Origin of the sequence: Ruminococcus flavefaciens, from assembly GCF_900116855.1 — a bacterium.
Lineage (GTDB): Bacteria > Bacillota > Clostridia > Oscillospirales > Ruminococcaceae > Ruminococcus > Ruminococcus flavefaciens_R.
The window spans coordinates 1-57,671 of the sequence record NZ_UETD01000010.1 but is presented as its reverse complement, the minus strand read 5'-3'; the positions used below and the strand labels follow the sequence as shown (position 1 = coordinate 57,671).

At 49.7% G+C, this 57,671-nt stretch carries 49 protein-coding genes, 2 rRNA genes and 1 pseudogene; 15 read left to right on the top strand and 37 right to left on the bottom strand.

Going from position 1 to position 57,671, the window contains the following annotated elements:
- Positions 1-262: 262 nt before the first annotated feature.
- The 19 genes and pseudogenes from DSZ37_RS11455 to mtaB all read right to left on the bottom strand — a co-directional run bounded on the left by DSZ37_RS11455 (position 263) and on the right by mtaB (position 28,144).
- The gene (locus DSZ37_RS11455; protein ID WP_109727036.1) at positions 263-2,779 is read right to left on the bottom strand and encodes a carbohydrate-binding protein; all 2,517 of its coding nucleotides are present in this window, start codon (positions 2,777-2,779) and stop codon (positions 263-265) included.
- Between the two features lie 234 nt (positions 2,780-3,013).
- Positions 3,014-3,802: an ABC transporter permease gene (locus DSZ37_RS11450; protein ID WP_109727035.1), complete on the bottom strand. Its 789-nt coding sequence runs from the start codon at positions 3,800-3,802 to the stop codon at positions 3,014-3,016.
- On the bottom strand, positions 3,795-4,706 hold the full coding sequence (locus tag DSZ37_RS11445; protein WP_109727034.1) for an ATP-binding cassette domain-containing protein: 912 nt from the start codon (positions 4,704-4,706) through the stop codon (positions 3,795-3,797). Before DSZ37_RS11445 ends, DSZ37_RS11450 begins: the two co-directional genes overlap by 8 nt.
- A 108-nt stretch (positions 4,707-4,814) precedes the next feature.
- Positions 4,815-6,014: an elongation factor Tu gene (gene tuf / locus DSZ37_RS11440; RefSeq protein WP_028519684.1), complete on the bottom strand. Its 1,200-nt coding sequence runs from the start codon at positions 6,012-6,014 to the stop codon at positions 4,815-4,817.
- A gap of 168 nt (positions 6,015-6,182) precedes the next feature.
- Positions 6,183-8,261, bottom strand: a complete 2,079-nt coding sequence (gene fusA / locus DSZ37_RS11435; protein ID WP_109727033.1) for an elongation factor G — start codon at positions 8,259-8,261, stop codon at positions 6,183-6,185.
- 24 nt (positions 8,262-8,285) lie between these two features.
- Complete coding sequence (gene rpsG / locus DSZ37_RS11430; protein WP_009983569.1) at positions 8,286-8,756, bottom strand: 30S ribosomal protein S7; 471 nt, start codon at positions 8,754-8,756, stop codon at positions 8,286-8,288.
- 232 nt (positions 8,757-8,988) lie between these two features.
- Complete coding sequence (gene rpsL, locus DSZ37_RS11425; protein WP_028519682.1) at positions 8,989-9,405, bottom strand: 30S ribosomal protein S12; 417 nt, start codon at positions 9,403-9,405, stop codon at positions 8,989-8,991.
- A 187-nt stretch (positions 9,406-9,592) separates the two neighbouring features.
- On the bottom strand, positions 9,593-13,201 hold the full coding sequence (locus DSZ37_RS17740; protein ID WP_181380306.1) for a leucine-rich repeat protein: 3,609 nt from the start codon (positions 13,199-13,201) through the stop codon (positions 9,593-9,595).
- An 83-nt stretch (positions 13,202-13,284) separates the two neighbouring features.
- The gene (locus DSZ37_RS11395; RefSeq protein ID WP_109727032.1) at positions 13,285-14,397 is read right to left on the bottom strand and encodes a leucine-rich repeat protein; all 1,113 of its coding nucleotides are present in this window, start codon (positions 14,395-14,397) and stop codon (positions 13,285-13,287) included.
- A gap of 76 nt (positions 14,398-14,473) precedes the next feature.
- Entirely contained in the window at positions 14,474-15,910 is a 1,437-nt protein-coding gene (locus tag DSZ37_RS11390) for a TrkH family potassium uptake protein (protein ID WP_109727031.1), read from the bottom strand.
- A gap of 19 nt (positions 15,911-15,929) precedes the next feature.
- Positions 15,930-17,288, bottom strand: coding sequence for a Trk system potassium transporter TrkA (trkA, locus tag DSZ37_RS11385; protein WP_109727030.1), 1,359 nt, complete (start codon positions 17,286-17,288; stop codon positions 15,930-15,932).
- Between the two features lie 334 nt (positions 17,289-17,622).
- A complete protein-coding gene (locus tag DSZ37_RS11380; protein WP_109727029.1) occupies positions 17,623-17,865 on the bottom strand; it encodes a hypothetical protein in 243 nt (80 codons plus the stop codon).
- On the bottom strand, positions 17,862-18,527 hold the full coding sequence (locus DSZ37_RS11375; protein ID WP_109727028.1) for an HAD family hydrolase: 666 nt from the start codon (positions 18,525-18,527) through the stop codon (positions 17,862-17,864). The genes DSZ37_RS11380 and DSZ37_RS11375 overlap by 4 nt, the downstream gene beginning before the upstream one ends.
- Positions 18,528-18,631: 104 nt before the next feature.
- Positions 18,632-19,249, bottom strand: coding sequence for a flavodoxin family protein (locus DSZ37_RS11370; RefSeq protein WP_109727027.1), 618 nt, complete (start codon positions 19,247-19,249; stop codon positions 18,632-18,634).
- Between the two features lie 108 nt (positions 19,250-19,357).
- Positions 19,358-20,812, bottom strand: coding sequence for a glycogen synthase GlgA (gene glgA / locus DSZ37_RS11365; protein WP_109727026.1), 1,455 nt, complete (start codon positions 20,810-20,812; stop codon positions 19,358-19,360).
- A 313-nt stretch (positions 20,813-21,125) separates the two neighbouring features.
- A complete protein-coding gene (locus tag DSZ37_RS18005) occupies positions 21,126-21,767 on the bottom strand; it encodes a dockerin type I domain-containing protein (protein WP_242978621.1) in 642 nt (213 codons plus the stop codon).
- 9 nt (positions 21,768-21,776) lie between these two features.
- Positions 21,777-22,814, bottom strand: a pseudogene (locus DSZ37_RS18240) (leucine-rich repeat domain-containing protein); the annotation flags it as partial.
- 155 nt (positions 22,815-22,969) lie between these two features.
- The gene (locus tag DSZ37_RS11355; protein ID WP_109727024.1) at positions 22,970-26,674 is read right to left on the bottom strand and encodes a phosphoribosylformylglycinamidine synthase; all 3,705 of its coding nucleotides are present in this window, start codon (positions 26,672-26,674) and stop codon (positions 22,970-22,972) included.
- Between the two features lie 156 nt (positions 26,675-26,830).
- Complete coding sequence (gene mtaB, locus DSZ37_RS11350; RefSeq protein WP_109727023.1) at positions 26,831-28,144, bottom strand: tRNA (N(6)-L-threonylcarbamoyladenosine(37)-C(2))-methylthiotransferase MtaB; 1,314 nt, start codon at positions 28,142-28,144, stop codon at positions 26,831-26,833.
- 295 nt (positions 28,145-28,439) lie between these two features.
- Between mtaB and DSZ37_RS11345 the strand changes: the two genes are divergently transcribed.
- Positions 28,440-28,670 (top strand): HPr family phosphocarrier protein, encoded by a 231-nt coding sequence (locus tag DSZ37_RS11345; RefSeq protein ID WP_109727022.1) that lies wholly within the window; start codon positions 28,440-28,442, stop codon positions 28,668-28,670.
- 64 nt (positions 28,671-28,734) lie between these two features.
- Here the strand turns inward: DSZ37_RS11345 and DSZ37_RS11340 are convergent, their stop codons facing one another.
- Both DSZ37_RS11340 and DSZ37_RS11335 read right to left on the bottom strand, forming a co-directional pair.
- Complete coding sequence (locus tag DSZ37_RS11340; RefSeq protein WP_109727021.1) at positions 28,735-29,424, bottom strand: PepSY domain-containing protein; 690 nt, start codon at positions 29,422-29,424, stop codon at positions 28,735-28,737.
- Positions 29,425-29,442: 18 nt separating this feature from the next.
- Positions 29,443-30,051 (bottom strand): hypothetical protein, encoded by a 609-nt coding sequence (locus tag DSZ37_RS11335; protein WP_109727020.1) that lies wholly within the window; start codon positions 30,049-30,051, stop codon positions 29,443-29,445.
- Between the two features lie 220 nt (positions 30,052-30,271).
- On the opposite strand from DSZ37_RS11335, the gene DSZ37_RS11330 reads away from it, so the two are divergent.
- Positions 30,272-31,036: a hypothetical protein gene (locus tag DSZ37_RS11330; RefSeq protein ID WP_109727019.1), complete on the top strand. Its 765-nt coding sequence runs from the start codon at positions 30,272-30,274 to the stop codon at positions 31,034-31,036.
- A 140-nt stretch (positions 31,037-31,176) separates the two neighbouring features.
- Here DSZ37_RS11330 and asnB read toward each other — a convergent pair whose 3' ends face one another.
- The 5 genes from asnB to DSZ37_RS11305 all read right to left on the bottom strand — a co-directional run bounded on the left by asnB (position 31,177) and on the right by DSZ37_RS11305 (position 37,491).
- Positions 31,177-32,991, bottom strand: coding sequence for an asparagine synthase (glutamine-hydrolyzing) (asnB, locus tag DSZ37_RS11325; RefSeq protein ID WP_109727018.1), 1,815 nt, complete (start codon positions 32,989-32,991; stop codon positions 31,177-31,179).
- A gap of 98 nt (positions 32,992-33,089) precedes the next feature.
- Positions 33,090-33,833 (bottom strand): pyruvate formate-lyase-activating protein, encoded by a 744-nt coding sequence (gene pflA, locus DSZ37_RS11320; RefSeq protein ID WP_109727017.1) that lies wholly within the window; start codon positions 33,831-33,833, stop codon positions 33,090-33,092.
- Positions 33,830-35,155, bottom strand: a complete 1,326-nt coding sequence (locus DSZ37_RS11315) for a CCA tRNA nucleotidyltransferase (RefSeq protein ID WP_109727016.1) — start codon at positions 35,153-35,155, stop codon at positions 33,830-33,832. The genes pflA and DSZ37_RS11315 overlap by 4 nt, the downstream gene beginning before the upstream one ends.
- A gap of 33 nt (positions 35,156-35,188) precedes the next feature.
- Positions 35,189-35,899, bottom strand: coding sequence for a zinc ribbon domain-containing protein (locus DSZ37_RS11310; protein ID WP_109727015.1), 711 nt, complete (start codon positions 35,897-35,899; stop codon positions 35,189-35,191).
- Entirely contained in the window at positions 35,896-37,491 is a 1,596-nt protein-coding gene (locus DSZ37_RS11305; protein WP_109727014.1) for an MBL fold metallo-hydrolase RNA specificity domain-containing protein, read from the bottom strand. Before DSZ37_RS11305 ends, DSZ37_RS11310 begins: the two co-directional genes overlap by 4 nt.
- Before the next feature lie 459 nt (positions 37,492-37,950).
- On the opposite strand from DSZ37_RS11305, the gene DSZ37_RS11300 reads away from it, so the two are divergent.
- The 5 genes from DSZ37_RS11300 to DSZ37_RS11280 are packed head-to-tail and all read left to right on the top strand — an operon-like array spanning position 37,951 to position 40,308.
- Positions 37,951-38,442 (top strand): DUF2975 domain-containing protein, encoded by a 492-nt coding sequence (locus tag DSZ37_RS11300; RefSeq protein ID WP_109727013.1) that lies wholly within the window; start codon positions 37,951-37,953, stop codon positions 38,440-38,442.
- A gap of 12 nt (positions 38,443-38,454) precedes the next feature.
- Positions 38,455-38,916 carry a hypothetical protein gene (locus DSZ37_RS11295; RefSeq protein WP_109727012.1) on the top strand — a complete coding sequence of 154 codons (462 nt, stop codon included), beginning with the start codon at positions 38,455-38,457 and terminating at the stop codon, positions 38,914-38,916.
- A 10-nt stretch (positions 38,917-38,926) separates the two neighbouring features.
- Positions 38,927-39,394 (top strand): AbgT family transporter, encoded by a 468-nt coding sequence (locus DSZ37_RS11290; protein WP_109727011.1) that lies wholly within the window; start codon positions 38,927-38,929, stop codon positions 39,392-39,394.
- A gap of 17 nt (positions 39,395-39,411) precedes the next feature.
- The gene (locus DSZ37_RS11285; protein ID WP_109727010.1) at positions 39,412-40,083 is read left to right on the top strand and encodes a hypothetical protein; all 672 of its coding nucleotides are present in this window, start codon (positions 39,412-39,414) and stop codon (positions 40,081-40,083) included.
- 9 nt (positions 40,084-40,092) lie between these two features.
- Positions 40,093-40,308, top strand: coding sequence for a helix-turn-helix domain-containing protein (locus tag DSZ37_RS11280; RefSeq protein WP_109727009.1), 216 nt, complete (start codon positions 40,093-40,095; stop codon positions 40,306-40,308).
- Positions 40,309-40,497: 189 nt separating this feature from the next.
- On the opposite strand, the gene DSZ37_RS11275 is transcribed toward DSZ37_RS11280, so the two are convergent.
- From DSZ37_RS11275 to DSZ37_RS11245, 7 genes are all read right to left on the bottom strand, one after another.
- A complete protein-coding gene (locus DSZ37_RS11275; RefSeq protein WP_109727008.1) occupies positions 40,498-41,658 on the bottom strand; it encodes a 3-phosphoglycerate dehydrogenase family protein in 1,161 nt (386 codons plus the stop codon).
- Between the two features lie 133 nt (positions 41,659-41,791).
- Positions 41,792-42,877, bottom strand: coding sequence for a 3-phosphoserine/phosphohydroxythreonine transaminase (gene serC, locus DSZ37_RS11270; RefSeq protein WP_109727007.1), 1,086 nt, complete (start codon positions 42,875-42,877; stop codon positions 41,792-41,794).
- Positions 42,878-43,163: 286 nt separating this feature from the next.
- On the bottom strand, positions 43,164-44,102 hold the full coding sequence (locus tag DSZ37_RS11265) for a GNAT family N-acetyltransferase (protein WP_109727006.1): 939 nt from the start codon (positions 44,100-44,102) through the stop codon (positions 43,164-43,166).
- 78 nt (positions 44,103-44,180) lie between these two features.
- Positions 44,181-44,930: a PP2C family protein-serine/threonine phosphatase gene (locus tag DSZ37_RS11260; protein WP_109727005.1), complete on the bottom strand. Its 750-nt coding sequence runs from the start codon at positions 44,928-44,930 to the stop codon at positions 44,181-44,183.
- Between the two features lie 22 nt (positions 44,931-44,952).
- Positions 44,953-45,720 (bottom strand): TatD family hydrolase, encoded by a 768-nt coding sequence (locus DSZ37_RS11255; protein WP_109727004.1) that lies wholly within the window; start codon positions 45,718-45,720, stop codon positions 44,953-44,955.
- Complete coding sequence (locus DSZ37_RS11250; protein WP_109727003.1) at positions 45,720-46,589, bottom strand: LCP family protein; 870 nt, start codon at positions 46,587-46,589, stop codon at positions 45,720-45,722. Before DSZ37_RS11250 ends, DSZ37_RS11255 begins: the two co-directional genes overlap by 1 nt.
- Before the next feature lie 542 nt (positions 46,590-47,131).
- On the bottom strand, positions 47,132-47,833 hold the full coding sequence (locus tag DSZ37_RS11245; RefSeq protein ID WP_181380305.1) for an SLOG family protein: 702 nt from the start codon (positions 47,831-47,833) through the stop codon (positions 47,132-47,134).
- 172 nt (positions 47,834-48,005) lie between these two features.
- Between DSZ37_RS11245 and alr the strand changes: the two genes are divergently transcribed.
- The 8 genes from alr to DSZ37_RS11210 all read left to right on the top strand — a co-directional run bounded on the left by alr (position 48,006) and on the right by DSZ37_RS11210 (position 54,022).
- Complete coding sequence (gene alr, locus DSZ37_RS11240) at positions 48,006-49,142, top strand: alanine racemase (RefSeq protein WP_109727001.1); 1,137 nt, start codon at positions 48,006-48,008, stop codon at positions 49,140-49,142.
- Positions 49,143-49,157: 15 nt separating this feature from the next.
- Positions 49,158-49,877, top strand: a complete 720-nt coding sequence (locus tag DSZ37_RS11235; RefSeq protein WP_109727000.1) for a SecDF P1 head subdomain-containing protein — start codon at positions 49,158-49,160, stop codon at positions 49,875-49,877.
- Positions 49,878-49,908: 31 nt separating this feature from the next.
- The gene (locus DSZ37_RS11230) at positions 49,909-50,448 is read left to right on the top strand and encodes a SecDF P1 head subdomain-containing protein (protein ID WP_109726999.1); all 540 of its coding nucleotides are present in this window, start codon (positions 49,909-49,911) and stop codon (positions 50,446-50,448) included.
- On the top strand, positions 50,441-51,055 hold the full coding sequence (locus tag DSZ37_RS11225; RefSeq protein WP_109726998.1) for a TIGR04100 family radical SAM protein: 615 nt from the start codon (positions 50,441-50,443) through the stop codon (positions 51,053-51,055). The genes DSZ37_RS11230 and DSZ37_RS11225 overlap by 8 nt, the downstream gene beginning before the upstream one ends.
- Positions 51,056-51,185: 130 nt before the next feature.
- Positions 51,186-51,317, top strand: coding sequence for a hypothetical protein (locus tag DSZ37_RS18125; RefSeq protein WP_278245059.1), 132 nt, complete (start codon positions 51,186-51,188; stop codon positions 51,315-51,317).
- Positions 51,318-51,350: 33 nt separating this feature from the next.
- Positions 51,351-52,418: a branched-chain amino acid aminotransferase gene (locus DSZ37_RS11220; RefSeq protein WP_028519649.1), complete on the top strand. Its 1,068-nt coding sequence runs from the start codon at positions 51,351-51,353 to the stop codon at positions 52,416-52,418.
- A gap of 148 nt (positions 52,419-52,566) precedes the next feature.
- Complete coding sequence (locus DSZ37_RS11215) at positions 52,567-53,430, top strand: dipicolinate synthase subunit DpsA (RefSeq protein ID WP_109726997.1); 864 nt, start codon at positions 52,567-52,569, stop codon at positions 53,428-53,430.
- Complete coding sequence (locus tag DSZ37_RS11210) at positions 53,423-54,022, top strand: dipicolinate synthase subunit B (protein ID WP_109726996.1); 600 nt, start codon at positions 53,423-53,425, stop codon at positions 54,020-54,022. The genes DSZ37_RS11215 and DSZ37_RS11210 overlap by 8 nt, the downstream gene beginning before the upstream one ends.
- Positions 54,023-54,103: 81 nt before the next feature.
- On the opposite strand, the gene DSZ37_RS11205 is transcribed toward DSZ37_RS11210, so the two are convergent.
- From DSZ37_RS11205 to DSZ37_RS11190, 4 genes are all read right to left on the bottom strand, one after another.
- On the bottom strand, positions 54,104-55,651 hold the full coding sequence (locus DSZ37_RS11205) for a DUF6056 family protein (RefSeq protein WP_109726995.1): 1,548 nt from the start codon (positions 55,649-55,651) through the stop codon (positions 54,104-54,106).
- 12 nt (positions 55,652-55,663) lie between these two features.
- Entirely contained in the window at positions 55,664-57,226 is a 1,563-nt protein-coding gene (locus DSZ37_RS11200; protein WP_109726994.1) for a DUF6056 family protein, read from the bottom strand.
- Positions 57,227-57,326: 100 nt separating this feature from the next.
- A 5S ribosomal RNA gene (rrf, locus tag DSZ37_RS11195) occupies positions 57,327-57,443 on the bottom strand.
- A gap of 67 nt (positions 57,444-57,510) precedes the next feature.
- Positions 57,511-57,671, bottom strand: a 23S ribosomal RNA gene (locus DSZ37_RS11190); the annotation flags it as partial.

The following is a 57,671-nucleotide window of genomic DNA, read 5'->3' as shown; positions in this document are numbered from 1 at the left end:
ATTATCGGGGAAAAACCTTTCTGAGGAAAGGTTCTTTCCCCGAACCCCTTTTCCAAAGACTTTATAACTGAATTTAGCCCAGACAGGGCGCTGCACACAAAATGTGAAAACCAGTATAATAGGGAGCGCCCTGTCTGGGCTAAATTAAATGCTGAAAGTTTTAGGGGAGGAGTTTGAGGAGAGACCCTTTTTCAAAAGGGTCCTCCTCAATAATAAACTGTAAATCTTCTATATTAGTACCGCCCTTACGCTTCGGGGCATTTTATTGATTACAAAGCTGCTTTCTCAGCCTTATCATATCGAACACATCAACAGTAAGATCGGCATTCATATCCGCTGCATTGAACTGCTCCTCGCTGAGAGTCTCCTTTTTCAGCAGGTGATTCTGGAGCGTTATCAGATCAGCCACATTAACGGAACCGTCCAGATTGATGTCGCCCTCCAATGGCTCGGGCTCCATGGTGGGAATGCCCATGACGATGTAGTTCACGCACTTGTAGGTCTGTCCGTTGCTGCCGAGAGACACCTTCTCCCCTGCTTTGACATCCTTTCTGTACATCATAAAGCTCAGGTCGTCCACGGTGCAGAGAGTCCTCATGAGCACATAGTCATCAAGCCACTGTGGAGGAGTCTCCACGCGGCTGTCAAGTCCCACATAGAGAGACATATCCGCTGCCGCCGTAAAGGAAGCCGCCTCGCCTGTGGTGCCCTTTGCGTCGCAGGCAGTCATGAGCACCTCGGCACCGTCAAGCCCTGACTGGAGCTGAGTTATGCGTAAGTCCCTGTCTCCGAATACGGGAGCGCCCACATAAGCCGAACCTATCGCCCATTTATCGGGGAAAGCCTGTTCTGTGACCTGAACGTCCTTAAAGAGCTTTCCGCTGAGTGGGAGCTTGTCCTTCCCGAACACAAAGCTGTCCAGATTAACGAGATAGCCCTCACCGCCCGTAAATTTTATATATAGGTCGTGAGTTCCCGATATCTTGGGAATATTCACTTCGATTTCCTTATAGTCCGTGAAGCCGCTGCTGCCGCCGAAGCTGACACTCGCCGCAGGCTCGCCGCTGAGACCGTCAAGGTAAAGCTCCATAGCCGACGCATTTCCTGCCACCTTGGCGCGGAAGCACTGAGCACCGCTGCCAAAGTCCACTCTGCGGTACATGGTCCAGTCGCCGTTTTCGATATAGGCGATATTGCTGTATCCCTCGTTGTCCTCGGTGCGAATGCCCTCCTGAGCGTCAAAGCTCTCGGCTTCGATAGTCTCAAAGGCAGACACCGTTGGAAGGGGCGTTCCGCTTTCGGGAGAGAGCTCCACAACGCCCTCGGGGAATGAATTAACCGTCAGGTCGTTGATGTAGTACTCTATGTTCATATAGCCCTTGCCGCAGTAGTCCCCTGCGTAGTCGGAGGGGTCTGAGGGGTCGAGACCTCTCAGCAGCTCCCAGTTATCGTCCATACCGTCGTTATCGTTGTCGGTTATTTCCTTTTTGGTTACGGGAGCGGGATAGCTATATGAAACTCCGCACTTTATATTGTACTTGTTGAGGTTTGTCTCTGAGGAGTCATACTCCGCAGTACCGCTGCACTGACCCGTACCGTTACGGGTCTCCTCGGCGCACTGTCTGTCGATGGCGGTACGCTTATCGGGAGCGATACCGTTTCCTGCGAAGCTGATAACATGGTCATAGGAAGCCGCAGCGCTCTCGGCTGTACCTGCTGTGGAGACATTCTCCCCGTTGATATTTATGGGGAAGGATGTACCGCTGTAAAGGTCGTTCTTGGTGATGCCGATGCCGTCCTTGACAGTGACGCCCGACCAGTTGTCCCCTGTTATGCTGTGGAATGAGCCGTCCTTATTGATAAGGCGGTTTCCCTGACAGTACACCTTGAAGTTCTCGGGCTTGGTGGTGCTGTCCACATACATCCAGTGGTAGCCGCCCGTGGTGGAGCTGCCTGCCTTGAGGGTATTGTTCACATAGTTCAGATGACCTATGGTGCCATAGGCGGTCTGATAGCCCCAGTCATAGATGATGTTGTTGGTGAAGTCCGCGGTGTACTTGTCAGGCACCTTTCCGCGGAAGTTACGGGAGACATTGTGTATTATCAGGTTATGGTCAAAGGTAAGGTCGCCCTTGCCCAGCATTATCCCAAAGCCGTGCAGACCCTTCTTGTGACCTCCCCATGAATCCGCAGGACCAAGCACAGAGTACTGCACGGTATAATTGGTGTTATTGGAGTAGAGTCCCCACTGTTCATCGGTAGTCCAGCCCATTGAGCAGTGGTCTATTATGGAATTGGAGCCCTTTGCGCCGCCCCATGCATCATTTCCCGAGGAAGTAGCCGCATAGGGACCGGGACGTGAGCTGATATAACGGCAGATGATATTGTCCCCCGACATACCCATTTTGTAGTTTTTGAGGGTTATTCCCGAACCTCCGGGAGCAGTCTGACCAGCGATTGTGATATTGCTCTGGCAGAGAATGTTGCCCTTCAGCTCGATGGTACCGCTGACATCGAATACAACTATTCTCCCCGACTTGCTTACAGCATCACGGAATGAGCCCTCACCGCTGTCGTTGAGGTTTGTAACGTGGTATACCTCCCCGCCGCGTCCACCTGTAGCGTACTTGCCGCCGCCCACAGCTCCGGGAAAGGCAGGTATTGCCGCGGCTGCATGAGCCTTCATGGCATTTCTCCGCGGAGCTCCTGCATATGCCGACGTACAGGCAACTGTCACCGCCGCCGCAAGAGCTGCCGCTCTTTTAATATTCACATACATATCAATATCCTCCTGAAAAACAGCCGATTTAATCTATATTAACATTATACATGATATTTCAAGATTTTGCAATGAAAAATAGTACTTTTCTACTGCATTTATTTACTTTTCAGGTGAAAGGGTGGACATTTCCCCGTGGAGGATAGTCTCACGGTACATGATAGTGCATAAAGCAAAAGCCCCCGAGTGCTTTGTGAACACTCAGGGGCATTACAGTTTATCAATAAATTCCCATTATTTAAGGTCTGACTTATTAAATAGCAGTATACCGCCGACAGTGGATATAATGGTGATAGCGACCATCATGATGACCATTCTTACAGCGTGCTCGGGAACACCGTCTGAACCTATGATAATGTTCATCTGCAATGTCGGGATAGCCTCACGAACCAGCTCCTGAGCCTTTTCATGCTTGTTAAGGAATGCAAGAGCAAAGGAGAAGATGTTAACGATATAAGGCATAGTGATGGCAAGCACGAAGCCGCCAACGTTCTTCAGAGTATTGCAGAGGAATACTATGAGAGCTGTCATTGCCATCTGAACAGGCAGAGTCAGCAGAAGATTTATGCAGATATCCTCTGAGGGGAACTCATTGAAGCCCAGTATGATTCCGCCGAAAACAAGAACAGCTACAAAGTAAGCCAGCTCATAGATAAGCATAACTGTCTCGGAAACGATAAGATTTGAGAGATAGATATTCGTTCTCGAATGACCGATGATTATCTTGTTTCTGACAGTGTTGTTGCGGAAGTCCTGAACGATGAGCATACCTGCGGTGATGCCGATGAGCAGGGGCATATCGGTCTTCATACTAAAGAGCAGACTGTCCGCATACATCTTCATCTGTGACATATCCATCTCAACACCCTCAAGGTCTCCTGAATTTACCCTTGATGCCAGCTTATTAAGGAAATAGAACAGCAAAGCATAAAGGAAAGCAACGCCGACGATGACCGCCAGTACGATATAAAATCTCTTTCCCTTGAAAAGTCGTCTGTAATTCTCAGCAAGAAGCTTACCCATTATGAACACCTCCTACAAGTCCCATGAAGTAGCTTTCGAGGCTCTCGTGGCGCTCGCTCATGGTATTTACAAAGCAGTTCTTCTCGTTGAGTGCAAGCACCAGCGGAGTTACCTGCATAGGGGTGAAGATATCGGCTTCGTTGGGCGAATAGAGTCTGTACTCGGCGCCCATGCCGTTGAGAACCTCAGCGAGTATATTAGTATCGTTGACATTGACATGGAGAGATGTGCGGCAAGCCTTGTCAAGCTCTTCCGCACTCATTTCCTTGATGACGTGACCATGTTCGATGAAGCCGTAGTGGGTAGCCAGACGAGACAGCTCGTCAAGGATATGGCTGGAGATAAGAATAGTGATGCCTTTCTCCTGATTGAGACGCATGATCATCTCACGGACCTCGATGATACCCTGAGGGTCGAGACCGTTGATGGGCTCGTCAAGAACGAGGAACTCGGGATCGCCCACGAGAGAGAACGCTATACCCAGTCTCTGACGCATACCGAGCGAGAAGTTCTTGGCTTTCTTTTTACCCGTATTTGCAAGACCGACCAGCTTGAGGATGTCGTCAAGCTTCTCATCCGAGATACCGAGAGCCTTTGTCTGCTGGATGAGGTTATCCTTAGCGGACATTTCGGGGTGGAGCGAGGGAGTTTCAACTACCGCGCCCATTTTCCTGCGTGTCTCAAGTAGCTTGCCGTCATTGTTCTTGACACCGAAAAGTGAAAATTCGCCTGATGTAGGATTGTTAAGACCCGTAATTACACGGATGAGGGTGGTTTTACCCGCACCGTTTCTTCCGACCATACCGTAGATAGAGCCCTTTGGCACATTTATAGTCAGGTCATTGAGAGCTTTAAATTTACCGTATTTCTTGCAAAGCTTCTGGGTCTGGAGAATGTATTCCATAATGTTACCCTGCCTTTTGTTTATATTATAACAATGATTATTATGTAAAAAGGCGGTCATGCTGAAAGCACGACCGCCTGAAGTCGTTATTATTTAACGGATCACGAATTATTCGTTGATCTTTGTAACAACGCCTGAACCAACTGTTCTACCACCCTCACGGATAGCGAAACGGAGTCCTTCTTCGATAGCGATAGGAGTGATAAGCTCAACATCCATAGCAACGTTATCGCCGGGCATGCACATTTCCTTGTCTGCGGGAAGTGTAACAACGCCTGTAACGTCAGTTGTTCTGAAGTAGAACTGAGGTCTGTAGTTGTTGAAGAAAGGAGTATGACGTCCGCCCTCTTCCTTCTTCAGTACGTAAACCTGACCGCTGAACTTTGTATGGGGGTGAATTGAGCCGGGCTTACAGAGAACCTGTCCACGCTCAACCTGATCTCTTGTGATACCACGGAGAAGAGCACCAACGTTATCACCAGCCTCACAGAAGTCAAGAGTCTTTCTGAACATTTCAAGACCTGTAACAACTGTGTTGAGCTTCTCGTCAGAAAGACCAACGATCTCAACAGGCTCGTTAACGTTGAGCTTTCCACGCTCTACTCTACCTGTAACAACAGTACCACGACCGGAAATTGTCATAGTGTCCTCGATAGGCATAAGGAAAGGCTTAGCATCGTCTCTCTCAGGGCTGGGGATGTACTCATCAACAGCATCCATGAGGTCGAGGATGGGCTTGTAAGCGGGATCGCTGAGATCATCAGGAGCGTTAAGAGCTGCAAGAGCAGAACCCTTGATGATAGGTGTATCGTCGCCGGGGAAATCGTAGCTTGTGAGAAGGTCACGGATGTCCATCTCAACGAGCTCGAGGAGCTCCTCATCGTCAACCTGATCAGCCTTGTTCATGAATACAACGATTGCAGGAACGCCAACCTGACGAGCGAGAAGGATGTGCTCTCTTGTCTGAGCCATAGGACCATCAGAAGCAGCAACAACGAGGATAGCACCATCCATCTGAGCAGCACCTGTGATCATGTTCTTAACGTAGTCAGCGTGACCGGGGCAGTCAACGTGAGCGTAGTGACGCTTGTCTGTCTCGTACTCAACGTGAGCTGTATTGATTGTGATACCACGCTCTCTCTCCTCGGGAGCCTTATCGATCATATCGTAAGCCTCGTACTGAGCCTGACCCTTCAGAGCGAGAGTCTTTGTGATAGCAGCAGTAAGAGTTGTCTTACCGTGGTCAACGTGTCCGATTGTACCAATGTTTACATGGGGTTTGGTTCTTTCAAATTTAGCCTTAGCCATTGGGAAATTCCTCCTTAGAATAGATTTCAGAAATCTGTATATATTATTATACCAGATTATTTTGGTAAATTCAAGTGTTTCAGTAAAAAAATTATAGCTGAATCACATGATTTTGTAAATTATGCCCGTTTTACACAGTTTTCCGCATAAAACGGGCGGAAATTGCAATTAGTTCTTAGCTCTGTTAGCCATGATCTTCTCAGCGATGCTCTTAGGAACTTCCTCATAGCTGTGGGGCTCCATTGTGTACTGTCCACGACCCTGAGTATTTGAACGGAGGTCGCTTGTGTAACCGAACATTTCTGAAAGCGGAACGAGAGCATCTACCTGGATAGAACCGGATCTGGATTCCTGACCCTGGATCTGTCCACGACGTGAGCTGAGGTCACCGATAACTGTTCCGAGATACTCATCGGGAACGATAACTGCAACCTTCATAACAGGCTCCATGAGAACTGCGTTAGCCTGCTTGAGAGCTTCCTTGAACGCGATAGAACCGGCGATCTTAAATGCCATTTCAGAGGAGTCGACCTCGTGATATGATCCATCGTAAAGCTCTACCTTAACGTCAACTACTTCGTAGCCTGCAAGGATACCTGCCTTCATAGCGCCCTGGATACCTGCGTCAACAGCAGGGATGTACTCCTTGGGGATAGAACCGCCGACAACAGCGTTGGTGAACTCATAGCCCTTACCGGACTCGTTAGGAGACACACGGATCTTAACGTGACCGTACTGACCTGAACCACCGGACTGCTTCTTGTACTTGTAGTCGATGTCTGCGCTGCCCTTGATAGTTTCCTTATATGCAACCTGAGGAGCACCAACATTAGCCTCGACCTTGAACTCACGGAGGAGACGGTCAACGATAATGTCAAGGTGGAGCTCACCCATACCTGCGATGATAGTCTGACCTGTTTCCTCGTCAGTCCATGTCTTGAATGTAGGATCCTCTTCTGCAAGCTTTGCGAGAGCGATACCCATCTTCTCCTGACCAGCCTTTGTCTTGGGCTCGATAGCGAGCTGGATAACAGGCTCGGGGAATTCCATGGATTCGAGGATAATGGGGTGCTTTTCATCACAGAGTGTATCACCTGTAGTGGTGTTCTTGAGACCAACAGCAGCAGCGATATCGCCTGAGTAAACTGTTGTCAGGTCCTTTCTGTGGTTAGCGTGCATCTGAACGATACGGCCGAAACGCTCGCGGGTGTCCTTAGTAGCGTTGAGAACTGTGTCGCCCTGATTTACGACGCCTGAATATACACGGAAGAACGCAAGCTTACCAACGAAGGGGTCTGTTGCGATCTTGAATGCGAGAGCTGAGAAGGGCTCATCGTCTGAGGAAGGTCTTTCTTCCTCTGCCTCTGTATCGGGGTTAACGCCCTTGATAGCAGGAACGTCAAGGGGAGAAGGCATATAGTCGATGATAGCATCGAGGAGCTTCTGAACGCCCTTGTTCTTATATGAAGTACCGCAGGTAACAGGTACCATGTGGTTAGCAATTGTAGCCTTTCTGATGCAGGTCTTGATCTCTTCCTGTGTGAGCTCGCCCTCTTCAAAGTACTTCTCCATGAGAGCTTCGTCCTGCTCAGCAACGTGCTCAACCATCTCGTCGTGGTATTTCTGAGCAAGTTCCTTCATATCCTCGGGGATATCCTCAACCTTGATATCTGTACCGAGGTCGTTAGTGTAAATGTAAGCCTTCATCTCAACGAGGTCGATGATGCCTCTGAACTCGTCCTCAGCGCCAATGGGGAGCTGGATCGGAACAGCATTACACTTGAGTCTGTCCTTCATCATGTCGATAACATGATAGAAGTTGGCACCCATAATGTCCATCTTATTTACATAAGCCATACGGGGTACCTTGTAGTTATCAGCCTGTCTCCAAACGGTTTCAGACTGGGGCTCAACGCCGCCCTTAGCACAGAGAACTGTTACAGAGCCGTCGAGTACACGGAGTGAACGCTCAACCTCAACTGTAAAGTCAACGTGGCCGGGAGTGTCGATGATGTTAAGTCTGTGGCCTGCCCAGTAGCAAGTAGTAGCAGCAGAGGTAATTGTGATACCTCTCTCCTGCTCCTGCTCCATCCAGTCCATAGTAGCGGAACCTTCGTGTGTTTCACCGATCTTGTGGTTAACACCTGTGTAGAAAAGGATACGCTCTGTGGTAGTGGTCTTACCTGCGTCAATGTGGGCCATTATGCCGATATTTCTTGTATTTTCAAGTGAACAATCTCTTGACATAATTTACTCCTTTTACAATGACGCTTACCAGCGGTAGTGAGCAAACGCCTTGTTTGCCTCTGCCATCTTGTGTGTATCGTCGCGCTTCTTGCAGGCACCGCCTGTTCCGTTAAGAGCGTCGAGGATCTCACCTGCGAGTCTTTCCTTCATTGTCTTCTCGTTTCTCTCTCTGGAGTACTTAGTGATCCAGCGGAGTCCGAGAGTCTGACGTCTTTCGGGTCTTACCTCCATAGGTACCTGGTAAGTAGCACCGCCGAGACGGCGAGCCTTTACCTCGAGCTCAGGCATGATATTTTCCATAGCCTGCTCGAACACCTCAAGAGCGTCCTTGCCTGTCTTTTCAGCTACGATCTCAAATGCACCGTAAACTATTTTCTGCGCTACGCCCTTCTTACCGTCTAACATTATATTGTTGATGAGACGTGTAACGAGCTTTGAATTGTATACAGGATCCTGTAATACATCACGCTTTGCGATTTTACCTCTTCTTGGCATTTTCGCTTCCCTCCTTCATATAGATTGATGAATTCATAGGTACTCAAACCATATCGGTTACTGCCTTTATATCGGCATTGCTTCGCCGATAGGTGTGTCAGGAGCCAATGCAGAGGATCAATCGAACCAAATCTATATGATCTCCGCATTACCCTGCGGTAGTAGTTATCCTATTGATAATGAATGTACGGCTTTGATAGTCAGTCAGCCGCCGACTGATGTGAAGTAGCTCTTACTTCTGCTTGGGCTTCTTAGCACCGTACTTGGAACGAGCCTGGTTACGGTTAGCAACACCCTGAGCGTCGAGAGTACCTCTGATGATGTGGTAACGCACACCGGGGAGATCCTTTACACGTCCGCCTCTGATGAGAACAACGCTGTGCTCCTGAAGGTTGTGACCGATACCGGGGATGTAAGAAGTAACTTCGTAACCGTTTGTGAGCTTAACTCTTGCGATCTTTCTCATAGCTGAGTTAGGCTTCTTAGGTGTAGCAGTTCTTACAGCTGTGCAAACGCCTCTCTTCTGAGGTGAGCTGAGGTTGATCTGTACCTTCTTCTTTGCGTTGTAGCCCTTCTGGAGAGCAGGAGCTGTAGACTTGGTCTCGAGGTCCTTTCTACCCTTACGAACGAGCTGGTTAAATGTAGGCATATTTTTCCTCCTTTTCATATAATATAGTACGCGCTTACCCGCAAAAGGGTATAAAAACTGCGTACCGATATATTATAACCAAAAAAGCGCGGCTTGTCAAGGGGGAACCCTCAAAAGCCGCACTTTTTACTGATTTTTTGTTATTTTTCCCATTATTAACGGCTTTTCCGCCGTGGAGACTTAGCTATTATTTCAGCCATTCCCTGATATCGGTGATCTCTCCGCCGCCAGAAAGGTAAGCGTAGAACGCCAGTACCTTTGATGCGTCAACGGAGTCTATCCTGCCGCTCTCGTCCACATCGGCAGCTATCGCCTGTTTCTCGTCGAATTCGGAAGGTCTGTTTGATGAGAGCCTTGCGTACTCAGCGAGTATACCGCTGGCATCTACCGAATCCACCTTGCCGTCAAAGTTGATATCGCCCAGCTTCACATTAGTTCCGGCAGGAACCTGTTCATTCATGGTCGTAGTCACGGTAGTGGTGGTAGTCTCGGCAGTTGTCGTTGTCGTGGAGGTAGTGGTGGTCGTCGTTGTAGTGGTCTGCACATCAACAGTAAATCCTGCCCGTGCATATACCCACTGTCCCACAGCCTCATTGAATGACTTGTAGACCAGCTCAATGTTCTGTCTGCCGCCCACAGAGCTGTCAAAGCCCTGTATCTCGTACCTGTCGGGGTGCATAGCAGCCTCGTCCATACTGTGTATGAGAGTTTTTCCGCTGTCGCCGACATGGTAAACATTGACCGTCATTCCCGACAGCACGAAAGCCTCACCGATAGCATAGGACAGCTTATATGGCAGCCTTACTATCTCCATCTCCGCCGTATAATAGGGCGAAGCAGTGGTGGTGACGGTAGTCGTCGAAGTCGAGGTGGTGGTGGTGGTAGTTGACGTCGTCGTTGTTGTGGTAGTGGTAGTTGTTGTGGTAGTGGTGGTGGTCGTTGTAGTTGTTGTGGTCGCAGTGGAAGTAGTCACGACCGCACCCACAGTCATATTGAACTGAGCAGTGGCAGTTACGCCGTTCTCCGTGTAGCTGAGCCACATGGTGTATGTACCGTTTCTCCAGCTCTGATAATTGTCCGAGCGGGATATCCTGCTGTCAGTCATGGGAACTGTCTCTGAGACCTCCGAGCCGTCGCTGCTGATATGACCTATCTCCACCATACCGCCCTTCAGGTCGTAATAAGCGAACCTGTTGTAGCTTGTCTTGTCGGGAAGTGACACTATCCTTATGAAGGGCTGTGCCGCCTCGGTGGTCGTGGTCGTCGAGGTCGTTGTCTCCGTTGTTGTTGTGGTAGTAGTGGTTGTAGTGGTAGTCTCGGATGTGGTCGTAGTCGTTGTTGTTGTTGTCGTCGTGGTGGTAGTTGTGCTGGTCGTCGTAGTAGTTACGGGAGCCTTTACCTCCACCTCAAAGGAATCATACGATACCGAGCCCGAATAGGTGTAGCCGATTGTGATAGTGTATTTTCCCTCGCGGCTGCTGTCAAACTCGGTGTTGTTTACATATACGCTGTCGCGCCAGTATGAGATATCGTTCATGTCAAGGGGCTCAAGGACAGTGTCCTTATATGTGCCGTCACTCATGAACTCTCTGTACGAGCGCATTACGGTGCCGCCTGTCAGGTCAAGCTCCTCACCCACTGTATAGGTGGTCTTGTAGGGCGGACGTCCGACAGATACATTTGCGAATACGCTCTGCACCACAACTGTCGTTGTCGTAGTGACAGTGGTCGTGGACGTTGTAGTTGTCGTTGTTGTTGACGTCGTGGTAGTCGATGTTGTCGTGGTGGTGGTCGTCGTTGTCGTGGTAGTGGTGGTAGTTGTGCTGGTGGTCGTAGTAGTTACGGGAGCCTTTACCTCCACCTCAAAGGAATCATACGATACCGAGCCCGAGTAGGTGTAGCCGATTGTGATAGTGTATTTTCCCTCGCGGCTGCTGTCAAACTCGGTGGTGTTCACATAGGCGCTGTCGCGCCAGTATGAGATATCGTTCATGTCAAGGGGCTCAAGGACAGTGTCCTTATATGTGCCGTCACTCATGAACTCTCTGTACGAGCGCATTACGGTGCCGCCTGTCAGGTCAAGCTCCTCACCCACTGTATATGTGGTCTTGTAGGGCGGACGTCCCACAGACACATTTGCAAATACGCTCTGCACCACAACTGTCGTTGTCGTAGTGACAGTGGTCGTGGACGTTGTAGTGGTCGTAGTCGTTGACGTTATGGTAGTCGATGTTGTCGTTGTGGTGGTCGTGGTAGTTGTAGATGTGGTGGTAGTTGTGCTGGTGGTCGTAGTAGTTACGGGAGCCTTTACCTCCACCTCAAACGAATCATATGATACCGAGCCCGAATAGGTGTAGCCGATGGTGATGCTGTACTTTCCTGCACGGCTGCTGTCAAATTCAGACTTGTTCACATAAACTCCGTCACGCCAGTATGAGATATCGTTCATGTCAAGGGGCTCAAGGACAGTGTCCTTATATGTGCCGTCACTCATGAACTCTCTGTACGAGCGCATTACGGTGCCGCCTGTCAGGTCAAGCTCCTCACCTACGGTGTATGTGGTCTTGAACGGCTGCCTTCCCACAGCGACCTTGGCAGAAACGCTCTGCACAAAGGTGGTAGTGGTCGTAGTAGTTGTTGTTGCAGGAGCCTTTACCTCCACCGTAAGCTCCGCATACGCGGTAGAGCCCGACTTTGTATAGCCGAACACTATTTTGCAGAAGCCTGCATGAGTATTGTCGAAATCGTCCTTATTGGTGTAAACACCGTCCCGCCAGTAGGACATATCCGTCATATCCAGCTCCTCGAGCTCTCTTTCGATAGAGACGCCGTTGCTGAGAAACTCCGTATATGAACGTTTTATCTTACCGCCTGTCAGGTCAAGGGGTTCGCCGATACTGTAAGTGGTCTTATAGGGCTTTGCGGCAATTTCCACATTAGCCGATACGCTTACAACATACACCTCGGTAGTGGTGGTGGCAGATGTTGTAGATGTAGTTGTGGTCGTTGTGGTTGTGGTAGTGGTAGTGGTAGTCGTAGTAGTTGTTGTTGTCGATGTAGTGGTAGTGGTAGTGGTAGTGGTGGTCGTGGTTGTTGTGGTCGTCGTTGTAGTAGTCGTGGTCAGCTTTGTTGTAGTGGTTGTCGTGGGAACAGGCGGCTGACCGCTGAGCTTTTCAAATCTGTATCCCGAGTCCTTGGCATACTTTTCTGCCGTAGAGCCGCTGTAACCGCGGATGACTCCGCCGTATGAGCCTGTGCTGTTGGCATCGCTGTTGCAGACTGTGGTCGCACCGCCGACTATACTGCATGATGCATTCTGTATAGTCAGAGAGCTGAGCGAAGAACAGCCTCTCAGAGCATCTCTGCCGAGAGCTGTAACATTGACCGGGAGCTCAAGGGAGCTGAGTCCCGTACAGCGCTGGAAGGCGCCTCTGCTAATAGAAGTCACTGTTTTAGGTATGCTTATCGACCTCAGGTTGGAGCATTCGGAAAATGCTCCGGGTCCGACACTGGTTATACCCTCCGCAATAGTTACCGAGGATATCTGATTTCTCATATTGTACCACGGGACATCGCTGCTTTTACCCCAGCTCGCCATGTTTCCGCTTCCCGTGATAGAGAGCTTTCCGCCCTCAAGAGTCCATTTTGCATTAGTTCCGCAGGAACCCGATTCTCCGACATTTCCGCTGACGGGCTCTATGAGCTGAACAGCGGCGTCAGCCATGAGCTGCGGACTTGTAAAACCTGTAAATATCGCCATTATCGCCGCCATTATCGCGGCTATCAGTTTATTCATGCATATTTCTCCATTCCAAGAGAAGGAACGTTCAGCGGACCCTCTCTTTAATTTCCCCTATGCATTCCCCTAACACTGAATGGTTATTTGCTGCTTAAAAACTCCGATATAGACTTAGGTTCCTCTTTAGTTGAAGAAAGATAAGCGTAATATGACAGTATCTTTGAAGCGTCAACTGCATCTGTCATTCCGTTCAGATCAACGTCAGCTGCTTTGAATTCTCTGTCATCAAATGATCTTGGACGGTTTGAGGAGACCCTTGCGTACTCAGCAAGCACCTTGCTTGCGTCAACTGCGTCTATCATACCGTCATTAGTGACATCGCCGAGGGTATATCCCGTAACAGGAGGCTCAGGCGTTGTAGTGGTCGTTGTAGTAGTAGTGGGTGGAACGGTAGTTGAAGTAGTAGTTGCAGAAGATGTGGTAGTGGAAGTTGTAGTGGTCGTTGATGTGGTAGTAGTTGTTGTTGAAGTAGTAGTTGTTGTAGATGTGGTCGTAGTAGCGGATGTTGTCGATGTTGTTGTGGATGTAGTGGTAGATGTGATAACAGGCTCGTCTCCCAGCAGAGCAAAGCGGTAGCTGTTATTCTTGGCATATTTTTCAGCAGTAGAGCCGCTGACGCCATAAATGGTACCGCCGAATGAGCCCGATCCGTCTGACTCACTGTTGGAGATGGTCGTGCTGCCGCCGACTATATTGCAGTCTTTGTTGTGTATTGAGATAGAACTCAGCGCAGAACACTCTTTGAAGGCATCTCTGCCGACAGTAGCGATATTGCTTGGCAGATCGATGGATGAAAGCGATGTACACTTCTGGAAAGCGCCTCTGCTGATACTGGTGACAGTCGAGGGGATGCTTATCCTGCTCAGATTAGGAAAATCAGCAAAAGCACCGGGACCGATGGTAGTTATACCCTCGGCGATCTCGACGGATCTTACGGCATCCCTGTATTTATACCAGGGCGTATCAGTGTTCATTGCCCATGATGCCATAGGGCCTGTGCCGCCTATTGAGAGCTTGTCGCCGCTGAGAGTCCATGTTGCGTTCTTGCCGCATACACCTGACTGGTCTTCGGTGACCTTTTCCTCTGTGGCGATGCCCGCAACCAGCTTCGTCCCCACAGCACCAACGGTCAGAGCCGAAGAAGCCGTGATACAGATAGCTGCCGAAAGAGCAGCTGCCAATAGCCTTTTCATGTTTTTATTCCTCCTATTTTAATATTTATATATTCAAGTCCTGCTCAGCGCCCCAAGCGTCACAGGACTCAGAATCTTACCTTCTTCTCGGCACGAACAGCATAATGAGGGGGTATATCTCAAGACGTCCCAGCAGCATATCGAAGCAGAGGACCACCTTTGAGAAGGCATTGAGGCCGCCCAGATTTCCCGCAGGACCGAAGCGTCCCACGCCGAAGCCTATGTTGTTCATGCAGGTGATAACAGCAGAAGCCGATTCCTCAATGGTAAAGCCGTTAAGTGTTACCAGCAGCACGGAAATGCACATGAGCATGATAAAGAGTATGAGATAGTTGCTTACTCCGCGGACAACGTCCTTTTCCACGGGCTTTCCGTCCATTTTTACTGTGGCAACAGCACGGGGATTGGTGATGTATTTCAGTTCCTTGATACCCGTCTTTATGAGTATCATTATACGGGATACCTTCATACCGCCGCCTGTGGAGCCTGCGCAGGAGCCCACGAACATGAGCATGAGCAGCAGGGTCTGGGAGAATACGGGCCATTTTGCCGTATCCGTAGTAGAGAAGCCTGCGGAGGTTATGGTGGAAGCCACCATAAAGAAGGTATGTCTGAGGGTATCGCCCACGCCGTCGTACAGCTTGTGTACGTTTATGGCGATTATAGCCGTAGCTGCGATGATGACTCCGAAATAGGTCCTTACCTCCTCATTCTTCGTAGCAAGCGAGAACTTCCTTATTATAAGGTAGTAGTAAAGGTTGAAGTTGACGCCGAAAAGGATGATGAAAATGGCGACGACCATTTCTATATACACGCTGTTATAGTGTCCGATGCTGTCGCCCCATATGGAGAAGCCGCCCGTACCTGCGGATGAGCAGGCGTGGATAACAGCGTCATACAGCGGCATACCGCCGCAGAGCAGCAGCACAGCCTCGGAAACTGTCAGCGTGATGTATATGCCGTAGAGGATACGCGCCGAAAATCTTGATTTTGACACAAGACGTCCCACCTTGGGACCTGCGCACTCCGCCCTCATCATGTGCATTGTACGGGAATCGTTGCTTGACATGATGGCGAGCACGAACATGAGGACTCCCATACCGCCCAGCCAGTGGGTAAAGGCGCGCCAGAAAAGGCAGGAGCGGGACATGGCTTCCACGTCCTCAAGGATAGTAGCGCCCGTGGTAGTGAAGCCCGAAACGGTCTCAAAGAGAGCACTTGGATAGTCGGGAATCTCACCCGATATAACGAAGGGCAGGGCGCCGATGCAGGACATGGTCACCCATGAGGCAGCAACGCTGACGAAGCCCTCCATTGAGAATACTGAATTGTTTTTCGGCTTTTTGATAGTGAATATAATGGCGATAGCCATTGTGATGAGAAACGGTATGCCGAAGGAAGCGACCACATGGTCTTCCCCGTAAATAAACCCTACTAATATGGGAAGAAGCATAAAGAGTCCCACGACCTTCAGGATCTGTCCCATAATATATGATATCATTCTGTAATTCATAGTCTAAGCTGTGCACTCCTCAGTCGAAAATATTGCTAAGGTCGTGCATACCCTTGGTGGTGGTAACAACAACAACGCTGTCGTTCACCTTCAGGCAGTCATCTCCCTTGGGGATAATAAGCTCATTGCCTCTGACGATACTTGCGATAAGGATACCGCTGCGGAGCTTGAGCTTTTTCAGCGGAACTCCCACATAGTCCTTTTCATCGCGGACAACGAACTCGATAGCCTCCAGTCGCTCGTTCACCAGTCTGTACAGAGTGGTGACGCTGTTGCCCATTGAGTTCTGTCTTGCGCGGACATACTGGAGTATCTGGTTTACGGTGATAGTCTTGGGTGAGATGATACTGTCAAGGTCGAGGGTGTCGGAAAGCTGCATGAGGGACATCCTGTTGACCTTGGTGACCACCTTTTCCACGCCGTTGTTCTTGGCGAGGAGCGAGAGGAGGATATTCTCCTCGTCTATGCCTGTGAGGGTGACCACAGCGTCCGCGTCGTAAACGCGCTCCTCCTCGAGGATATCGTGGTCGGTGCCGTCGGCGCAGGAGATATCCACCTTGTTGAGCCTGTCTGAGAGCTCAAGGCAGCGCTCGTGGTCTATCTCGATTATCTTGACCTTGACGCCCATTTCTATGAGCTGCTGAGCGAGGTGATAAGCAACTCGTCCGCCGCCTATGAGAACCGCGGACTTTACGCGCTTTTCGCGGTAAGCAGCACTTATGCTCTTGAAAAACTTGACCATATTGCTGTGAGAAGCGGTCATGTGTATCTTGTCACCTGCGCGGAGCACGAAGTTTCCGTTGGGGATAGTGAGCTCATCGCCGCGCTGAACAGCACAGATGAGCACATCCAGTCTCATGCGTCTTGAGAGCTGGCTGAGAGCCACACCGTCAAGGATACTTCCGCTGGTAATGCGTATCTCGGTGAGGTCCACCCTGCCCTTTGCAAATGACTCTATATTGATAGCCTCGGGATAGCGAAGTACCTTAGCTATCTCGTTAGCAGCGTTATAGTCGGGATTTACCATCATACTGATACCCAGCTCCTCACGCATGAATACCAGCTGCTTGTCGAATTCGGGGCTGCGCACACGGGCAATGCAGTGGCGTGCGCCCATTTTTTTAGCGATAAGACAGGAGAGGATATTCACCTCATCCGAAGCCGTAACAGCAATGAAGATATTGCACTTGTCCACATTAGCCTCCGCCAGTATCTCGGTCTGAAGGCAGTTGCCGGCAATGCCCATTACGTCATAGTCATTGGTAGCCGCATCAACGAGGCTTTCCTTTTTATCAATTATGGTCACATTGTGTTCGTCGTTCAGCACATCGGCGAGGGCGGTACCCACCTTGCCGCAGCCTACAATAATAATATCCATAATCCCTCCGTAGTTGATATAGATGAAGCTCCTGAGCCATTGGGAAACAGCGCAGAGAGAGCTTTTTCAGAGTATGTGCGAGGCACTTGAAGGGCACTCACATTTCAGCTCCCGACATTTCGGGAAACAGCGGCTGTAAATGCCCACATTAATTATAATCCGACAGTACGCTTTTGTCAACTGCATAAATCAAAATTTATCATAATGTAGGGGACGCCGCCCTCGGCGTCCCGTTGGGAGTGTAATATATCTCGCGGGACGCCGAGGGCGGCGTCCCCTACATTAGCTAACGGCTAAGGGCTAAGGGCTCAAATCATAATTTTGCTCCGCAAAATTATGATTTGTACATCTCCTCCAGCCATTTTATCAGCTGGTCGAAGCCCTCCTGTGTGCGGTCAAACTCGGCTTCATGCTCTATCTCCGCCTTCATGGAGCAGAGCCTGCCGTGCCATGTCATGCATTTCAGCTTCTCGCCGTTGGCTATTTTATAGGCGAAATCGCCCTTGCTGCCCGAGAAGTCGTTACCACTCTCGAAGTAGTAGAATTTGGGTATCTCGAATATTTCGGAAACGCTCATTGATTTTTCCCCCTTTCAAAGAAGTCCACAGCCATATCAAGGCTGTCGTAAACTGCCGAGAGCAGGGGCTTTATCTCCTCATCGGGCTGTGTCATATCGGGTATCATCACCGCAAAGCAGCCTGCCGCATGGGCAGCCTTTATGCCGTTGGGCGAGTCCTCAAAGGCAGCGCACTGCCGCGGAGGAAGTCCCAGTTCCTTTGCGGCGGTAAGGTAAATATCGGGAGCCGGCTTGCCTGTTTCTATCATGTCACCGCAGATGACCGCCGAGAAATAGTCCGCCGCGCCGATCGTCCTGAGATACTCAACAGTCCTCTCGCGGGGAGTAGCCGTAGCCACAGCCATTTTTATCCCCTTTCCGCGGAGGTAGTCCAGCAGGGTGAAAAGTCCCTTTTTGACCTCGATGCCGTGCTCCTTTATGTATTCGTTCATGAGCTCGGTGCGGTGAGCTCTTATGTCCTCGGTAGGACAGTCCTCGCCGAAAATGCCCTTGAGCAGCGGAATCGAGAACTTTCTCGCCATGCTCCGCATGGAGTAAACGTGCTCGGGAGTCATATCATAGCCGAAGTCCTTGGCTGCCAGTATCCAGAATTTGAGATAGAGCTTCTCGGTGTCTATCATGAGACCGTCCATATCGAAAATAGCGCCTTTAATATTATTCATTCAAATTATCCTTTTTAGTTGTTAGTGCTTAGTGATTAGTGCTTAGCAGGGTGAAAAATGTCCGCCTCCGCTGTAATTATGCATTATGAATTATGAATTATGCATTATCTTATAAAGTGTGTGGGCTGCCACGGTTCCTTCTCGGGGATGCCGTATTTCTCCCTGCCGAGGGCGATGGACTTCATAAGGAAGCTCATATTCCTTGCAAGGACCCTCATGGTCTGGAGTCCCTCTGCGTCCTGAGCCGCCTCGCCCTTTTCTCTGCCGTGGAGGATATTCCAGTACTGGCTGGAAGCCACGGGCATACCGCTTATGGTGAAGTACTTGTTCAGCTCATCGAAAGTAGCGCTGCAGCCGCCGCGTCTTGCCACGGCAACAGCTGCCCCCACCTTCATGGTCTTGTCAAAGTGAGTGCTGTAGAAAAGTCTGTCCAGACAGGCAACGAGAGTAGCGTTTGCAGAGGCGTAGTACACGGGAGAAGCAGCGATGAGACCGTCAGCCTCCTCAAACTTGGGAGCCAGCTCATTCACCACATCATCGAACACGCATTTACCCTTTTCAGCGCAGCTTCCGCAGGCAACGCAGCCTCTTACAGCCTTGTTTCCCACCTGACAGACCTCGGTCTCTATGCCCTCCTGAGCGAAGATCTTTACCATTTCATCTATTGCGAGGGAAGTATTCCCGTTAACTCTGGGGCTTCCGTTAAGTATAAGTACTTTCATTGTAATTCTCCTTTACACTAAACGCCCTCGGCGCTCTGAAAACACGCATTTATCATGAAGGATAGAGGGCGGAATGAACTCCGCCCTCACTCCTATGTTTCAGAATTATTACCATTCTATCATCCAGCTGTACATACCCTCATACTGGCTTGCGGAGCTGTTCCATGAGAAGTCCTGCTCCATAGCACGCTGCACCATCTTGTCCCACTGCTTGCGGTGGTTGTAGTAGATGTGCTTGGAGTAGTTGATAACTCCCAGCATCTCGTCGCCGTTATAGTTAGCGAATGAGAAGCCGTTGCCTGTTCCGTCAAATTCGTTATACGGGGTAACAGTGTCCTTGAGACCGCCTGTCTCGCGGACGATGGGCAGAGTTCCGTAGCGGAGAGCTATGAGCTGAGTAAGTCCGCATGGCTCAAACAGTGACGGCATGAGCATAGTATCAGCCGCAGCATAGAGCTTATGAGCCAGATCATCGGAGTAGAGTATATTCGCGGACACTCTCTCGGGGTACTTCCACTGATAGTGCTTGAACATATTCTCGTATCTGGGGTCGCCTGTGCCGATGATGACGAACTGAGTATTCTCGTCGCAGATACGCTCGATAGCATAGTTAACGAGGTCGAGACCCTTCTGGTCGGTGAGACGGGAGATTATAGCTATCATATACTTGTTCTCGTCAACGGGAAGTCCCAGCTGCTCCTGAAGCTTTTTCTTGTTCTCAGCCTTTTTCGCCTTGACGTTTTTGACGGTGAACTCCGCAAATATCTTCTTGTCATTTGCAGGGTCAAAGACCTTATAGTCGATACCGTTGAGGATACCTCTCAGCGAAGCCGACCTTGCACGGAGAAGTCCGTCAAGCTGCTCGCCGTAGAAGGGATACTTTATCTCCTCGGCATAGGTCTCGGACACAGTGGTGATATAGTCCGCATAGACCAGACCGCCCTTGAGCATATTTGCATTATTGTGGAACTCCAGCTTATCCGATGTGAACATATAATCGGGAAGAGCCGTGTTGTACTTGAATGTATCTATATCCCATACGCCTTGGAATTTCAGGTTATGGATAGTCATTATGGTCTTGGTGGAGCTGAAGAACGGGTTTGTGGCAAAGGCGGAGTGCAGGAAAACAGGTATCATAGAAGCCTGCCAGTCGTGACAGTGTATGATATCGGGGCGGAAGCCTATAACAGGCAGTATCGCCAGCACAGCCTTGCAGAAGAAGGTGAACCTCTCTATATCCCATTTCAGGTCGGGAGAATAGGGACTGTCGCATTTGAAGTAATACTCGTTATCCACGAAATAGAAGGTGATACCGTTGTATTCATACTCCATGATGCCGACATGGACGCCCTCGCTCCTCATGCCATAGTCCATATAGAAGTGATGAACGTACTTGAATTCGTTCCTGTACTTATCCGGTATGCAGGTGTAATAAGGCATAATGACTCTGACGTCGAACTTTTTCTTGTCGATGTACTGCGGAAGTGCGCCTACAACGTCGGCAAGACCGCCCGTCTTAATAAAGGGAACGCACTCGGAAGCGGCGAATAGAATATTGTTCATAGCATATCTCCTTACCATTGTATTTGTTACAGCGTACACCTGTAACCTTACTAATATTATATACTAATTTCTGCCAATAGTCAACACGAAAATATGAACATTGCACAGCGGGCGGAAACACTGTGAATATCAACAATAGTATTAGCAATAATTTGTTTACTAAGTCGAATTTCAAAAAAACTTTTTTATTATACAACGGTTTTCCATTGTTTCCGCCCCCTTTTCGGACTGCTTATGAAGGGGGATGATAAAAAACCGAGCCCATGATAACAGGCTCGGCATAAAAATATTCTGTTTTGGCGCAGCTGAATTATCAGTTCTCTTTGAGGTAATCCGTAAAGCTCATATCACCGCCGCCCGAGAGGTAAGCGTAGAAAGCCAGCACCTTTGAAGCGTCAACAGCGTCGATCTTTTTGTCGCCGTTCACATCGCAGACCGCTTGATCCTGCTCCGTGGGAACAGTTCCGCCCGTTGAGATAGAAGCGTACTTTGCGAGGATATTTGAAGCATCAACGGCGTCTATCTTGCCGTCGCCCGTGAAGTCGCCAAGTGCCTTTGAGGTCTGCACAGGGACAGTTGTGGTAGTCACGGGAGCCTTTGAGGTAACTGCGGTGGTCGTTGTATTCTTAGCGGTAGTCGTGGTCTTTGCAGGTGCCTTTGTCGTGGAAGTTGTGGTAGTTTTGGGCTTTGCTGTGGTGGTAGTTGTAGTAGTAGAGGTTGTGGTGGTAGTGGTCGTTGTGGTCGTGGTTGTGGTTGTTGTAGTGGTCGATGATGTGGTTGTGGTAGTTTCGGGCTCGTCTTTCAGAGCTTCAAACTTATAGCCGTATTTCTCGGCATACGCCTGAGCGGTAGAACCTTCATAGCCGTAGATTGTTGCGTTTTTAGTATATACTCCCTTAACCTCACCAATTGCAAAAGTGGATTCACTATCAAATATACCACATGAGGGGTTCAATATAGTAATTGCTTCAATACTATTTCCAATACCATGTCTTTCTTCTATAATTTCAACATTCTTTGGAAAAACTATTTTTTTAACAGCAGAACTTCCTAAATTTACCTCTGATTGAATTTGTTTTACATTATCTGGTATAATCAAAGTTTCAGTTTTGCAATTCTCAGCTGTGATAAAACAGTCATTAATAATCAAAATCTCTTCTGTATTATTTTTCAGCCATTTTGTCCCACCTATTGCACTATGCGCTATATAACTAATTGAATCAGGAAAATTAATATCAGCTAATTTATAACAATTAAAAAAAGCGTATTCATCAATTATTTTAATACTATCAGGTAATTCTACTGACAAGATCTTGCTATTTTTTTCAAAAGACCTTGCGCAAATACAAAAGACACCGTCCGGAATAATAACATTGCCTTCTGCTGCTTGACCATCAATCAAAATATTATTGACAATAACAAGCGGATTTTTTATTCTTTCATTTTCTAACCATTTTGTTCCTTTAAAAGCGTTTTCTTTAATTTGATTAACATTATTAGGTATTATAACATCTTCCAAATTATAACAATTGATAAATGCCCCTTTTCCTATACTATTTACGTTATTTGGCAATATTATCTTCTTGAAACGACAACCACAAAAAGCATAATCACCTATTATTGTTAATGCCTCAGGAATATTAATATCTGTTATCATTGGATTATTAAAAGCATATTCGCGTATTTCCGTAATTGTGTCTGGCAACTTTATTTTTGTGATTTTATGGTTTTTTTGAAACGCTTGTCTTTCTATAATCGTAACATTAACGTCATTAACTTTTTCAAGTATAATCAATTCGCTTTCAGCATTTTCATCACAGCCAATAACCTCTGCATGGTCGCTGTAAACATTATACTTTATCCCATTTTCCTCAACTTCGGTATAATACTGCTCCTCCGCTACTGCTGAAAAGCTATCGGGAGAATAGTAAGCCGCCGTCTGTACAGCGCCGCATGAAATTGCCAAAGCAAGAGCTGCCGCAAACAACTTCTTAAATTTCATATAAAGACCTCCTGTTCCCTATAGTGGGTTGTATACACTAACATTATACCACATTCCGCGGCTTCAAAAAATCCGCCGTTATAACAAAATTATGCGCTTATTTTTGCACATTTCGCACAATAAAAAGGGACGGTAGCCACCGTCCCTTAAAATCATCATGTGAAGTACTTTACGCCGCTCTCGAATATCTTCTGATCCTTTTCGCCCTGAACATTCTTGCAGATGTAGCTGCCCTTACGCTCGGAGTGACCCATCTTACCGAATACTCGTCCGTCGGGAGAAGTGATACCCTCGATAGCCTCGATGGAGGTATTGGGATTGTAGCGAATATCCATTGTGGGGTTGCCGTCAAGGTCAACGTACTGTGTAGCGATCTGACCGTTCTTTGCAAGCTGCTGGATAAGGCTTGCGGGAGCTACGAAGCGTCCCTCGCCGTGTGAGATCGGAACTGTGTGGATATCGCCCACCTCGCAGCCGTAGAGCCAAGGGCTCTTGTTGGAAGCGATACGGGTATTTACCATCATTGACTGATGGCGGTTGATGGTATTGAATGTCAGTGTGGGAGCATCGTCTGCCATGTCGATTATCTCGCCGTAGGGCACAAGTCCCAGCTTGATAAGTGCCTGGAAGCCGTTGCAGATACCCAGCATAAGACCGTCACGGTTCCTGAGGAGGTCGTGAACAGCGTCCTTTATCTTGGGGTTGCGGAAGAATGCTGTGATGAACTTTCCGCTTCCCTCGGGCTCGTCACCGCCGCTGAAGCCGCCGGGGATCATAATGATCTCGGAGCGTCTTACCGCTCTCTCGAAGTAGCCTACGCTCTCCTCGATATCGCCTGCGGACAGGTTGCGGATAACGACTACCTCGGGCTTAGCGCCTGCCTTCTCAAAGGCACGGGCAGTATCGTACTCGCAGTTTGTTCCGGGGAATACGGGGATGAGGACTCTGGGCTTTGCGATCTTTGTGGAAGCCGAGAGCTGTATGCGATTGGGTGATGAATATGTCTGAGGAGTTGCATCCGTTGTCTTTATGCGGCAGGGGAATACGGGCTCCAGCTTGCCCTCCCATATTCTCTGGAGGTTATCCAGACTGAGAGTATAGTCGCGGCAGATGACCTTGTAGTCCTTGATGGTCTTACCGAGAACCTCCTCGCCGCTCTTTGCATCTCCCTTGAGCTCGATGATGAATGCACCGTAGCAGGGCTTGAACAGCTTGTCTGCTGAGGGCTGTGATGTGAACTCGAAGCCGATCTTGTTACCGAAGCACATCTTGGCAATGCCCTCTGCAAATCCGCCGTAGCCGTTTGTCCAGATGGCATTTGCTCTGCCGTCTGCGATTATCTTTTCCACCTTGTCGAAGCACTCTCTGATGCTGTCGAACTTGGGCAGACCGTGCTCGTCATACTCGGGAACAATGGTGATGACTGTGCTTCCTGCCTCCTTGAACTCTGTGGAGACTACCTTGTCAGCCGTAGCAGTTGAAACTGCGAAGGAAACAAGTGTGGGAGGAACGTCGATGTTCTCGAATGTACCGGACATTGAGTCCTTACCGCCGATAGAGCCGCACTCCAGTTCCAGCTGAGCCTTGAATGCGCCGAGGAGAGCAGCCATAGGCTTGCCCCAGCGGGTGGGATCGTTCTGAGTTCTCTCGAAGTACTCCTGGAATGTGAGCCAGCACTTCTTATATGAGCCGCCTGCTGCAACTACCTTTGCGATGGACTCGATAACAGCCAGCATTGCGCCGTGGTAGGGAGACTTCTCGGAAATATCGGGATTATAGCCCCAGCCCATGAGCGAGCAGGTATTGGTCTCGCCCTTGAGGACGGGTATCTTTGCTGCCATAGCCTGTGAGGGGGTCATCTGGTAAACTCCGCCGAATGGCATGAGGACTGTGCCTGCGCCGATAGTTGAGTCGAACTTCTCGATAAGGCCCTTCTGTGAGCATACATTGAGGTTTGACATGAGCTGTGACCATGTCTCAGCGCTGTCGGCAGGCTCTGTCTCGGAAGTGAATGCAGGTCTCTCGATCTCGATGTCTGTATACTTGGGAGCGCCGTTTGAATTGAGGAACTCGCGTGAAAGGTCAACGATGGTATTGCCGTTCCAGTTCATCTTCAGTCTGGGTTCTTCAACAACGTCGGCAACGAGGGTAGCCTCAAGGTTCTCCTTGGCAGCCTCCTCCATGAATTTATCAAGGTCCTCGGGAGCGATGACAACTGCCATTCTCTCCTGTGACTCGGAAATAGCTATCTCGGTACCGTCAAGACCGTCATACTTCTTGGGCACTGCATTGAGGTTGATAACGAGACCGTCTGTCAGCTCGCCGATAGCAACGGAAACGCCGCCTGCACCGAAATCGTTGCAGCGCTTTATCATCTTAGTTACCTCGGGATTGCGGAACAGTCTCTGGAGCTTTCTCTCCTCGGGAGGATTACCCTTCTGTACCTCTGCGCCGCAGTTCTCAAGTGACTCGAGAGTATGTGACTTTGATGAACCTGTTGCACCGCCGCAGCCGTCGCGTCCTGTCTTGCCGCCGAGGAGGATAACGATATCTCCGGGAACGGGTCTCTCTCTGCGGATATTCTCAGCAGGAGCCGCACCGAGAACTGCACCTATCTCCATACGCTTTGCAACATAGCCGGGGTGATATACCTCGGCAACATGGCCTGTTGCCAGACCGATCTGGTTACCGTAGGAGCTGTAGCCGTTTGCCGCGCCCACTGTGATCTTTCTCTGGGGGAGCTTGCCTGCGATGGTGTCCTCAACGGGTACGAGAGGATTGGCTGCACCTGTTACACGCATAGCCTGATATACATAGGAACGTCCCGAAAGAGGATCACGGATAGCTCCGCCGAGGCAGGTAGCCGCACCGCCGAAAGGCTCGATCTCTGTGGGGTGGTTGTGGGTCTCGTTCTTGAACATGAGGATCCAGTCCTCCTGCTCGCCGTCTATATCCACCTTGATCTTTACAGAGCAGGCATTGATCTCCTCGCTCTCGTCAAGGTCGGGAAGCTTTCCGTCAGCCTTCAGCTTCTTTGCTGCAAGGGTGGCGAGGTCCATAAGGGTCATGGGCTTGTCCGTTCTGCCCAGCTCCTCGCGGACGTTCACATACATATCGTATGTATCCTTTATATAAGGAGTATCTATCTTTACGTTTTCAACATTTGTGAGGAATGTGGTGTGACGGCAGTGATCGGACCAGTAGGTGTCGATCATGCGTATCTCGGTAATTGTGGGGTTGCGCTTTTCCTCGTTGCGGAAGTAGTCCTGACAGAACTTGATATCGTCGTAGTCCATGGCAAGTCCGAACTTGTCAACGAAGGCATGGAGTCCGAAAGCGTTGAGGTTGATGAAGCCCTCAAGCTCCTCAACTGTTGTGGGGATATCATAGTTTGTATCAAGAGTCTTTACAGTCTCCAGTGAAGCCTCGCGGCTCTCAACGGGGTTGATGATATAAGCCTTGAGCTTTGCGAAGTCCTCGTCGGTGATAACGCCCGAAATTATGTAAACTCTGGCATTTCTCACGCGGCAGCGCTCGCCCTGACGGAGTATCTGTATACACTGCTCACAGCTGTCGGCTCTCTGGTCGAACTGTCCGGGGAGGTACTCAACTGCGAATACGCGGTCGGACTCTGCCACCTGAGGAAGCTCGTCATATACCACGTCAACTGCGGGCTCGGAGAATACTGTGCTGATGGCAGCGTTGAAGTCCTCCTCGCTGAGCTTGTCTGCATCGTATCTGTTGAGGATACGGACGCCGGAAATGTTAAGTCTGAGGGCAGTTTTTATATCGCTGAGCACGGACTGTGCCTCAACTGCAAATTCAGGCTTTTTTTCAACGTAAATTCTGAATACGGACATAAAGATCTCCTTTCGGTCAATTCATAATTCATAATTCATAATGCATAATGAGCGTATCGGCTTCGCCGATAATATCAGAAACATGATCATTTAAGATCATTCGCCGCAATTATGAATTATGCATTATGCATTATGCATTTTATAAAGCATTATGCATTAATACAGGTCGCCGACGGGACTGCCGAAGCAGCAGTCGTGACCACACTCTTCTATTATAACACTAATTATCTGATTACGCAAACTTTTTTCGGGATTTTTTCTCGAAATCTTTATTAATGTATAATCGGGTGCATATCCGCGGTGAAATTCTGGTGATTTTTCGCGTTCAAAGAGTACGGGGACTGTTTTTCCCACCTGTGCGCGGAGGTACTCCTCGCGCTTTTCCTCGGCGGCAGCTGTCATCTCCTGCCAGCGCAGGGTCTTGACGCTCTCGGGCACCTGTCCGCTCATTTTGTCGGCTTTTGTGCCCTTTCTCCGCGAATATCTGAAAACGTGGACCTTCGCAAAGCCAACGCGGCGCACAAAGTCCACGGACTCGGCGTGATCCTCGTCGGTCTCCTGCGGAAATCCCACCATTACGTCTGTGGTAAAGGAGCAATCGGGGAAGATGCTCCGTATGTGCTCTGTCAGGGCAAGGTACTCCGCGGCGGTATATCTGCGGTTCATGGCTTTCAGCGTCCTCTCGCAGCCGCTCTGGAGGGACAGATGGAACTGGGGACAGAACTGCGGCAGGGCTCTCAGTCTCGTGAGGAGCTGCTCCGACATCATCTCGGGCTCCAGCGAGCTGAGCCTTATGCGCTCTATGCCCTCTGTGGCGGCGCATATCTCCGCGGCGTCCGCAAGGTCCGCACCGAACTCCCTGCCGTAAAAGGCAAGATTTATGCCCGACAGGACTATCTCCTTCACACCGCCCTCGGCAATGGCTCTCACCTCGCTGCGGAGAACGTCCAGCGGCTTTGAGCGGCACCGTCCCCTCGCATAGGGTATCATGCAGTATGAGCAGAACTGGTTGCAGCCGTCCTGAATCTTCACGAATGCGCGGGTATTGCTGTCAAAACGGGTACACTTCAGGGGCTCGAAAATGTCCTCTGAGCTGTAATCCGAAAGCTCCACTATACGCCTGCGCTCCGCAAGGCAGCTCTGCACCATTCCCGCGATCCTGCTCCTGTGCTTTGTTCCCGCGATAATATCCGCCTCGGGAAGCTGTTCCGCCTCCTCGCGGTTTGCCTGCGGATAGCAGCCTGTCAGAGCTATGACCGCATCGGGAAGCGCCGCCCTTGTCCTGCGAAGTGCCGCAAGGGCTCGGCTGTCGCCCGACGAGGTAACGGTGCAGGAATTTATCACCACGGCGTCGGCACCCTCGGGGGAGTCGGCAATGGCAAAATCGGCTCCGCGAAAGAGCTCCTTCATGCATTCGGTCTCGTAGTGATTGACCTTGCAGCCAAATGTTATAAAATATACTTTATACATAATTCTCCTTATTTTTACTATTTGTCGGAAGGTACGTCACTTTCCCCTCACTGGAATTGTGCACAATTATTACTCCCTGTTTTTATGCACTGTTAATAGTTTATCCTCTATTAATAAAAAACACCGCCCCTATATCAATCATATATACCAAAATGACGAAAATTCCAAAAATGGCTTGACAGCGCCGATTAGAAGTGCTATTATATAACTGCGGTCGGGAAAAGCCGCATGAAAAAGAAATAAACAAGAAAAAATCCATTCGCACACCCGTACATCTGAAAACAGGAGGTAAAGTATGACTAAAACAACTGTTAATCTTCAGGCAATCAATGACGTAAAGGAATTCGTCAACATCGTTATGAAGTATGATTTCGATATTGACCTCGTTTCCGGAAGATATGCTGTCGATGCAAAGTCGATCATGGGTATCTTCAGCCTCGACCTCTCAAAGCCTATCCAGCTGAATGCGCACACAGATGACGCTGACAAGTTCCTCAAAGAGATCGATAAGTTTATCGTAAAGTAAGATAAATAACAGAAAAAGCAAAAGGGATATGTTCCGTAAGGAATGTATCCCTTTTCTTTGTTATTCAGTCCTCTGCGTGTATCTCGCGGATGATGTTGCCGTTGTTCGCGTCTATGTACACCTCGGTCACGTCGTCGTCAATGACAGGAACTATCCACGCCAGTACGGGTCCCTCCGCAATTGTCAGCTGCGGCTTGGCGCCCTTGTCTGTCTTATATTTGTCCGCGGCACACTTCACAGCCTCTGCCTCGCTGACCTTCGGATCTGTGCTGAAGCCCCAGAGGTCGGTATAATGGCTGTTGAGCACTACTGCCCTGCTGCCCTCGTCATAGTCCACCATAAGCTCCACATATCCTGCCTGCATACCGTCGCAGTACTGGTCAAATCTGTAATCAATCTTGTGGTTATATTCTGTAGCGCCGCTGTACTGAAGCTCGCTGTATACGTCGATATATCCCATTATCTGAGAATATGAGGCGATAAGATCAAGGGCTTCCCTCTCGTTGTTCACGGGATCGTCGCTGAGGACTCCCTGAATTATCTTCACCTCGTCGGTCTCCTCGTCTCTGGTGACGTAGACCTGCTCCTCGCCGCTCATTGGTGTTATATCCTCGAGAGTTCTCTGCTCCACAGCCCATGACTCGGGTCTGTCGGCAGCTCCGCTGCCCTTGCGCGAATGGGAATCTCCCGAACAGCCGCTCAGCATCACTGCCGCAGCAGTAACGGCTGCCGCCGCGATAATCGTCTTTTTCATGTCAGCACCTTCATTCCGTTATTGTCTGTTATAATAATCTATACCGCCGTTTGGACGGAAATACGTCCTTATATAGCCGTCTGTGGACAGTATAACGAACTCGTTGGTAGACTCTATGTAGTAAACTCCGTCGCCGTCCTCCGCCTCGGTCTTGTGAAGGGCTGAAGAGTTGTTGATAACGTCGCTGGCGCCCTTTTCGTAGTCAGCTGCCGAAGCATAGTCAAAATCCCCGTCAAACTCCGAGCCGTGCTTCTCGAAATGCTGGTTGAGGAGCTTTTTACTGCGGAAGTGATACTCCACATAGGTCCCGTCATCGCTGTCGAATACCGCCGTGGTGGTAGTTGTATCGGTATATTCATCCTCGGAAGAAGTGGTCTTTTTATTCTTGTTCTTGTTCTTTTTGGTAGTTGTAACGCTGTCCTCATCTGCGGCGGAGGTGGTCTTCTTCGCCTTTTTCGTGGTGGTCTGTGCCTTGGTGGTCCACTCCACTATGCCTTCTGTTGTGGTCTCCGCTTCTGTATGCGGTCTCTCGATATAGCTGTCATTGTGGTCGGTGCAGCCGCTGAGCATTGACGCCGCTATTACTGCCGCTGCCGATACTGCGGCAAAAAACTTTATTTCTTTCATTTTCTGACCTCCTCACATAGCTCTTGTAAATACATTATACAGCAACTCAGCAAAAATATCAAGCAAAAAATTGGTTTCCCTTTTATTGCGAAACGGAAACAATCACACTTTGTCCTATAAGTCAAAAAACAGTATGAAAATTTGTTGCAAACGATAATTGATACTTCGCCGCCGATATGCTATAATAAAATATGAACAACTTTTGAACGGAGGCTGTGCTATGGTCGCAGGTATCATCGACAGTGTTAATAATACCCGTTTCTGGGAGGAGTCTATCGGAGAAGCCTTTGAGTGCGTTCTGACAGCCGATGCGGCAGGTCTCCCCGACTGTGATATCATTCTCGTTTCCGAGGAGTATTGCAGCGGCTCGGTAGGCTCTGTCATCAGCAGTATACGCAGCTCGGAAAGGCTCCGCCGTATCCCTACCGCCGCAGTTACCTCGGATACAAGCGGCGAAAATCAGGAGATACTCCTTGCCATGGGCTTCGACGATATAATCCGTCTCCCCCTCTGCGGTCAGCTGCTTCTGAGAAGGGTCAGAGCACTGAACGCTCTCCCTCCCCGTGAGGACTCCGACAGCGAGGTGTCCTTTGAAAAGCTCCTTGCCATGAGAGACCGTGATACGGGAGCTTTCTGCGTCCGCTCCAAGGACTTCGCCAACATCTTCCGCTTCGTCATGAGGATACTGGAAAGAACGGGAAGGTCAGCTCAGATGCTGGTCATGTCCCTTTCCTGTGACAGCAGCCGATCCCCTGCCTCCCGTCATAAGGTCATGCACACCCTTTCCGAAGCGGTAAGGCTCTGTCTACGCAGAGGAGATATGGCGTCGGTCTGCGGCGATGACAGTGTGATGGTGCTCCTCATCGGTGCCGATGACGACGGCGGTCATCTGGTGGCAAGCCGTATCGTAAGCAGCTTTTACAGCGAATGCGACGACGGTGCATTCGAGCTCAGCTACGATATCAAGGAAGTTGGCAGCAAATAGTTATTTCGGGCGGAGATTTTCCGCCCGTTTTTATTGCAGCAGTGCGGAAAGCCGCCCTCGGCGTTCCACAGCCATTAGCGCGCAGGGACGCCCAATGGGCGTCCCTGCAAAGCATATATAGCCGCCATGATTATGCATTATCAGACCAGCTTTATGTCAAAGCGCTCCAGCCAGCAGTTAAGCTGCAGGAAATAGGCTATGGTCTGGGGAAGGTTCATGAGCTGACCGTACCACTGGACATGGTCCTCATGCCGCAGCAGCCGTTCAAGCTCCTCACGCTTCACAAGCTCCGTGAGCCGTCCGCCGCTGTCAAGTACGCTCCTCAGTCTCTCCGTCACAATATCGAGGAACACAGGGTCGTGAGTCTTGGGGTAGGGGCTCTTTTTCCGCCATAATACCTTCTCGGGAAGCCAATCCTTCATGGCTTCCCGGAGAAGTCCCTTTTCTCTGCCCTTGTAGTCCTTGTACTCCCACGGCACGTTGTACAGATACTCGGCTATGCGGTAATCGCAGAAGGGCACCCTCACCTCCAGTCCGCTGTACATGGACATCCTGTCCTTGCGGTCCAGCAAGGTCTGCATGAACCAGTGGAAATTCAGCTGGGTCATCTCCCTCATGCGGTACTCAAGAGGACTGTCATCGGGGAGCTTCATGGCGTAGTCCGCTGTTCTTCGGTAGGCAGAGTAGACGTAGTCCACGGCGTCTATCTCACGGGCATACCTGTCGCAGAGGAAACGGCTGCGGTAGGCTGTGCTCTGCGCCCACGGAAATCCGTCGGTCATGCGGGTATTCTCGTCCCTGTACCACGGATAGCCCCCGAATATCTCGTCGGCACACTCCCCCGAAAGGGCGACGGTGCCGTATTTTTTTATCTCGCGGCAGAACAGCAGCATGGAGGAGTCCACATCTGCCATACCGGGCAGTCCCCGTGCTTCCACCGCGTCATCAAGAGCCTTTGCAAGGTCGGCAGTGTCAAGGACGATGTTATGGTGGTCGGTGCCGAGATATTCAGCCATGCAGGCAATGTACTCGGGGTCGCTGTCGGGCTGGAAATGACTGCTGCAGAAGTATTTCTCGTTGTTGCGGTAGTCCACGGACAGGGTGGTGAGCTGTCTGCCCTGCTTCTTCAGCTCCGCTGCCGCCACGGAGGAGATGAGGCTGGAATCAAGTCCTCCCGAAAGAAAGGTACACACAGGCACATCCGACACAAGCTGACGCCTTACGGAGTCCAGCACAAGCTCGCGGACGTGCTCGGCGGTGTCCTCAAAGCTCTCATGAAGCTCATATGCCCTCAGCCGCCAGTACTCCCACAGCTTCGTTCCCTCGGCGGTGTAGTATCCGCACCAGCCCGGCTTTACCTCCTTTACGCCGCGGATAACGCCGCAGCCCATTGTCCGTCCCGGTGCCATGAGAAGAAGCTCCGCCGCCCCAACTGCGTCTATCTCATGGGGAACGAGAGGATGCTCCAGCAGGGAGGGCAGCTCGGAAGCAAAGATGAGCCGTGTTCCCGTATCATAGTAAAACAGGGGCTTCACACCTATCCTGTCCCGTGCAAGGAAAAGTCGCTGCTCCTCCTCGTCCCAGACCGCAAGGGCGAAGATGCCGTTGAACCTGTCAACGCAGGTGCTTCCCCATTTTATGTAGCTTTTCAGAACTACCTCGGTGTCGGAATGAGTGGTGAAGTCAAAGTCGCCTGCAAGCTCACGCCTAAGCTCCTCCGTGTTGTAGAGCTCGCCGTTGTAGACTATGGTGTACCGCCCGAAGCTCATGGGCTGCCTGCCGCCGTCTATGTCGATGACTGCAAGCCGCGTATGGATAAGGGCTGCCTGACGCTTCAGCACCATGCCGCGCTGGTCGGGTCCTCTCCGCAGCAGGGCGTGCTGCATTTTTTCGTATATCTTCATGTCCTCGCGCATATCCTCGATGAAGCTGACAGCTCCTGCAATTCCGCACATATCTCTCCTCCGCCGCTTTTCGGCATACGGTACGCCGTTTTGTCAGTATCATTATATGAAAAAGACCTCCGTTTGGTTACGGAGGTCTCTGTGTTTATTCACTTCTGTTTGCGGAGTCCCGACTTTATGCCGTCCATTATGATGTCACGCGCCTTTATGGCTTCCTCCTTGGTAAGGGGAGGGGTATCCCCCAAGGGGTAATCAAGTCCCAGCTCGGCGTATTTCGGCTTCGCCATATCATGATAGGGCAGTACGTCCAGAGCCTTGATATTGCTGAGAGTGGAGAGAAACTCCCCAAGCGCAAAAAGCTCCTCATATTTATCGGTGATGCCCGGCACTACCACATGGCGTATCCACACGGGTATGCCCAGCTCGCGGATATGCTCCGCAAAAGCAAGTATATTGCGGTTCCCCTTGCCCGTCAGCCGCTTGTGCTCCTCGTTGTCTATGTGCTTTATGTCAAGCATGACAAGGTCGGTGTACTTCAGGGCTTCGTCTATCTTCTCATGGTGGGCAGGGTCATATACCCCTGCGGAGGTGTCAAGGCAGGTGTGGACACCCTTGCTCTTTGCAAGAGCGAACAGCTCTGCAAGAAACTCGGGCTGCGCCAGCGGCTCGCCCCCTGTTGCGGTTATTCCTCCCGACTTCAAGAACTCCTTATAGGAGTCATACTCCTTCATCAGCTCCTCTGCCGTTACCTCTCTGCCCCCGGAAAAGTCCCATGTATCGGGATTGTGGCAGTATTTACACCTCAGCGGACAGCCCTGAAAGAATACCACAAAGCGAACTCCGGGTCCGTCTACCGTTCCGAAGCTCTCCGTTGAATGTATGCGTCCTTTCATCTGCTGCACCTCTGTCTTATATATTTCATGAGGGCGCGTTTTTCGTTGATAAGGCGCTCCTCCATAACAAGCTGTAATATTTCTTCAAGGACCGTTCCTATCTCCTCGCCCTCAAGTCCGAGAGCCATGAGGTCGGTGCCTTTTACGGCAAGTCCCTTTATACTGCGGCATTCGTTGTTTGCTATCATTTCCCGTGCCATTTCCATATAGCTGTCAAAAACGTGGTTCTCGTCTGCTACAAACGGATTTTTCGCGGAGTTATCGCACTTTTTCAGCTCCATGAGCTTGAAGAAAAGCTTGTCGCCCATTACGGACAGCATCTTCTTTACGTCCGTCCTGTTTTTCAGCTTCTTGCTGTGATAGGCGATGAGCTTAACTGTGTCGGCGATAGTGCGTTTGTCATAGCGGAGCCGCTTCATTATTTTCTCGGTCATTTCCGCTCCCACGCGGTCGTGCTGCTTGAAATGTCCCCTGCCTGTCTCGTCAAGCTTCATGCAGGGTGGCTTGCCGATATCGTGGAAGAACAGCGTCCTGCGGAGAAGCAGGTCCTCCTGCGGAGCCGCCCCCATGGCGCGTATCATGTGCTCCCAGACGTTGTACTTATGATAGGGTGAACGCTGATCCAGACCGATGCAGGGCTTGACTTCGGGTATCACTGAGATAATGACGTTGCTGTACTCCATAAGGACCTCAACCGCATTCCTGCCGCAGATGGTCTTGTCAAGCTCCTCCCTTATGCGCTCACGGGAGATGTTGCTGAGCTGTGAGTTCATATCGTATATGGCTCTTGCTGTCCTGACGTCTATCCTGAATCCCAGCTGAGAGGAAAAGCGTATGGCGCGCATTATACGCAGGGCGTCCTCAGCAAACCTCTGCTCGGGCGCTCCTACGCAGCGGATGAGCTTTCTTTCGATATCCTCCCTGCCGCCGAACGGGTCAACGATATTTCCGTGCCTGTCCATAGCTATGGCGTTCACGGTGAAATCGCGGCGTGCAAGGTCATCAGCTATATCCGTAGTGAACTCCACGCTGTCGGGGCGGCGGTGGTCGGTGTACTCTCCGTCTATCCGATATGTAGTTATCTCATAGGGCACATCGCCGCAGATAACGGTGACTGTGCCGTGTTTGATGCCTGTGGGTATGATCCTGTAGCCGCTGAAGGCTTCCATTATCTGCTCGGGAAGGGCATTTGTGGTTATATCGGTGTCATGTATCTCTCTGCCCATTATCCTGTCGCGGACGCAGCCGCCTACCATATAGGCTTCATAGCCATTCTGTTCAAGCACCGACAGTACCTTGTCGGTATTCTTATCGAGTTCCAATACAGCTGCCTCCTTTCTGTGATGAATAATGGTTTACTTCTTGCTCAAAAGACTGCGCTTCTTGACGTTCACAAGGGCTGCGCCGAAAAGCAGGTACATCTTCGTCTGGTCTGCCCATTCGGATACGCCTCCTGCGAACTTATAGTCCTCCATGAGGTCCATCAGGCATACATTCAGCAGTACCCTTGCAAATACGGGCACAAATGCAGCTACTATGAGCCATCTGCTCTGATTTATGGTGTAGTCACGCCGCGTGAGCCTGAACATGAATATGAGCAGCAGCACCACAAGCACTGCGGAAAAGAAGTCCAAAGCCACTGTGCCGAAAAAATATCCGTCCTTTTGCGGGAATGCGTAGATATTATCACGGGTGTGCGCCAGAAACTGCACTCCCTCCGCCGCCATGCCCGTTACGGGAAGTATGCCGAGATAGGGCGAGCGGTCGAACAGGACTATCAGTACAGTAAATACTGCAAATGCCGTCGGCAGCAGCAAGTACCTGAATATAAAATCGGGAATGTATATGGGGTGTCGTGCGTTTTCCAGCTCAACAGAAAAATCCCTGATACCGCTTGTCAGCAGCAGAGCTGCAAATACTGCCGCTGCGGCAACTACTGCTGCATATACTGCCATGCCCATCTTTCTGCGGTTTTTCTTATCAAGCTCATCTATCTCCCTGCATACGGGGCAGCTGAGCTCTCCTTCGGGTATCTCGCTGCCGCATTTAGGGCATATTCTTCTCATAGCTTCCAGTCATCACACAGTTTATGGATTGCCTCGGTGAGCTGACGCATATCTGCATTAGTCCTTCCGTCAGAGTCCTTGATGAGTGCGGAGAGACGCTCCGAAGCTGCCAGAAGGTCGCTGTAAGCGATACTGTAATTGGCGGTATTTTTCCTCTTGGGTATCGGTATGGGCTCGGCATCTACGGTTATGACGTTCTCGGCGATGTCGAACTCGGCTCCGCTGTACGGAACGTAGACCTCTGCTCCCAGCTCGTCACGGAGTCTCTGTGCGAAGCTCTCGGAGGAGCTTGCCTCGCCGTGGTTTACGAAGAAGCGCTTTACTCCCGAAACTGCCTTTGCCCATGCAAGGAGACCGTTGACGTCTGCGTGTCCGCTGATACCGGGAAGCTGTGTAATACGGGCGGCAACCTTTACGGTCTCGCCAAAGAGCTTTACCCTCTTGGCGCCTTCGATAAGTGCTCTTCCAAGGGTATTGCTTGCCTGATATCCAACGAAAAGTATGGTGTTCTGCTTCTTCCAGAGGTTGTGCTTGAGGTGATGCTTGATACGTCCTGCCTCGCACATACCGCTGGCTGAGATTATCACCTTGGGACGTTCATCACTGTTGATGGCAACGGAGTCGTTGCTGGTGACAGTGCGGATAAGTCCCTCAAAGGCAATGGGATTTATGCCCTTGCGGACAAATGAGAGGGCTTCCTCATCGTAGCAGCTCTCGCGGTTGCTGATAAATATATCCGTTGCCTCATTGGCAAGGGGACTGTCCACATATACGGGGAAGCCGTCGTGGCCCTTTACAAGTCCTTCATTCTTGATATGCCTTATGAAATAGAGCATTTCCTGCGTTCTGCCCACAGCAAATGAGGGGATTATGACGCTGCCGCCGCGGTCAAAGGTCTCCTGAAGCACCTTTGCAAGAGATGAGGTATAGTCGGTGGGGCGGTCGTGTACGCGGTTTCCGTAGGTGGACTCTATCATAACGTAGTCCGCAGCCTCGATGAACTGAGGGTCGCGGATAAGTGGCTGCTCGGTGTTGCCGATGTCGCCCGAGAATGCAATGGTCTTGGTGACGCCGTCCTCTGTAAGGGTGAGGAGTATGCTTGATGAGCCGAGAAGATGTCCTGCATCGCGGAACAGTACCTTTATGCCCTCAGCTATCTCCACCTCGGTATCGTATTTATGAGGAATGAAAAGCTCGATGGCTCCGATAGCATCGTCCATGGTGTAGAGGGGCTGATAAGGCTCCTCACCTCGTCTGGCAGCCTTTCTGTTGCGCCATTCTGCTTCAAATTCCTGAATGTGGGCACTGTCGCGGAGCATTACGCTGCACAGGTTTGAGGTAGCCTCTGTGGCGTGTATCTCCCCCTGAAATCCGCCTGCATATAGGAGAGGAAGAAGTCCCGAATGGTCGATATGTGCGTGGGTAAGGAGCACAAAGTCGATATTTGCAGGCGCAACAGGCACCTGTACATTCTCATATATGTCCTCTCCCTGCTGCATACCGAAGTCTATGAGGAACTTCTTGCCGCAGGCTTCTATATATGTGCAGCTGCCCGTTACCTCATGGGTAGCGCCGATAAAAGTCATTTTCATAGAATAACCTCCTGTGATAAATCAAAATTTAGCTTCGCTAAATTTTGATTTGAGTGAATAGTGATTAGTGAATAGTGAATAGTTGTGGTGTCGCCTTCGGCGACGTTATTTAAATAATGTGAGCGCAGCGAACACATTAACTAATCACTAACCACTATGCACTAATCACTATTAGCGCTTGCGCTAAATTATGATTTACTATATTATAACACATTTGATTGCGGATGTCTACATTGAATATAAAATACTGCTCTCATTTAATGATAAACGATAAATATTTATCGTAAAAATTGTACAAAGACTGCCGTTCCGAGGACTGCCATTTATATGCAAACATACAATAATTAACGATAAACATTAAAAATCCATTGACAAACGTTAATACCCGTGATATGATATAGTCACAGAAGGGGGGACGCCTCCGAAAGGAACTACACTGTTCAAAAAGGAGTAATTATTATGAATAACGAAAAAATGATCTCAAAACTCAAAGTCATCAGCAGAATATCAGTAGTCGGCGTCATCGCCTATATCGCTCTTATGGCTTACCGCTACCTGCCCGATGTGGTAAACGGCTTCATGGACGGCTGGAACTCATACGACGGAGGCGAAGCTGCCGCTGACGAAATGCCCGTGTGGAAGATACTCACTGCTGTTCCCTGCGGTATCGCCTTTGCAGCAACTCTGATAATCATTATCGTTGCCGGACTTCAGCTGCTTTTCAGTCTCAGCAAGGGCAATTCACCTTTCAACGAAAAGGTAAGCAAGTCCATCAAAAATCTGGGAGTCAGCTGTATCGTGTTCGAGATAGTAAGAACGTTCCTCATGTTTGTCACCCTCGACACCGTACACATCGGTATGCTGTGGCTGGCAGGACTTGTTTTATGTGCATTCTCGCTGGTTTTCCGCTATGGAACAATTTTACAGAAAGAGTCAGATGAGACATTATAAGGAGGCTTAACAATGAGCAGATCAAACGTAGAAGCAAAAATAAAAGAGAGCAGTCTCGCCATAATGATAATATCTTTGATCGGCGCTGCCCTGACAGCCTGTGCAGGCTTTTATCAGCTTTTATCAGATACAGAAAGAATATCCGACGACTATGTCAAAAAGATGATGCTAAAGACAGCTTTATCAAACATCATATGCTCCGTCATACTTATTATAGCAGCTGCCATTTTCTATAGGATAGCCAAAAACGCCAGACCTTTTACTAATGGCAATATCACCGCTATCCGCATAATAGCACTGCTGTTCCTGATAAATGCAGTCCTGCCGTCGATAATCGTGGGAATGTATCTTGGCTTCGCCAAAATAAGTATTATTGGCTCAGGCTCAATATTCAACGCAGCACTGTGTTTCTTCTTCGGTGAGATACTGCGCTACGGGAACCTGCTCCAGACCGAGTCCGACGAGACATTATAAGGAGGGCGCTATGGATAAGGAGAAGCTTACAAAAAAGATAAAAAAGCTCAGCAGGTTTACTTTCTATGCAATGTTTTTTTACTGCATACTTAACTGCTGCGACATCTGGCCCGACAACGTAAAACGACACAATGTGCATATGGACATCAACGATATGCCCCTATGGAAAGGCATACTTTCCATTGCCGCCATTTTCTTCCTTGTGGTAGGCGTGGTGGGCGCGTTCATCTCCGCCATGAAGACTATGTCATATCTCAGCAAGGGCAGGACGCCCTTTACCAAGAAGATCGCAAACCGCGTCCGCGATCTGGGAATTTACTTCATCGTTATGGAGATAGCCTGCAATGCTCTGGTATTTATAGGCTCGGGAAAAATCGAGCCGGACCTGTTCTGGCTGGCAGGACTGGTGCTTTATGCGTTTTCCGTAGTTTTCCGCTATGGCGCAAAGCTCCAGAAAGAATCGGACGAAACATTATAAAACAGGAGGGATTATTAATGGTAAATGCAACAGTATCAAACAAGGACAAGAACGTAGAGAAGGTGAACACACTGGGCAAGGTCAGCGGGATAATGCTGAATATAGCCCTCACCGCACTCATCATCGGCATGGTGACCTGCATAGTGATGTCAATATATTTCTGTACACTGCCTAAGGACGCAGTGGCTCTCAAGGGCGATTTCAAAGGCAGCGTGACCGTCAGCCATGAGCTGCCCGAAAAGTTCATCGTAATAAATGAGGAAGACGTGGAAGTCGGCAAGGAAGGCAGACAGCTGAAATACTCCGTTACCGAGAACAGGGACGAGGACAACAACAAGGTCTATGACATAAGCTTCCTGCTGGACAAGCTGACGGGAACCGAGCTGAAGCTGGTGGCAGCAGGCGCAATGGCGCTGATAGCTTTATCCCTGCTGATACTCAGTATCATCGTCATCTTCGGCAAGAAACTTGCAAAGGCACTGGCAACCTGCGACTCGCCCTTTGAGGACAATGTGCTGAAAAAGATGAAGTCATTCGGTTTTTCGCTTATCCCATGGGCATTATACAAGCTTATAGTGGGAAATCTCGGCGGTATCACAACGGTCATCTTCGTGCTCATAGTTCTGCTGTTCATCAGCGTATTCAACTACGGCGCAAAGCTCCAGCGCGAGTCCGACGAGACACTGTGAGGTGGGAATATGTCGATAATCCTCAGACTTGACCGCGTTATGGCGGACAGAAAAATGAGCCTTAACGAGCTCAGTGACCGCGTTGGCGTCAGCAACGTTAACCTCTCCAAGCTGAAAACAGGAAAGGTCAGCGCTATTCGCTTCTCCACCCTCAATGCCATCTGCAAGGTGCTTCAGTGCCAGCCCGGAGATATCCTTGAATTCATCGATGACGACAAGGAGTAAGGCAGCTGCTCCGAAGCCGTTAGCCTTTAGCTTTTAGCCATCAGGAAGCGGAACGCCGCCCCTGCAATGCCAACTTCCGGGACGCCGACAACGGCGTCCCCTACAATGTGCTAACGGCTTAAATCAGCCAAATACAAAGCCCCTGAGTGTTTGCGGACACTCAGGGGCTTTTTTATATCACATAATGTATTACTTGATGATCCTTACTCTGATAACGCCGTCTACTGCGTTGATCTTGCCCTCTACTGTGGGCGGTACATCACCGATGATATCGAGCATTGTGTAAGCAAAGTCCTTCTTGCTTGCATTTACCATGTTCTCGATATTGAGTCCCTCATTGCCTACTGCTGTTGTGATGGAAGCAATAGTTGTGGGAACGTTCTTGTGGATGATGCAGATCTTTGTGCCGACTGCGTTCATTGAAGCGTTGGGGAGGTTTACGGAGTTCTTGATGTTTCCGTTCTCGAGGTACTCGATGAGCTCCTCAGCTGCCATTACTGCACAGTTGTCCTCGCTCTCGGGTGTGGAAGCACCAAGGTGAGGAAGAACGATAACGTTCTCAACGCCGAGAACTACGTCATCAGCAAAGTCTGTAACGTACTTTGCTACCTTGCCGTCAGCGATAGCCTTTACTACTGCCTCGCTGTTGATGAGCTCGCCTCTTGCGAGGTTGATAAGACGAACGCCGTCCTTCATCATAGCGATCTGCTCAGCATCGATAGTGTTCTTTGTCTGAGGAGTATAAGGCATATGGATCGTTATGTAGTCGCTGTTTGTGTAGATCTCGTTGATATCGGAAACGATCTTTACTGTAGGATCGAGGTGGAGAGCTGCTCCGATGGAGATGTAGGGATCGTAGCCGATAACCTTCATGCCCAGAGCCTCTGCTGCGTTTGCGATCTTACCGCCGATAGCGCCCAGACCGATGATACCGAGGGTCTTGCCTGCGATCTCGGGACCTGCAAACTTGGACTTGCCGCCCTCAACTGTCTTGGGAGCGTCGGGTGTGCCCTTCAGTGAAGCTGCCCATGTAGCTGCCTCAACGATCTTTCTTGAAGCAAGGAGAAGTGCGCATACTGCAAGCTCCTTAACTGCGTTTGAGTTGGCACCGGGAGTATTGAATACACAGATACCCTCCTGTGCGCAGCGCTCAACAGGGATATTGTTTACGCCTGCACCTGCACGGGCAATTGCGAGAAGGTTGTCGCCGAACTGCATATCGTGCATCTTTGCGGAACGTACCATTATAGCATCGGGGTTTGCAATTTCCTCGGCAACAGCATACTTGCTCTTGTCAAATACATCTGTTCCGACTGCTGATATCTTATTTAATGTCTGGATATTGTACATTTCAGTAAACCTCTTTCTATGTTTTTTTGAAATGCATAATTAAGAATTCATAATTGCGGAGCTCGCTACGCTCGATATATCAAGTATAAAAAGTCACTGTAATTATGCATTATGCATTATGAATTACGAATTATTACGAGTTTTCTTCCTCGAACTTCTTCATGAAGGCTACCAGCTTCTCAACGCCCTCGATAGGCATTGCGTTGTAGATGGAAGCTCTCATGCCGCCTACTGTTCTGTGACCCTTGAGGTTCTCGAAGCCTGCTGCCTTTGACTCAGCAACGAACTTCTTGTCAAGCTCCTCGTTGCCTGTGATGAAGGGAACGTTCATGAGTGAGCGGTCCTTCTTCTCAACTGTGCCCTTGAACATCTTGCTGCTGTCGAGGAAATCGTAAAGGATCTTAGCCTTCTTCTCATTGTGAGCCTTCATAGCCTCGAGTCCGCCCATCTTCTTGATCCACTTGAATACCTTGCCGCATACATAGATGCCGTAGCAGGGAGGTGTGTTGTAGAGAGACTCGTTGTCAGACTGTATCTTCCAGTCCATCATTGTAGGTGTGCACTTGAGTGCGGGGCCGTCAGCGATGAGGTCCTCACGAACGATGATGATCTGAACGCCTGAAGGTCCTACGTTCTTCTGAACGCCGCCGTAGATAACGCCGTACTTTGTTACGTCAACAGGCTCTGAGAGGAAGCATGAGCTTACGTCAGCTACGAGCTCGTGACCCTTTGTGTTGGGGAGCTCCCAGAACTTTGTTCCGTAAATTGTGTTGTTCTCGCAAATGTAAACATAGTCTACATCATCGGGTATATCAAGATCTGAGCAGTCAGGGATATATGAGAATGTCTTGTCAGCAGATGAAGCTACTCTTACTACTTCGCCGTACTTTTCAGCTTCCTGTGCAGCCTTCTTAGCCCACTGACCTGTGATGATGTAAGCAGCCTTGCCCTTCTTCATCAGGTTCATGGGAACGCCTGCGAATACCAGTGAAGCGCCGCCCTGTACGAAGATAACCTTGTAGTTGTCGGGGATATTCATGAGGTCGCGGAGATCCTTCTCTGCTTCCTTGATGATCTCATCGTATACCTTTGAACGGTGAGACATCTCCATTACGGACATTCCGCATCCCTTGTAATCCATCATTTCATCTGCACATTCCTTGAGCACTTCCTCGGGAAGTACTGCAGGACCTGCACTGAAGTTGTAAACTCTGCTCATTTTAAAAACCTCCAAGTTTGATATATGAAATAGGTAGTATTTGCCATACAATATAAATTATACTCCTTTGTCCCCCATAAGTCAATATATAAAAATGATTTTTTTGCCTCTTGTTAAATATTCGTCAAATGCCGCAAAAAACAGCATGACAAAGGGGAGCCCCCTTGGGCGAAATCGTGGCATAAAACTACCGAGCCCATAATTTCAGGCTCGGTGACCCGCTTTTCCGTTAAAGAAAGCTTATTAATGCTGCTCTGTTATTACAAAGTTACCTCTGTGCAACACTCTATTTCAGACGCTTGTGCCAGAAGCCTACGGAGTCCTCGGTAATGAAGCCCGCCGCATTGTAGAACCTCCTGCGCCAGTCATAGGAATTCACATAGCATTTCAAGACGCCCTTTTCCCTGCACTTCAGTATCGCTCCGTGCATAAGCGCCGTGCCCAGTCCCTTGTGCCTGTATTTTTCCCTTGTGCTCACAGGCTCGATGAGGGCAGTCTTTGTCACCGTATCCACATAGACGAAGCAGTATGCACACACATTGTTCTCATCGGCTGTTTCCTCGTCGGTTATGATAACTTCAAAGCTGTCTGCATACATGGACGACTTCTTCCGCGACTCATAGGCAGTCATGCCGTTTCTGTAACCCACGGCTTCAAGCTCGGGGTGAAAGCCCAGATTGAGCGCGCTCCATTTCAGAGCCTCGTCGGGATACTCATTTCCGCAGAGGAGCTTATACCCGTCGGGGAGCTCCACCGTCACAGCCGCGGTCTGAGGGTATACATAATTGTCATAATCCTCCTCAGCCTGCCTGCTGTAACCCATTTCCGTGAGTATCTCACCTCTGTAAGCAAGGCTGTCGTTTGCTATGACAAGGAAGTCCACAGAGCCGTCCTTGTCCTTTTGGAACAATGGCAGGCAATTCTCCTCGGCATAGCTCACCATATCCGCAAAAATGCTCTCATGCCCTTTCTTGATGCTCATATAGACCGCGTCGCCGTCGGGAAGAATACAGCCGACTATACTGCCGCCGTCCTCCCACATAAAAATATAGTCCGCAGACCTCGGCAGTCCGCAGTCGGTATACTGTACATCCATTCTGTATATCAGGTCGTGAAGCCGCTGGGGAAGCCATGAGGTCATGTTTCCGGTCTCGTAATAGCATTCCCTGAGATAGCTTTCAAGCCTTTGAAGGTCTTTTTCCATATCAAAGCGTTTTATTTCCATAAGTTTTCTCCTGCATTTATAAAAAGAACGGCTTTGGTCAGCTTCCCTCAGAGGGGACTGCCTTGCCGTTCTTTCGGTTTATTCATAGTACACAACGGCGATGACCGTTATGTTGTCCTTGCTGCCGTTTTCAAGCGCCTTGTCCACAAGGAGGTGGAGCCTGCTCTTGAGACTTTTCGGCAGCTCAAGTATCTCCTCGATATCAAGCGCCGAAACATAGTCGGAAAGTCCGTCGGTACAGAGCAGAAGCAGGTCGCCGTACTCCATGCCCCCGTCTATGCTGACCGTGTCCACCTTCGGTGTGGACTTAACATTGCCGAACACAGGAAAGATTATGTTCCTGTGAACGTGTTCCCTGCGCTCCTCACGGGTGATGGCGCCCTCGTCGATAAGGAGCTGCACAAGGGACTGGTCGCGGGATATCTGCCTGATACGTCCGCCGCGGTAGCGGTAGAGACGGGAGTCTCCCACATTGAAGGTGAGGATATTATTGCTCTCGTCCACGGCAAAGCCGCAGAGAGTCGCCTGCATATTGTGCATCTCCGGGTCGGACTCGCTGTACTCGGCAAGTCGGCGGTGAATTGCAAGGAGCTCCTCGTCAAGCTTCATATCGCCGCTGTAATCCACATCGCGGAGCAGCTCCAGACACATCTTTGAAGCCAGCTCTCCCGAGCGCTCTCCCGAAACTCCGTCCGACACCGCCGCGATAAAGGGCGGTGCTATGGTCTGCTCCGAGGAACCCGAATCTATTACGCTGTCCTTGATGAGCAGTGCATCCTCGTTATGGGGCATCACGCCTTTTTCTGTGACTCCGCAGCAGTAATACATCCGATTTCCTCCTTTCTGCGTGTTATTCTATGCCGTACATCGTCATGCCGTTGCGGCAGGTGATGTCTATGAGCTCCTGAACGGGTATGCCCTTGACCTCGGCTGCCTTTGCCGCCGTGAACTCTATCATGGAGCTGTCACTGCGTCTTCCTCTCAGGGGCTCGGGTGCCATATAGGGGCAGTCTGTCTCCATGAGGAGCCTGTCCATAGGCACCTCTGCCAGCGCTTTCAGTGCTTTCTTTGCGTTCTTGAATGTGAGGACTCCCGTAAAGCCGATGTACATACCTGTCTTCAGTATCTCCTTTGCGGTCTCGGCTGAGCCGCTGAAGCAGTGTACCACGCCGCGGGGACGGAACTCCTTCAGTATATCCACGGTGTCCTCGGCAGCATTGCGGCTGTGAACTATGACGGGCATATCCAGCTCAGCCGCAAGAGCCAGCTGCTCACGGAAAAAGCGTATCTGCTTTTCGCGGTCATAGTTTTCGTAGTGGTAATCAAGACCTATCTCGCCTACCGCCTTTACCTTCGGGTGCGAGGCGATCAGGCTTTTCAGTCTGTCAATGTAGTCCGCAGGGGTCTCGTCCACGCTCTCGGGGTGGACTCCTGCCGCTGCGTAGATATAGCCGTAACGCTTTGCCAGCTCAGCATTTGCCGCCGAGTCCTCCAGTGAGGAGCCTGCCAGCATGACAAGCTTCACGCCCTTTCGGGGAAGCTCCTCCAGCACCTGCTCCCTGTCCTCGTCAAATGCGCTGTCTGCGTAATGTGCGTGAGTATCGAATATCCCTGTCATTACTTCTCCTTGAAGTACTGGTCCTTGACGTTCTCAATGAAGCCGCTGCTGGGGATGAAGTCCTCACCTGCGTTGGTTCCGTCAACGGAAATGGCAACCGCTATTGAAGTGCCGTTCTCGAACATATTCTTGATGGCAGTCTTGTGCTCTTTATAGTCGGACGCCTTTATATCGGACTCCACCATATTGATGATGGTGTTGAAGTTGCTGTCGAAGCTGTCTGCGATACGCTTGCCGTCAGCCTGATTTACCATGGATTTGAGTACGTCTGCGGAGATAAGGCTGCGCTCGTACTCGCCGCCCTCAAACATCATATAGGTAACGAACTGCTCCACCTGATCGCTGTTGAGGTACTGCTGGCTGCCGTCGTTCTTGAAGCCTGCTATATCAGCATTAACGGCGTAGGTGACTCCGCCGAAGATATCACTTATCTTTCTGAATGAAGCGGAATCGAACTTCATATATCTGTCTACCTCAACGCCGAACACCTTCTCAACGAACTCTGCCGATGCAGCTGCGCCGCCGCTCTGGTAGCTGCCCAGTATGCTCTCCTGACCGCCGTCAACAAGGGCGATGGAGTTGGAGGGGATACCGATGAACACAAGCTCTTTCTTTATGGGGCGTGAGCGCATGAGGATGAATGTGGGAGGTGCCTTTCTTTCGGGGACGTCCAGCACCAGAAGCACGGTGTGGTTATCTGCGTCGGTAACCATTCCGCTGGTCCTCGGTATGGGCTCTGCAGGCTTTTCCTGCTTGCCGAAGCCCAGATACTTGTAAAGTCCTGCGGCTATGCCTCCGACTATGATAAGTCCGATGAAGATAGTCGCAAGAAAGGGTACTGCTATTGATCCGGTTTTTCTGTTTGCCATTTTAGTGGCTCCTTTCATGTTTTCATTGTCAGAAACTTGTCATTTTTACATTTCCGATTATTTTGTGAGGGATATCAACTTTTCGTATAACACTTGTCCGTAAAATATCCGCTGTGAATGAATAAAAATATTTTTCCAAATCCGTGGGTTAAAAACTTATCCGCAGTAACACGGTTGTCAACAGAGCTTTCCACATTTTCAACATTGACGAATGGGGTGTGAATGTTTAAACACACAATTCAACAGTCTGTTGAAATAGAACAGGCGTTCAGGCCAGGATTTGTCCCGATCCTGCGTTGCTTGTCACCGCAAGCAACGATATATAGCCAAATTCGCGAAGCAAGGCATTCTGCCGCAGCTTCCCGAAACGGTTGTCAGGACTGTTGAAAAGGGCTGTATTTCGGTGATAACTCCGTGAAAACTGCCGTATTTTTTTCAACTTTGAACATAAACAAAAAATTGTTATTTCAGCGCGGTGAAGTATTTCAAAAAATGATTTATCTCTCCGCGACGGTTGATTTACCCAAAATAATGTGATATAATTAGTACGGCAGTTCAAACACGTTTTCCATGAAAACCAGTTTCCTGCGTATGCTCTCGATATCGGGACCGCATTCATCTATGACTCCGTAGGCTTCTTCAAGCCCGAAACGCCGTATCTTCAGTCCCTGTCGGACTGCATAGTTCAGCGTCTGGCTGGTGCCCGATTTGTACGAGCCCTCGTTGAAGTAGGAGATCACCGCCGAAGCATTGTCCACCATGAAATAGTTCCGCACCCTGTAAAGGTCGGGAGAGGTATTCTCTCCGCCGCGGCTCTTGCCGTACACCACAAGGGGGTCCGTATTGGTGGTCAGGAGCATATCCGCTCCCCTTTCCGCGTCGGCAAGCAGCTCTTTGTAACGGTCGCTGAACCGCTCGGCGTGCCTGAGATAAGGCATTACCCCGATAAGACGTATACTGCTGTCAGAGTGCTTCTTGCCAAGGATATACTTGGCTGCCCACAGGTCCGTACCTGCGGCGAGTCCGCTGATAAAGGTCTTGTAACCGCTCTCAACAGCCATATCTATGTATCGGAAAAGCATCAGCTGGACTGTTCGCAGAGTTATACCGTAGTATATCTGCTCCCCCTTGTAAGGGATGACGCTGTTTTCACGGTGTCCCGTGAAACAGATGGTCTTTTCCTTATCCGTTTCTATTTCTTCACACGGAAGCACGGGGACTCCCGAATCAATTGAGAAAAGCATGGAACACCTCGCTCTCCCGAAAAAAACTGCCGCTGTGTGCATACACTGAAATTATAACATACATCACGCTTTATTTCAAGACGTTTTTTGACTTGTAATTAAATTTTAAATAAAGGCAGCACCGCGCCCGCAAATAGCGCAGCAGCTGCCTAAAGAAAGGACCGATCACGGTATGAAGCCGTATCTCAAACGCGCATGGGCTGAAGTTTCGCTTCCTCAGCTCAGAAAAAATGTGGATATCATCCGCAGCCTTAACTCGCCGACCACAGACATAATGGCGGTGGTCAAGGCTGACGCCTACGGTCACGGCGACGAGCACATCGTCCGCTGTCTCGCCGAGCAGTGCGGTATAAAATACTTCGCTGTATCAAATCTCGACGAGGCGATCGCTGTAAGGAAGTTCGCACCCGATGCGGATATCCTCATCCTCGGCTATACTCCTCCCGAGTATGCCCATGAGATCGCCATGTACAATATCATTCAGGGCGTGGTCTCCACAGAATATGCTCAGGAGCTGGTGAAGAATACTCCCTCCCCTATCCGCTGTCATATCAAGATAGACACAGGCATGGGCAGGATAGGTCTCAAGCATGATACTCCCGAGGAATGCGCTGACGAGATAGCCGAAATGATAAAGATAGATAAGCTCTCGGTGGAGGGCATTTATACACACTTTGCCGTTGCGGACAGCGACGATCCCGACAACATCGCCTACACCGACAGGCAGGAGAAGTTCATCACCGACACCTACGATGTTCTGGCAGGCAGGGGCATAAAGCTCCGCCACCTCCACTTCATGAACAGTGCCGCCACCTGCTACCGCAACAGCTCACGCAGCACCCTTTCAAGGGCAGGCATCATACTCTACGGTCTCCACCCCGATGTGAGTCTGGACATTCCCGAGGGTCTGGAGCCCCTTATGGAGCTGAAGGCTGTCATCTCCCATGTCAAGACCGTAAAGGCAGGCGACTGCATAAGCTACGGCCGTACATTCGTGGCTGACCGCGAAATGCGTATCGCTACGGTAACTATCGGCTATGCCGACGGCTATTCCCGTCTCCTCAGCTCAAAGGGCGAGATACTCGTCCACGGCAAAAGGTGCAGGATAGTTGGCAGAGTCTGCATGGACCAGCTCATGATGGACGTTTCCGACGTTCCCGAGGCTAAGTCAGGGGATATCGTCACTCTCATCGGCACCGACGGCGGCGACCGAATTACTGCCGACGATCTGGCTCAGATATACGGCACCATCGGCTATGAGGTGGTCTGCGGCATTTCCAAGAGAGTTCCCCGTATCTATATCGAATAACAGGAGAATAATTTTATGAAGACAAGAAAGCTCTTGGCGGCGGCTGCCTGCATAGTGCTGGCAAGCGCAGCTTCCTGCTCCAAGAATGAAGAGTCCGCGGAAAAGGCGTCTGAAGCAAACACCACAGCTGCCACCGCTCAGAACGCAGGAAGCATAGTCTTTCATGCCGAGGGCGATATCACAGACGCCGATCTGGACAGCATATCACAGATACTCTCGGAGCGGACTGCTGACGAGATACCCGATATAGGACTTGAATTCAGTGAAGACTATGACGCAAAAACCGTCACCATGACATTCGATAAAGAAAATGCTCCCAAGGATAATATAGATGTCTTCGCAGAGAGGGTCCTCGAGAAACGCCTGCTGGAGTTCCGCAAGGGGGAAAAGCCGGACGATGAGGTCATACTCACAAATGACGATGTGGAAAAGGCTGAAAATGTCATAATGGCTGAGACTGACGGAAGTATGAGTGATTATGTTTCCATACAGTTCAACGATCACGGGACAGAGGTATTTGCCGATGTTACAAGTGAGCTCGCAGGCACGGATACTCCCCTTTCTATATGGTTCGACGGAGAGCTGCTGTCGGCTCCAACGGTGAGGGAGACCATAACAAACGGCACTTGTATCATATCGGGCGATTTTGATACTACCGCCGCCGCTGAGCTGGCAAAGAAGATAGATTCTGCACCGCTTCCCTACGAGGTAAGCGTTAAAGAGATAAATTACTGATACCATTTATCAAAAACAGGAGGTATATGAGATGAAGAAGAAAGCTTTCGCAGCTATGGCAGCTGCTCTGCTGCTCACAGGATGCAGCAATCCCTTTGACAAGAACGACGCTGAAGAAGCGGCTGTGACCACCACCGCTCCCGTGACCACAACAGAGGCTCCCGAGATACCCACCGCTACTCTCCCGCAGAAGATGATATACCTGCGCATGGGCGATGACGAGTCCGCAGAGCCCTTCCTCACCAGTGACCATATCACCGACTGCTCTATGGAGATAGTTCCCGATCAGCCCGATAACTCCACATATGTGGTGGATATCTTCTTCGACGATGAGGGTAAGGATATCTTCGCACAGAAAACCGAGGAGGCTGCTAATAACGGCGGCGTCATCTCTATATGGTACAACGATTACATAATCAGCCGCGCTACGGTCAATGCTCCCATAACAGACGGCGCTGCCGTGATCTCAAATCTGGATATGAACAGCGCTGCAAAGATCGCAGGCTGGATATATGAGTGTATCAATGCAAAGGATACCAATAATTCAAATGAAGGTGAACAAAATGGCTAAAGCTATGACTATTTCTTATGTTGTCGGGGATAATCTCTATCTCAACCTGACAAACAAATGTCCCTGCGCCTGCACTTTCTGCATACGCAACCACGCCGACGGCGCTTACGGCTCAGACCCCCTGTGGCTGGAGCATGAGCCCGATATGGACGAGATTATGGCGGACCTGAGAAAACGTGACCTGAGAAAATTCCGCGAGGTAGTCTTCTGCGGCTACGGCGAGCCCACCGAGCGTCTTGATGTGCTCCTTGAAACTGCCGCTTATCTCCGCAGCAGAGAGCACTGCCCCAGACTCAGACTCAACACCAACGGTCTCGGCGACCTTATCCACGGCAGGAGCATCGCCAAGGAGCTGTGCTATGCTCTGGACTGTATCTCCATAAGCCTTAATGCTCCCACCGAGGAGGAGTACATGAAGGTCACAAGACCTAAGTTCGCCAATGCATTCGAGGGACTCCAGAAATTCACCAAGGACTGCGTAAAGGCGAACAGAGCCGAGATAATCATGTCCGTTGTGGACGTTATCACTCCCGAGCAGATAGAGGCTTCAAAAAAGCTCGCTGCAAAGCTGGGTGCAAAGCTCCGCGTAAGGACCTTTGACGAGTAAAAATCCACACAGATTTCAACAGGCGAATTTGTGCATAATTTTTATCTCTCCCCTATGGAAAATAATTCAAGAGTATGGTATAATTATTTATTGAAAGATTTCTCTTGATCTGACGGAAGGAGTAGTTCCTATGAGTAAAAAAGGCAAGATCATCCTTGCAGCTTCACTTTCCACCTCGGTTCTGGCTGTTACAGCCGCTGTGGTAACAGTTTTCGTCTGCAAGCGCATTTACGAGAAGAATTACTTCTCGGTAACAGATTAACAGTTAATTATTTAAAGAAGAAGGTTGAATAATATGGAAATCAAATTCACAAAAGCAGAGACTCTCAAGGCTAAGCCCCAGCCCGGCGACAAGCTCGGCTTCGGTCACATCTTCACAGACTATATGCTGGTAATGCCCTATGACGAGGGTCAGGGCTGGCACGATCCCGAGATCATGCCCTATGGCAATATCGATCTCTCACCTGCCGCTATGTGCTTCCACTACGGTCAGGAGGTCTTCGAGGGACTCAAGGCTTACAGAACTGCTGACGGCAAGGTACAGCTCTTCCGCCCCGAGGAGAACTTCAAGAGACTCAACAAGTCCAACGAGAGACTTGTTATCCCCGAGCTCCCCGTTGAGCTTGGTATGCAGTGCCTGACAGAGCTCGTAAAGATCGAGAAGGACTGGGTCCCCTCAAAGGACGGCGAGTCACTCTATATCAGACCCTTCATCATCGCTGTTGACCCCTTCCTCGGAGTTAAGCCCGGTGAGCACTACCTCTTTATCATAATCCTTTCTCCTTCGGGAGCTTACTATGAGACAGGTCTCAACCCCGTTAACATCTACGTTGAGAGCAAGTATGTCCGCGCTGTAAGAGGCGGTATGGGCTTCGCTAAGACAGGCGGCAACTACGCTGCTTCCCTTATCGGACAGGACGAGGCTCACAAGCAGAACTACTCACAGGTTCTCTGGCTCGACGGCGTTGAGCAGAAGTACATCGAGGAAGTCGGCGCTATGAACATCTTCTTCGTTATCGACGGCAAGGTAGTTACTCCTATGCTTCAGGGCTCTATCCTCCCCGGTATCACAAGAAAGTCCGCTATCGAGGTATGCAAGTCAAAGGGTCTCGAGGTAGAGGAAAGACGTATCGATATCCAGGAGATCGCTGACGCTTACGATGCAGGCAAGCTGGACGAGGTATTCGGTACAGGTACAGCTGCTGTTATCTCTCCTGTTGGTCACCTCAAGTGGGGCGATAAGGTAATGGAGATCAACGGCAACAAGATCGGCAAGATCTCTCAGATGCTCTACGATACAATGACTGGTATCCAGTGGGGCAAGGTAGAGGATACATTCAACTGGGTATACCCCATCGACTGATCCCGCCATATATAATAAACACACAGTCCCTGAGCGTTCAGCTGAACACTCAGGGACTTTTATTATTGTCATTTTGCACTCCCGTCTCATATAATAATCTGATTAGAGATAATCACTTTATGCCGTTTACGGCAGATTGGAGAGCATTATGACTAAACATAGAATACTTATCGCAGGCGGCGATACAAGACAGCTCTACTGCGCTGAACGCCTTGCCCGCGAATACGATGTGAGGGTGCTGGGCTTCGACAGGGAGTTCTTTCCCGAGGGCTCTGTGCTGACCGACGCCCTGCCCTCTGAAAAGGGCAGCTTTGACTGCGCGGTGCTGCCGGTTCCGCCTCTGGACGATAAAGGCAATATCTACACCCCCTGCTTCCGCGGCGAGATAAGTGCAGATACCGTGTCGGAGCTCCTTGCGGAGGAGGGCTGCATCTTCGCAGGCAGGGCTGATGACAGGCTCAGAAGGGCTATGCAGGGGCGCAGTATATGCGACTATCTTCTCCGCGAGGAGCTGAACCTGAAAAACGCTGTCCCCACCGCAGAGGGCGCTGTGCAGCTGGCTCTGGAGGAGCTTCCCGTGACACTCAGCGGTCTCGATGTCCTCATTGTTGGACTGGGCAGGATAGGCACAGCTCTTGCGGAGATACTCAAGGGCTTCGGCGCAAGGGTCACAGCTGCCGTGAGAGACACCCGCGGTGCCGCTAAATCAAAGCTCCACGGTATATCCTCTGTGCCTGTGAAACGCATTGACGGGCGCTACGGACTGGTATTCAACACCGTGCCTGCGCTTATTCTGAACAGGGATATCCTCAGCCGCTTCCGCAGAGATACCCTGTTCATTGACCTTGCCTCAAAGCCCGGCGGCATAGTCCCCGAGGCTGCTTCCGAGCTTGGGCTTCGTGTGGTATGGGCGCTGGGGCTCCCCGGCAAGACCGCTCCCGTTACCGCAGGAGAGATAATCGCCGAGACCGTCAGTGCCGTGCTTGCAGAAAGGGGTGAAGCTGTTGAGTGATGCTTTCAAGGGGCTCCGCATTGGCTACGCCGTCACAGGCTCATTCTGCACCTTCCGCAGAAGCTTTGAGCAGGCTGAGATACTGGCGGAGTACGGCGCGGAGCTAATACCCGTTATGTCCGAGAATGCTGCTTCGCTGTCCACGCGCTTCGGCTCCGCCGAGGATAACCGCCGCAGACTGGCGGAGATAGCCCACAGGGATGTAATAACGGATATTGCTGCTGCAGAGCCCATAGGTCCCAAGAATATGACAGATATAATGGTGGTGGCGCCCTGCACCTCAAACACCGCCGCTAAGCTTGCCGCTTCCATTACAGATACCGCCGTGACTATGGCTGTGAAGTCCCACCTGCGCGGCGGCAAGCCCGTAGTGCTTGCCATAGCGTCAAATGACTCCCTTATGGGCTCGGCAAAGAACATAGGTGAGCTTTTCAACCGCAAGAATTACTATTTCGTGCCCATGGTGCAGGACGACTGCGTAAATAAGCCTGCCTCACTTGTGGCGGAGTTTTCCATGCTGCCGCAGGCAGTGGAAGCCGCCCTTAACGGCATTCAGCTCCGCCCCATCATCTATCACAGCTCCGATAAATAGTGATCAGTTGTTGTGTCGCCTTCGGCAACGTTATTTAAATAAAGCCCCTGAGCGTTTTGCTGCGTTCAGGGGCTGATCTTTTTATTCACTTTTTTCCAAGTAATAATCATAGGGAGAGATATATGTTATCAGCCGCTCCCTTGCCTTATCTGCATCGATGCCGTGGTATTTCAGGATATAGTCCCCGTAGAGGACATCTCCGACACCGTGTCCTTCCTCTCCTATGCCCTCGTCCAGATCATCGTGGCTATACTCGGTGTAGGGGAGAAGCATTATGTGGAGACTTCTGCTCCTTTCGTCCTGAAGCTGTTCTCTGATGTAATCAAAACGCGCTGCATCATAGTACTTATTGGCTGCACACTCATAGGAAATGACAAATACAGCCGCAAAGCAGATGAAGAAGGCTGCCTTTCGGAACTTGTCTGCCTTTTCCGAGGCTATCCCCTGAAATGCAGGGACTATTATCTCGCCGCAGAGAAGTATGCGGAAAACATAATTCGCAAAGAAGCACCTTGCCGTTACTGGACTTATAACAAGGAAAGGCGCTGTCAGCAGAAATGTTCCCGCAAGATAGATATACGCCCTTATCTTCCCGTTTTTGCTGAGAAAAACATTGATGAGGTATGCAGTTGCAACCACATACACGAATGTAAATGCAGTCTCAAGGGCAACTACTCTCATGGCAGGAGAGTTCGGTCTGAGGTCACTGAAGCATACTGCAAACACCGAGTAGGCTGTATAAAGCCAGCATATCACCATACAGAGGTCGAGATACTTGGGCTTCTTGTCACCATGGTCGGCTCTGAAATACATCACTGTAAAGCCTACTGCTATCACTATGGACAGCATCCATGAATCCTTGGTATAATGCATTACCACGAATGAGTAAGCGTTCTGCATTATATTTGACAATCCCAGCTCAAAATTACGGTTGCCTACGGCATCTCCGCTCTCATAGATATCGGAATAGCTGTGATTGCCGAACATTATTATGCATGAGACTATTGCTCCCGCAAGAAATGCGGCTGAATGAAGGACGCCTTTTTTCTTCAGCTTCAGCAGAAGTATTACTGCTGCGGCTGAGAGAATGACATTGAAAATGGTAACGTGTTCAACACATAGCCCCGATAAAAGCGCAAGGGGCAGAAAAAGTACCGCCGTCCAGAGCTTTGGTCTGTGATCTGTGCATATACATCTGAACAGGAAAAGCAGATATATGAGCACCAGCATAATCGATATGACGTAGTTCGTATAGGCTGATATCCAGCGCACGGTCTCCGCATAGGTCATGGCAGGAATGGTCACAAGCAGGAAAAGGGCTATGTAATACCTTGCACTGCCGAGCTTTTTCTCAAAGTCTGTAAGCTTTCCGAGAAGAATAAGGAACGCCGCAAGCGTTGCTGCTATAAACAGTGTCCTGAACCAATAGCTACGAACGAGCCATATTGTCATCTGATTGGAAAACAGTCTGCCGTTGGGAGTTCTCCATACGTCCAGTGCAGAGTCCTCAACTGAGTAATACCACAGATAATCATCGCCGTTCATATACACGGTGAACGCAGTTATTACTGCAAATACACCGATAAGAATAAACGGGAACCACTTTACAAGAGCAGATTTGTTTTTCATCGATGTATCACCTCATTCATCGTGGGATGTGTTATAGTCTATCATGTTGATCTCGACTCTGACTCGGTCTCGAACAGACTGGTCAATGCCGTTCTGCTCATAATAGAGCTCGTCAAAGCGGTGCCTTACGCCGTCAATCTCGATAAGGTCAAGCTCGGTGTCGATATCGCCCAACACATCAAATGTAGTATTCGGGTAAGGAAGCTTGATGAAGTCGATATGTCTCTGGTTTGTATCAAGCTGCTCCTTTATGTACTTGACACGAAGCACATCAACGTACTTATTGGCTATATGATAATATGAGAGCCAGCAGAATACGCCGCAGCTGAAAAGCGCAGCGGCTCTGCGGAGATTTTTAGGCTCGGTAATACCAAATACGGTTATGACCTCGGCTACAAGTCTGAATGTGAACAGACACCAGAAAATATAATCCGCAAAGAAGCACCTTCTGGTTATGGGATTGATAACGATAAAGGGTCCCGTGACAATAAGAGTGCTTATGATATAAACGATCGCCTTGGCACGTCTTTCTCCTTCCATAAGGACATAACACATATATATGAGTGCAAGAATATAGATAAAGGTGAATGCAACCTCAAGAGCTCTGCTCTTATAAGCGTTGCTCATTATCTGTACCTCATTGGCGTTATTACAGAAAAATGTGAAAATAAAGTAGAATATGATGATCCCCGTACAGAGAGCACCGTACTTCGGCTTTTTGTCGGAGTTCCTGAACTTACGGATATAAAGCGCAGAAACCGACAGAGAGATCAGAAGGTGAAGATAATAAAAGGGACGCGAGTAAAAAGGTATTATCTCCAGATATATCTTAGCCATGATATCATCAACTGCAAACTCGAAGCTTCTGAATCCGAGAGAATCTCCTTCTCCTGCAATCTCGGCATAGTTGCCGGCAGAGAACATGACAGCTGCTCCGATCACAGTTCCCAGAAGGAATGCTGCATTGTCTGTGGTTATCTTCTTACGGGTAATCAGCGAGAAAAGTATTATAAATACGCCAAAAACTGCATTGTAGATAGTGATATTCTCAACACAGAGTGCGCCAAGGAAACCAACTATAAGAAAAACTATTCCCCAGAGAACGCCCCCGCGAGGTTCTTTTTTTGCAAAGATCGGTGAGCAGTAGATAAAATAACTGAACAGAAGCGCAAGGGAGATGATGTAATTTGTAAAACCACTGACCCAGTTAAAAACATGGGCAAAAAACGGTCTGGGTGAAAAGAAGAATATCAGCACAGTCAGAAGAAAAGCTATCCATGTGAAGCTATGATCCTGCTTTGTAAGCTTTGCGAAAGTAACTGTAAAGCACATCATGGATGCTACATAGATCACATCACGCATAATTATACTGTGAGCACATACCCATGTGAGAATATTCGTAAAGTAACGCCCGTTTTCACGGAACTCACCGAAAAGCCCTGTAATATCCGGCACAGCTATCCATCTTATATCGTCTGACGTATACACGAGACATATTGCCTGTATCGTGAAGTAGATAAAGAACAGCAGAACAAAGATAAGCTCCGACCTGTGCTTTGAAATGAATTTAACCATATATTTCACCTCAGTTAGAATAAAGCTCCATTTTATTAATTTTATCACAGTCAAAGAAATATGTCAAATAAAAAAGGACTACAAAAAGTAGTCCTTAGAGTGTCGGCACTGATTTAGTTTCCCGGGCCGTCACCAGCCAAGTATCGTCAACGTGAATGAGCTTAACTTCCGTGTTCGGAATGGGAACGGGTGTGACCTCATTGCCATAAGCACCGACTAAATATTAATGAAGTTTTCAAGGAATAAAGCGTAATGCGAGGCGAAGAACACATTGAATGAAGTAAAAAGGAAAAGCCCTCGACCGATTAGTACTCGCAAGCTGAACGTGTCACCACGCTTACACTTTGAGCCTATCAAACTCATAGTCTATGAGAGGTCTTACTCTTACGAAGGGATATCTTATCTTAAGGTCGGCTTCACGCTTAGATGCCTTCAGCGTTTATCC

Coding starts and splice junctions, on each gene's coding strand:
- DSZ37_RS11455 (WP_109727036.1), bottom strand. CDS start 2,779: ATGTATGTGAATATTAAAAGAGCGGCAGCTCTTGCGGCGGCGGTGACA.
- DSZ37_RS11450 (WP_109727035.1), bottom strand. CDS start 3,802: ATGGGTAAGCTTCTTGCTGAGAATTACAGACGACTTTTCAAGGGAAAG.
- DSZ37_RS11445 (WP_109727034.1), bottom strand. CDS start 4,706: ATGGAATACATTCTCCAGACCCAGAAGCTTTGCAAGAAATACGGTAAA.
- tuf (WP_028519684.1), bottom strand. CDS start 6,014: ATGGCTAAGGCTAAATTTGAAAGAACCAAACCCCATGTAAACATTGGT.
- fusA (WP_109727033.1), bottom strand. CDS start 8,261: ATGTCAAGAGATTGTTCACTTGAAAATACAAGAAATATCGGCATAATG.
- rpsG (WP_009983569.1), bottom strand. CDS start 8,756: ATGCCAAGAAGAGGTAAAATCGCAAAGCGTGATGTATTACAGGATCCT.
- rpsL (WP_028519682.1), bottom strand. CDS start 9,405: ATGCCTACATTTAACCAGCTCGTTCGTAAGGGTAGAAAGGACCTCGAG.
- DSZ37_RS17740 (WP_181380306.1), bottom strand. CDS start 13,201: ATGAATAAACTGATAGCCGCGATAATGGCGGCGATAATGGCGATATTT.
- DSZ37_RS11395 (WP_109727032.1), bottom strand. CDS start 14,397: ATGAAAAGGCTATTGGCAGCTGCTCTTTCGGCAGCTATCTGTATCACG.
- DSZ37_RS11390 (WP_109727031.1), bottom strand. CDS start 15,910: ATGAATTACAGAATGATATCATATATTATGGGACAGATCCTGAAGGTC.
- trkA (WP_109727030.1), bottom strand. CDS start 17,288: ATGGATATTATTATTGTAGGCTGCGGCAAGGTGGGTACCGCCCTCGCC.
- DSZ37_RS11380 (WP_109727029.1), bottom strand. CDS start 17,865: ATGAGCGTTTCCGAAATATTCGAGATACCCAAATTCTACTACTTCGAG.
- DSZ37_RS11375 (WP_109727028.1), bottom strand. CDS start 18,527: ATGAATAATATTAAAGGCGCTATTTTCGATATGGACGGTCTCATGATA.
- DSZ37_RS11370 (WP_109727027.1), bottom strand. CDS start 19,249: ATGAAAGTACTTATACTTAACGGAAGCCCCAGAGTTAACGGGAATACT.
- glgA (WP_109727026.1), bottom strand. CDS start 20,812: ATGAACAATATTCTATTCGCCGCTTCCGAGTGCGTTCCCTTTATTAAG.
- DSZ37_RS11355 (WP_109727024.1), bottom strand. CDS start 26,674: ATGTCCGTATTCAGAATTTACGTTGAAAAAAAGCCTGAATTTGCAGTT.
- mtaB (WP_109727023.1), bottom strand. CDS start 28,144: ATGTATAAAGTATATTTTATAACATTTGGCTGCAAGGTCAATCACTAC.
- DSZ37_RS11345 (WP_109727022.1), top strand. CDS start 28,440: ATGACTAAAACAACTGTTAATCTTCAGGCAATCAATGACGTAAAGGAA.
- DSZ37_RS11340 (WP_109727021.1), bottom strand. CDS start 29,424: ATGAAAAAGACGATTATCGCGGCGGCAGCCGTTACTGCTGCGGCAGTG.
- DSZ37_RS11335 (WP_109727020.1), bottom strand. CDS start 30,051: ATGAAAGAAATAAAGTTTTTTGCCGCAGTATCGGCAGCGGCAGTAATA.
- DSZ37_RS11330 (WP_109727019.1), top strand. CDS start 30,272: ATGGTCGCAGGTATCATCGACAGTGTTAATAATACCCGTTTCTGGGAG.
- asnB (WP_109727018.1), bottom strand. CDS start 32,991: ATGTGCGGAATTGCAGGAGCTGTCAGCTTCATCGAGGATATGCGCGAG.
- pflA (WP_109727017.1), bottom strand. CDS start 33,833: ATGAAAGGACGCATACATTCAACGGAGAGCTTCGGAACGGTAGACGGA.
- DSZ37_RS11310 (WP_109727015.1), bottom strand. CDS start 35,899: ATGAGAAGAATATGCCCTAAATGCGGCAGCGAGATACCCGAAGGAGAG.
- DSZ37_RS11305 (WP_109727014.1), bottom strand. CDS start 37,491: ATGAAAATGACTTTTATCGGCGCTACCCATGAGGTAACGGGCAGCTGC.
- DSZ37_RS11300 (WP_109727013.1), top strand. CDS start 37,951: ATGAATAACGAAAAAATGATCTCAAAACTCAAAGTCATCAGCAGAATA.
- DSZ37_RS11295 (WP_109727012.1), top strand. CDS start 38,455: ATGAGCAGATCAAACGTAGAAGCAAAAATAAAAGAGAGCAGTCTCGCC.
- DSZ37_RS11290 (WP_109727011.1), top strand. CDS start 38,927: ATGGATAAGGAGAAGCTTACAAAAAAGATAAAAAAGCTCAGCAGGTTT.
- DSZ37_RS11285 (WP_109727010.1), top strand. CDS start 39,412: ATGGTAAATGCAACAGTATCAAACAAGGACAAGAACGTAGAGAAGGTG.
- DSZ37_RS11280 (WP_109727009.1), top strand. CDS start 40,093: ATGTCGATAATCCTCAGACTTGACCGCGTTATGGCGGACAGAAAAATG.
- DSZ37_RS11275 (WP_109727008.1), bottom strand. CDS start 41,658: ATGTACAATATCCAGACATTAAATAAGATATCAGCAGTCGGAACAGAT.
- serC (WP_109727007.1), bottom strand. CDS start 42,877: ATGAGCAGAGTTTACAACTTCAGTGCAGGTCCTGCAGTACTTCCCGAG.
- DSZ37_RS11265 (WP_109727006.1), bottom strand. CDS start 44,102: ATGGAAATAAAACGCTTTGATATGGAAAAAGACCTTCAAAGGCTTGAA.
- DSZ37_RS11260 (WP_109727005.1), bottom strand. CDS start 44,930: ATGTATTACTGCTGCGGAGTCACAGAAAAAGGCGTGATGCCCCATAAC.
- DSZ37_RS11255 (WP_109727004.1), bottom strand. CDS start 45,720: ATGACAGGGATATTCGATACTCACGCACATTACGCAGACAGCGCATTT.
- DSZ37_RS11250 (WP_109727003.1), bottom strand. CDS start 46,589: ATGGCAAACAGAAAAACCGGATCAATAGCAGTACCCTTTCTTGCGACT.
- DSZ37_RS11245 (WP_181380305.1), bottom strand. CDS start 47,833: ATGCTTTTCTCAATTGATTCGGGAGTCCCCGTGCTTCCGTGTGAAGAA.
- alr (WP_109727001.1), top strand. CDS start 48,006: ATGAAGCCGTATCTCAAACGCGCATGGGCTGAAGTTTCGCTTCCTCAG.
- DSZ37_RS11235 (WP_109727000.1), top strand. CDS start 49,158: ATGAAGACAAGAAAGCTCTTGGCGGCGGCTGCCTGCATAGTGCTGGCA.
- DSZ37_RS11230 (WP_109726999.1), top strand. CDS start 49,909: ATGAAGAAGAAAGCTTTCGCAGCTATGGCAGCTGCTCTGCTGCTCACA.
- DSZ37_RS11225 (WP_109726998.1), top strand. CDS start 50,441: ATGGCTAAAGCTATGACTATTTCTTATGTTGTCGGGGATAATCTCTAT.
- DSZ37_RS18125 (WP_278245059.1), top strand. CDS start 51,186: ATGAGTAAAAAAGGCAAGATCATCCTTGCAGCTTCACTTTCCACCTCG.
- DSZ37_RS11220 (WP_028519649.1), top strand. CDS start 51,351: ATGGAAATCAAATTCACAAAAGCAGAGACTCTCAAGGCTAAGCCCCAG.
- DSZ37_RS11215 (WP_109726997.1), top strand. CDS start 52,567: ATGACTAAACATAGAATACTTATCGCAGGCGGCGATACAAGACAGCTC.
- DSZ37_RS11205 (WP_109726995.1), bottom strand. CDS start 55,651: ATGAAAAACAAATCTGCTCTTGTAAAGTGGTTCCCGTTTATTCTTATC.
- DSZ37_RS11200 (WP_109726994.1), bottom strand. CDS start 57,226: ATGGTTAAATTCATTTCAAAGCACAGGTCGGAGCTTATCTTTGTTCTG.